Raw genomic sequence first — 55,098 nt, 5'->3', positions numbered from 1 at the left:
GGTGTCGATGGCGGCCGAACTCGGCATCACCATCGTCGCCGTCGACCCGGCCTACACCTCCAAGTGGGGCGCCCAGCACTGGCAAAAGCCCCTCACCGGCATGAACAGGAAGACCACTCGCCACGACGCGGCAGCGGTGGCGATCGGCAGGCGCGCCCTGGGGCACCCGATCCGGCGACGGATGGCACCGCCCCCGCACGACAGGAGTGATCGTGCGGGGCATCGGACCGTCCAGGCCAGCTCGATGGCCCCGGGGCGTGAGGGAAACCGCCCCCGCATCCCCGGACCACGGACACGATCCGTGCGCGCCGGATACGGCGAGAACGCGGTAGACCAGAACGCCCAACACCGTTCGGGGCGTTCGGCTGAGCATGAGTTCTGGCGACAGGACCCACTCCCGCTCAGTCCCTAGGAACGGTAGCTGCCCGAGGGATGGAGCGCGGTGACGAACAGGCTGACGAACGGCACGATAGTGAAGGCCATCAGCAGGACGAGGAACACCTGCCCGGTCCACGCCTCGCGTTTGCCGACGATCATGGCCGCTCCCTGGTGAGCCGCTGGATGGGAAGGACGCACAGGAGCACGAGGGCCATGAGGACCACGGCGAGCGCGGAGGCCACGCCGATCTCCCGGTCGGAGAACGCCTGGTAGTAGATCTCCAGGCCGGGGACCATCGTCGCGTTGCCCGGTCCTTCCTGGGTGGAGATGTAGATGATGTCGAAACTGGCCAGGGCGGAGATGACGGTGACGGTGACCTCGATCGGTTCGCGGACCGGACCGTCACCCGGATCTACACCAACAGCGCGCCGGAGCCGCGGGAGGACGGCAGGTCGCGGGCCGGCCGCTACGTCGTCGTCGAACTGGCGCCGACCGACCCCGGCGGCAACACCGTCATCGTCTCCCGCTGCCCGACGGTCCGCTGCTCGGTGAAGGTCAACGAGGACCTGCCGACGCGGGTCACCCAGAACGAGGACGTCTACGCCCAGCCCGGCCAAGGCAACGGCCGGGGAAGGCTGTTGTCCCCCGGCTCGTCGACCGCGCACCCGCTGACGGGCCGTCCGAGCGACCTGCTGGTCGACGAGTTCGAGCAGGACACCTATCTCAGGAACGGCATGGTCCTGCCGTACGCCTACCACCTGCCGAGCGACTACGACCCCCGGCGGCGCTACCCGTTGCTGGTGATCCTGCCCGGCCACGGCATGGGGTGGGACGGCGACAACCTGGGCGTCCAGCTCGCCGCCGACATCCCGGCCACCGCCTGGCTGGACTCGGAGTGGACGGGGACCGACGAGGACGTCATCGTGCTCGCGCCCCAGAACCAGCGGGTCGGCGCCCCGGCCGAGGCGGAGCTCATGGCCGCGCTGGTCGAGGACTTCATGGACTCCCACGCCGTCGATCCCGACCGCGTGTACGCGTCGACCATGTCCTACGGCTCCACCCTCGCCTGGGAGGCCCTGGCCCAGCGCCCCGGACTGTTCAGCGCCGCACTCGTCACCGGCGGCTTCCGGGTCGGCGCCGACCAGGCGGAACGCATCGCCGCGTCCGAGACGCCCGTCTGGATCACCCACGGCCTCAACGACCACCTGCTGCCCGTGAGTTACGGGCGCGACTCCGAGCGTCTGCTCCGCGACGCGTACCTCGCCGCCGGCTCCCCTCCCGCCGAGATCGAGGACCTCGTCCACTACACCGAGTACGCGAACGACGCGTTCTCCGAACCGGACTACCACGCCGCGTACGGCCCGACCTACGAGGACCCCTCGATCCTGCGGTGGCTGCTGCGACAGGAGCGACAGGGCACCTGAGAACCCGCGTCTCCCATCTCGCGTGAATTCTGCGGGAATTGACGATCGTTTCGTCACTTCCGAGCTTGCCCTCGTCGAAGAAGATGGACCAGGTCATCCACACTTACCCCTGGCTGGCGATTGAATTCGCCCGTTTCCTCGAAATCATTACCCGCCGGAGAGGTTGACACCGAACGCGACGCTTCTATGCTCCATGTCTGACGAACCGACAAGCGTTCGCGATCTCGAACGCGGCTCGTCGCACGGCAGCACGCGCACCATCCACCTTCCGTACCGGTGGCCCCCACCACACGTGCGTCACGATGCCGAACGCCTGAGGACGACAGGCGCTCTCGTGTGACGGAGCCTCCGGCAGAGCCGCCATGGAACCGTCCGTGCTTCCCCCTTGTCCATGTCGCAGCGCTCGCGCGCGGCACCGCCTCGGACGTTTCCCTGGTATCGAGGAGAGACCCATGTCAGGCATGTCAACAGCCGAGGGAGCCGCATGATGTCGAGGCGCAGGTTCTTATCCGTGCCCATCTCCGTGCCCCTCGTGGTCGCGGCACTTCTCGCCCTGGTCACGGGCGGCCAGGCGGCGGCCGGCACCCCCGAGGCGGCCTCCCCACCCGCCGGGGCCGAGAGCGCCGCCGTGGCGTCGGCCGCGTGCGGACAGGCGCCCACGCTGGGCGACGGCACCCACACGATCCAGAGCGGCGGCAAGAACCGCAGCTTCATCCTGGACGTCCCCGACGGCTACGACCGCAACCGCCCCTACCGGCTGGTCCTCGGATTCCACTGGTGGGGCGGCACCGCCACCGACGTCGCCACGGGCCAGACCGTGGAGCGGGACGTCTGGGCCTACTACGGCCTCAAGCGGCTGGCGAACAACAGCACCATCTTCGTCGCCCCGCAGGGCATCAGCAACGGCTGGGCCAACGCCGGCGGCGAGGACGTCACCTTCGTCGACGACCTGCTGCGGCGACTCGAAGCCGACCTCTGCGTCGACACCAGCAGGCGCTTCGCCCTCGGTTTCAGCTACGGCGGAGCGATGAGCTACTCCCTGGCCTGCTCCCGGCCGAACGTCTTCCGTGGCGTCGCGGTCTACGGCGCTCCCGGCCAGATCAGCGGTTGCGGCGGCGGCACCGGATCAGTCGCCTACTTCGCCGCGCACGGCGTCAGCGACAACATCGCCAACGGCCGCTCGATGCGCGACCGGTTCGTCAGGAACAACGGCTGCGCCGCGCAGAACCCGCCCGAGCCGGCCCAGGGCAGCCTGCGGCACGTCACCACCACGTACTCCGGCTGCGCGGGCGGACGACCGGTCACCTGGGCCGCGTTCGACGGAGGCCACATCGCCGCCCCGCAGGACGGCGCCCCCGGCGACAGCGGCTCCCGCACCTGGCTCCCCGGCGAGACCTGGCGCTTCATCACCCAGTTCTAGCCCACAGGGTTCCGCCGTCCGGTGCCCGCGGGCACCGGACGGCGGAGCCCGCTGACGCCCCACCTCCGTCGAGAAAGGGCCAGACCATGCGTACGTTGATCCGCGGACGGCTGCCCCACCTGCTGACAGCGCTGGCCGCCGCGATGACGATGCTCCTCATGACGCCGGCCCAGCCGCCGGCCCAGGCCGCGCCGGGCTCCCCGGCCCAGGCCGCGCCAGGAAGCCCGGCGCTCACCCCGCCGCTGGGGTGGAACAGCTGGAACAGCTTCGGCTGCGGCAACGTCAACGAGACGGTGATCCGCCAGGCCGCCGACGCCATGGTGAGCTCCGGTATGCGGGACGCCGGCTACCAGTACGTCGTGGTCGACGACTGCTGGTTCGACCCGCAGCGCGACGCCCAGGGCAACCTGCGCGCGCATCCGACCCGGTTCCCCAGTGGCATGCGGGCCCTGGGCGACTACATCCACAGCCGCGGGCTCGAGTTCGGCATCTACATGTCGCCCACCGAGCGCACCTGCGCCCAGCGCGTCGGCGGGTACCCCGGCTCCACCGGAAGCATGGGGCACGAGAGGCAGGACGCCGACATCTTCGCCTCCTGGGGAGTCGACTACCTCAAGTACGACTGGTGCTCCCCCCAGGGCACCCGCGACGAGCAGGTCGCCCGGTTCACGCTGATGCGGGACGCCCTGCGCGCCACGGGACGTCCGATCGTCTACAGCATCAACCCCAACAGCCTCCACGCGATCACGGGCTCCACCTACGACTGGGGCCAGGTCGCCGACCTGTGGCGGACCACCGAGGACCTGCTGGACATCTGGCAGAACGGCAACACCAACAGCTACCCGATGGGGGTGGGCAACGTCGTCGACATCAACGCGCCGCTTGCCTCGCAGGCCGGGCCAGGGCACTGGAACGACCCCGACATGCTGGTCGTCGGCCGGCCGGGACTCACCCTGACCGAGGCGCGGTCGCACTTCGCGCTGTGGGCCCTGATGGCCGCGCCGCTGATGGCGGGCAACGACATCCGCACCATGTCCGCCGACGTCAGCGCGATCCTGCGCAACCCCCGCCTGTTGGCCGTGAACCAGGACCCGCTGGGCGCGGGGGGACGACGGGTGCGTGACGACGGCGCCACCGAGGTGTTCGCCAAGCCGCTGTCCGACGGCTCCGTCGCGGTCGGCCTGTTCAACCGGGGCGCCGCCACCGCCACGATCACCACCACGGCGGCCCAGATCGGTCTGTCCGGCGGCTCGTTCACCCTCACCGACCTGTGGACCGGCGGCACTTCCTCCAGCGGCGGCCAGCTCTCCGCGAGCGTGCCGGCGCACGGCGTCGCGGTCTACCGGGTGTCCGGTGGCACCCGGTTGGAGAACACCACCTCCCGGCTGCGCGGCGCCGGCTCCGGACGCTGTCTCGACGTCGACAACGCCTCGACGGCCCAGGGTGCGACCACGTTGATCTGGGACTGCCACACGGCGGCGAACCAGTCCTGGACGACCTGGGCAGGCGGCGAGATCCGGGTCTTCGGCGACAAGTGCCTCGACGCCTCCAACCAGGGCACCAGCAACGGGACGCCGGTGGTCATCTGGCCGTGCAACGGTCAGGACAACCAGCGGTGGACGCTGGCCGCCGACGGATCGATCCGCAACGTCCGGTCGGGGCTGTGTCTCGACGTCGACCAGGCGGGCACCACGAACGGGTCGAGGGCGATCCTCTGGACCTGCAACGGCCAGCCCAACCAGAGATGGACCCGCTCCTGAGCAGCCGCCAGACGGCCCTGCGCGACCGGAACCCACCACCTGAGGAGTGATCGTGACACCGAGAACACCGCTCCTGGCCCGTCGGACCTCGAGGCGCGCCATCGCCTGGACGGTGAGCCTGCTGTGCGTCATGACCTTGTTCCAGGGCGGCGCGGCGCGGGCCGACAACCCCGTCGTCCAGACCATCTACACCGCCGACCCGGCGCCCCTCGTCCACAACGACCGCGTCTACCTCTACACGGGCCACGACGAGGACGGCTCGACCTACTTCACCATGCGGGACTGGCGGGTGTTCTCGTCCTCGGACATGGTGAACTGGACCGATCACGGCTCCCCGCTGAGTCTGGCCACGTTCAGCTGGGCGAGTACCAACGCCTGGGCGGGCCATGTCGTGGCCAGGAACGGCCAGTTCTACTGGTACGTGCCGGTGACGAACCGGGCGACGGGACGGATGGCCATCGGCGTGGCCGTCTCGGACAGCCCCACCGGGCCCTTCAGGGACGCCCTGGGACGCCCGCTCGTCGAGAACGGCGAGATCGACCCCGCCGTGTACATCGACGACAACGGGCAGGCCTACCTCTACTGGGGCAACCCGAACCTCTGGTACGTGCGGCTCAACGCCGACATGACCTCCTTCACGGGCGGCCCGACCCAGATCCCGCTCACCACCGCGGGCTTCGGCCGACGCGACGGGAACCCGTCCCGCCCGACGCTCTACGAGGAGGCGCCCTGGGTCTACCAGCGCAACGGCCTCTCCTACATGGTCTTCGCGGCGAACTGCTGCTCGGAGTCCATCGCCTACTCCACGGCGCAGCCCCACCGGGCCCTGGACCTTCCGGGGAACGATCATGCCCGCGCAGGGCAGCAGCTTCACCAACCACCCCGGGATCATCCACTTCCGCGGCAACTCGTACTTCTTCTACCACAACGGGGCACTGCCGGGAGGCGGCGGCTTCACCCGCTCGGTCGCCGTGGAGAGGTTCCAGTACCACGCCGACGGCACCATCCCGACGCTCAACATGACCACCGCCGGGGTGCCACAGCTGGGCACGCTCAACCCGTTCGTCCGCCAGGAGGCGGAGACGAGCGCCTGGGCCTCCGGCGTCGAGACCGAACCGTCCAGTGAGGGCGGAATGAACGTCGGCTACATCGACAACGGCGACTGGCTCAAGGTCAAGGGCGCCGCCTTCGGGACGGGAGCGAGCTCCTTCACCGCGCGGGTGGCCTCGGCGGCCGGTGGCGGCACCATCGAGGTGCGACTGGACAGCGCCACCGGCCCACGGGCGGGCACGTGCGACGTGCCTGGTACCGGAGGCTGGCAGACCTGGACCACCGTCTCCTGCCCGGTCACCGGCGCCACCGGAACCCGCGACCTCTACCTCCGGTTCACCGGCGGCAGCGGCTCCCTCTTCAACGTGAACTGGTGGCAGTTCACGCGCTGAGCAGCCAGGCCCGACGGCACTTCCTCGCACTTTCCGCCGCCGGCGCGGTCGCCGGCGCCGCCCCCACGACCGCACGGGCCGGCTCCGGCTGACCAACCCCTCGAACTCGCCGGAGAACTCGCACCACCCGGGGGTCTCCGTGTGCGCCGGCCCCACCATGGACACGCAGATCATCCGAGACCTCTTCCAGGCCGTGGCCGACGCCTCGACGCTGCTGGGCACCGACGCGGACCTCCGCGCCAGGGTCCTGGCGCTGCGTGGCCGGCTGGCGCCGACCAGGGTCGGCGCGCAGGGGCAGCTCCAGGAGTGGCAGGCGGACTGGGACGCCGGCGCCCCCGAGCAGACCCACCGGCACGTCTCCCACCTCTACGGACTCCACCCGAGCAACCAGATCACCGTCCGTGGCACCCCGTCACTGGCCCAGGCGGCGCGCGTCACGCTGCAACGACGAGGGGACGCCGGCACCGGCTGGTCCCTGGCCTGGAAGATCAACTTCTGGGCCAGGCTGGAGGACGGCAACCGCTCCTACCAACTGCTGCGCGCCCAGCTCACCCCGGACCGCACCGCCCCCAACCTGTTCTGCCTCCACCCGCCGTTCCAGATCGACGGCAACTTCGGCGCCACCGCCGGCATCGCCGAATGGCTCCTGCACTCCCACGCCGGCGAGACGCACCTCCTGCCCGCGCTCCCGCCGGCCCTGCCCGGCGGTCGAGTCACCGGACTGCTCGCCAGGGGCGGCCACACCGTGGACATCGCCTGGGCGGGCGGCGTGATCACCCAGGCGACCCTGCGCCCCCGCGCCGCCGGAACGGTCCGCGTCCGCACCTCCGTCCCCGTGGACGTGACCGCCGGCGGCCAGCCGGTCGCCGTGCAACGACCGGAACCGACCCTGGTGACCTTCACCGCCACCGCCGGCACCACCTACCAGCTCTCCCCCGTGCCACCACGGTGATCAGCGCGCCCCCGAGGCCAGCCTTCCTTCTGGAGGTCCGCTTCGGGCGGACGGCAGCCGTTCCTCCGCGCCGCCCCGTTCAGCTCGTGAGCCCGGCGAGTGCGTCGATGGCGTGCTGGATGGTGGCGAGGTCGCGGGCGTCGTGTCGGTCCTCGGCGAGGCGTGCGGCGTGGCGGTAGCAGTCGAGCGCGCGGTCGCGGGCGCCCTCGCCGGCGTGTACGGCGCCGAGTTGGACGAGGGCGAGGCCGCAGTGTCGGGAGACGCCCAGCCCCGCGAGCGTCTCGACCGCCGCGCAGAGGAGGTCGCGGGCTCGGTCGGTGTTGCCGGTCGCGGCCTCGGCGCGGGCCCACTGCAGCTGGGCGAGTGCGGCGCTGTGCGGGTCGGGTCCTGGGCTGGTGAGGATGAGCGTGTCGTAGGCGGTGCTGGCCAGCGCGGCGGCTTCGGCGTGCCGGGCGGTCTCGTTGGCCAGGCCGGCCAGCGCGGTCAGCGCGAGGGCGGCGGTGCGTTCCTCGCCCTGGTGCCGGCAGTCGGCGACGGCGCGCCACCACAGGTCCCGTGCTTCGTCGACGCGGCCGAGCGCCTTGTTGGCCAGCCCGAGGTGGTGAAGCGCACAGGCGGCGCGCCGGGTGTCGCCGGCGACGGTGTAGTGCTGCACGGCTTCGAAGAGCAGCCCGCGGGCGTGTTGCGGATCAGTGGAGCGTTCGAGCAGGCCGGAGTGGGTGAGCAGGCGGCCAATGGCCTCCCGGTCCCGCGCGGTTCGCGCCGCGGCGAGCCCGAGCCGGTGGGCGGACCGTGCCTGGTGGCTGCCGCCGAGGCTGAGCCAGTACGGCCACAGCGAGCTGACGAGTTGGTACACGGCGCGCCCCGGCGCCTGGTCGTGGTGGATGACGGCCAGGAGCGCGGGGTACTCGGTCCGCAACCAGCCCAGTGCCTCGTGCCGTCCGAGGAAGATCGCGTGCGGCGCGGGGTCGGCGTAAGCGGGTAGGGCCGAGCGGTAGGGCTCGAGTTCGGCGCGGGCAGCCGCGGCGGACAGCACGTAGGAGTCGCAGATCCGCTGGAACGCCGCCGACCTGGCCGGCTGGCTCTCGTGCTGCTCGGCCAGTCCGGCGGCGTGCCCGTGGACGGCGGCCAGCATGCCGTACCGGTCCTGCCCACCGCTGGCGGCGGGCAGTTCGCTGACGAGGTCGGCGGCCAGCAACTCCTCCAGCGCATGGTGGGAGGTGGCGCCGAGAGCCGCGGCCGTCACGTCCGAGCTGAGCTCGGGCACCGGGTGCAGGCCCATCAGCCGGTAGAGGCGGGCGGCGGGGGCGGAGAGTCGCTGGTAGCCGCGGTCGAGGTGGGTGGGCACGTGCGACGTCCTTCGTTCGATACGGGAGGTACGGGTACGAGGCGGAGCGCGCGCACCGGCCGTATCTCCCAGCGGTGGGTGCCGAGGGTGAGGGTGACGGGCTCGCCTCGGCGCAGTCGGGCCAGGGCGCGCTGGTAGCCGCGCAACCGCCACTCCCCGGCGCGCCAGCCGGCTTCGCCCTGCCGGTGTGCGCCTGGTCGGCTCAGGTCCATCCACAGCCAGCCCACCGCTTCCGCCGCCCGGTCGGTCAGGTAGCAGCGCCAGGCCAGCGCCGTGTCGACGGCGAACCGGGGCCGCACGGTGTGCTCGCCGAGGAAGGCGTCACACATCAATTCGCTGTGTGCCATGTCATCCGTTTCCTCTCGTGGTCGTCGACCGGGGTCAGGCCAGCGCGCGGGCCGGTGAGCAGGCGGTGGCCAGGCACGGCCCGGGGACGGTGATCGGGTGGGCACCCGCCGCCGGGCGGAGCAGCGCGAGGACGACGGCGGCGAGGAGAACGAGGAGGACCGCGGCGTCCGTCGTGGTGGTCGGCCAGGTATCGCGACAGGCGATCCGCTGGTGTGTGCGGCAGGTCGGCGCGCAGGCCGACAACCCGGCCGAGGCGACGACACGAGTCCCCGGCGCGTCCGCGAGGAAGTGGCCGCAGAGCGCGCACGAGATCCCCGCCCGCTGAAAGACCGTGGGGTGGTCGAGGGCGTGCGTCACCGCATGCCCGCCCGCCGGTGGATGGGGCGTGCTGGGGCGGCGCGGGTGAGTACGGCCTCGTAGCCGTCGACCATCGCGTCCTGGGTGAGTCGCCCGGCGGTCGCACGACCGGCGACGGCGAGCCGGCCGTGGAGATCCCGGTCCGTCAGCGCGGTCTCGATGGTCTCGGCGAGGGCCGGCGGCCGGCCGGGCGGGACGAGCAGCCCGTTGCGGCGGTGCTCGATGACGTCGCCGGCTCCGCCCCGCGCGGTGGTGACGACGGGCGCGCCCGCCAGCATGGCCTCGATCAGGCTGTAGCCCAGCGGACTCGGCACCCGGGGCGGGCGCACCACGAGGTCGGCGGAGTCGTAGCAGGCGACCGTCTCAAGGCGGTTGAGCGGGCCGAGGAGGTGGACGCGATCGCGCAGGCCGGCCTCTCTGATGAGCCGGGCGAGATGGTCCTGATAGCCAGGCCAGCGCGGATCGACGAGCCCGGCGCCGGTGACGGCGACGCAGGAGTTCCGCAGCCGCCCACGACGCACCAGCACGTCCACGGCCCGGATGACGTCCTCATGACCGCGCCCAGGCACACGTGGCCCCGGCACCAGGATGACGCGGTGACCGACATCGACGCCGTTGCGTTCACGGATCCGACGGAACACCCCGTCCCCCGACGCCCTCGCCACCAGAGAACGAAAGCGCCCCGCATCGATCCCGTTGGCCACCACCGTTACGGCGCTCTCCGGGACGCCGGCGGAGACCAGCGTGCGCCGCACGAACTCCGAACCCGCGATCAGCCGCAGGTCCACCCGTCCGGCGAGCAACCGACGCGCCACGAACTCGATACGTCGGCCGGTGTCGGTGGTGTCATGGATCAAGCCGGTGAGCCGCAGGTCGGCGGCCACCAGCCCCCGTTCCCTGGCCTTGAGCAACGCGACGAGGGGATCGACGTTCTGCGCCAACACATGTACGGCGTCCGCCTGCTCGACGGCCTTCGCGTACTGCTCGGCCAACGACCGCCACAGGCCATTGTCCGGCCGGTCGAGGCCTTCCTCGTAGTAGCGGTGGGTGCGGATCGGGCAGGCCCGGTTGCCGCGGTCCTGGAGGAACTCGGGGAACCGGGTCGCGATGGCCAGAACCCGGACCCGCGTCCCCTCCGGAGTCATCAACTCCGCCAGCCCGCCGGGCTCGGCCGCGCCGGTGAAGGCGACGGTGACCCGAGTCCCGGGGTGCCGGCGCGCGAGCCCGGCGAGCAGCTGGTGGGTGTGCTCGACGAGGCCGGACTCCCGGACCGGCTTGTCGCCACCGGTGGACAGCCAGCGACCCCGAAGGTCGTCGGCACAGATCAGTAGGCGTTTCGGCATGGGCGGCATGGCGTTCCTCCGGGGCGGATCTCGACGGCGAGATGGCGGCCCCTCAACGCTCTCGAAGATCCCGAACTCCGCGGTAGATCAATCCCGTTGCCACCCGCTGCCGCGAGGAGCAACAAGGAGCAACACCCGCTGACCTGCCCCGATGCGGAGCAGTCAGCTACCCTGCGTTTACCGCGTGTGTCCGCAGCGAGGTGAGAGCGAAGGCAGGATGACCACCACACGCCCGTCCCCCAAGACCAAGCGCCCCCTCGGCTACCTGCTCAAACGCGCACGCGACGCACGAGGGCTGACGCAGGCCGAGTTCGCGCGCCGGCTCCGCCGACGCAGCATCGAGGCGGGGCGGCCGCTGAGGACCGGGCGCGACGGCGTCTGCCACTGGGAGAAGGACCGGATGCCCGACCGGCCCACCCAGCAACTGATCGCGGACGAACTGGGTATTCCGCGCGGGCTGGTGGATGAGCGACCATGGCCACAGTGGCTCGCCGACGATCCCGCCCAACGACCCACCCCGCGGCCCTGGACCCTGCCCGGCGCAGCCCAAGCGCTCAATGACCTCGCAGGTGGTGCACCCATGGACGTCACACGCAGGGAACTCGTCCTCATCTCCGGCGGCACCCTCACCGCCTCGCTCCTCGCCTGGCTCACTGCGGACCCCGTCGCCGCCGGCCAGCTGACCACCGGACAGCGCATCGGCGAGGCCGCCGTCGCGCGGATCGAAGGACGCGTTCAGTCTCTCTGGCGACTCGACGACGCCGACGGCGGTGGCGCGATTCTGCCCGAAACGGCCAGCACGCTCGCCCTCGTCAACGGCCTGCTCCGCACCCGCAGCTACAGCGATGAGCACCGCGCCCGCCTGTACGCCGCCGTCGCCGACCTCGCCCGCCAACGCGGCGCCGCCACCTTCGATGTGCACGGCGAGTGTGCGGACGGCACGTTCGAGACCGCGCTCCGCGCCGCGAAAATCGCCGGTGACGACGCGCTCGGCGCCAACATCCTCGGCTTCTGGGCTCAAGCCGCGAGGTACACCAACCGCCTCAACGATGCCGAGGCGATGACCTCCGCGGCTCTGGCCGCTGCCCGGGGCCGCACCACCTTGCGCGTCGAGTCCATGCTCACCTCTCGCCGAGGACGCACCCGGGCGCACTTGGGCGACGGCCGTTGTTGGGCAGACCTCGACCGCGCCCAAGAACTCCTCGCCGAAGCCGACAACCGCATCGAGGACGACCCCGCCTGGGCCTACTGGTACGACCGAGCCGAACTCCAAGCCAGCACCGCATCCGGGTACAGCAACATGGGTGAATTGGACGACGCCGCCGCGCTGTTCGACGTCGCGTTGGCCGCCTTCCCCAGCGATCGGGTCCGCGACAAGACATGGATTCTTACTCGGCAGGCCGACGTCCAGTTCCAGCAGGGCGAGATCGAACGCGCAGCGGACACCGCCAATCGGGCCCTTGACCTAGCCGAGGACATCAGCTCGAGCCGCACCACATCCCCCCTCCTCGACCTCGCCGACCAGATGAGCACCAGCACCGAACCCGCCGCCCGCGACTTCCACGAACGGGCCCGCACAGTCCTGGTCGCGTAGCGGGAGCCGGTGAGCTGGGCCTCTACGGAGGCTCAGCTCCGCAAGCGCGCCCCTATGCGTCACACTCGGCCCGGACGGTGACCGATTCGCCCGCGTGGATGATCGAGTCGAGCATGGCGTGGGCGGCCTGGAGTTGCTCGATGGAACTGCTCAAGCGCTCGCGTTCGTGTCGCAGGTCCTTGGTCATTTCCTCGCAGGTCGGTGCCAGTATGGCGCCCTCGTCGGCCACGCACGGCAGCACCTCCCGGATCAGGCCGGTGTTCAGCCCTGCCGTCAGCAGGACCCGAATCCGACGCACCGCCGCCACATCGGAATCGGCGAACTCGCGATAACCGCTGGCCCGCCGCTGCGGCTGTAGCAGGCCCTGCTCCTCGTAGTACCTCAGCCCTCTGGCGCTGACGCCGGTGCGACGCGACAGCTCTCCGATGAACATATGACTCCCGTCACAGAAGTTTGACTCTCACGTCAATGTCAAGGTTTAGCGTAACCGCCATGACAACGAACCACAGCGCTCAGCGACCCCCGACCATCGACCCGAAAGCCCTGGCGGGCAAGAAGGCCGTCGTCACCGGCGGCACCATCGGTATGGGGCAGGCCGTTGTCCGGGCCCTGACCGACCGTGGCGCCGAGGTCGTCTACACCGGACGTAACGAACACCGACTGACCGAGGCTCAAGCGGCGCTCGATACCCCGCTGGCCCACCCGGTGCGGTCCGACGCCACCGATATGGCCGCCATCGCCGCCCTCAGGGACCAGGTCGCCGACATCCTGGGTGGCATCGACTACCTGTTCGTCAACCATGGCATCGCCGAGTTCCAGACTCTCGAAGAGGTCACCGAGGACTCGTGGGACCGCATCTTCGAAGTCAACGCCAAAAGCTCCTTCTTCACCGTGCAGCGGCTGGCGCCTCTGGTGTCCGAGGGCGGCTCCATCGTGTTCACCACCGTCTCCAATGACCAGATCTTCCCGGGCCTCAGCGCCTACTCCGGGGCCAAGGAGGCAGTCGCCGCCTTCGCCAAGGTGCTCGCCGCGGAGTTGCTTCCCCGCAACATCCGCGTCAATGCGATCGCACCCGGTTTCATCCTCACCCCCACGATGGGAGTCGCCGACCTGACCGACGATCAGCGTTCGGAGTTCGTCGAACAAGGCAACGCCACCACGCCCATGCGCCGCGGCGGCACCGTGGAGGAAGTCGCCGCCGCCGCGCTGTACCTGGCCGTGGAGGCCACCTTCACCACCGGCTTGGAACTGCCCGTGGACGGCGGGTTCAGCCAGGGCCTCGGGGAATGAAGGACCGTGCGCCGTAGGCGGCCCTGGATCAGCCCTCGCATCAGTCGCCGCGAACGCACACCAAAATCCCAAGGTGTCCTCCGGCGGACGCCTCATCCGATCACCGGGGAGACGGTCAGCGGCGGCCTGTACGCCGGGTTCACCCGCCGCCCCCGTCAGGCCCGGCATCACGCCGGGCCATACAAGCCCTGAGTGGGGTGATGCCCCCAGAGCGGATCGCAGCCGATCACAGTCACCCACCCCAATTCGACCCCGATTCGACCCGGCCCACCACCGACGGCGGCCCCTCCTCAAAGCCATCGGACCAGCCAGCGAGGTCCTCCCTCACGGGTGGATCTGGCTGCTGCCCATGCCGCTTCCGAGATGTCTACGGATCTCCACAACCGCACCCGAAGGACACCTTGGCCGCTGAGCGACGCCGAAGCCTCCGGCGCCGCACCGCCAGCGAGACGACTCAATGGCCGTCGACAAACTCCGAAGCATCACGCCGACGCCCCGTCCGTCGTGATCCAAGCCGCACGCAGGCCGTTGCGAACCCGTCCAGCAACGGCCGCCAAGCGGGACCAGTCGCCCTGATGCCGACGTCGGTCCCGTGCGGGAGAGGTGTCTCAGGCCGTGGGCGGGGACACCGGGTGGGTGAGAAGCGCGGCGGTGGTGTCGCTCGCGGCGGCGCCGATGCGGCGGTAGAGCGTCAGGGCCGCGGTCAGGTCGGTGCGGGCCGCCGCCCGGTCGCCGTCGGACGCGTGGCAGCGGGCGATGCCGGCGAGGGCGTTGGCCTCGTCAAGCGGGCTGTTGGCGCGTCGGGCGAGTTCCAGGCTGCGCCGGAACTCGCCGTGTGCCGCGGCGGATCCGGCGGTGGTCAGGAGGAGTTCGGCGATGGAGTGCCGCGCCTCGGCCTCGCCCTGGATGTCGCCGACCTCGCGGAACAGCGCGAGTGAACGTCCGAGGGCGTCGCGGGCGATCCGGTGGCGGCCGGTCGCGTGCCGGGCCCGGCCGAGTTCGAGCAGGGCGTTGGCCTGGCCGTGCGCGTTGCCGAGTCCGCGATGGACGCTCAGGGCCCGGTGAGCCAACTCGATCGCCGCCACCGAGTCGCCGGCCTGCTGGCTGACCCGGCTCAGATGGGTCAGCGCGTTGCCCACCCCGTGCTGGTTGCCGACGGTCTGTTGCAGGTCGAGCGACTGGCAGGTCAGGTCGGCGGCGGCCTGCTGGTCTCCCGTCACGTGCTGGATCCGTCCGAGCAACCGCAGGGCGTTGGCCTGGCCGATGCGGTTGCCGAGGGTGCGGTAGTGGTCCAGGGATCGCTGGGCCACCCGCAGGGCCTCGCGGTAGTCCCCGAGGGCGTAGTGCGCCTGTCCCAGGCCGAACAGGGCGCGCGCCTGGCCGAGCCGGTTGTCGAGGGGTTCGAGCAGTGCGAGTGCCTGTCGGGCCGACTCGGCGGCGGCCGGGTAGTCCCCCACGGAGTAGTTGATGCCGCTGGCGTCGTACAGGGCGTTGGCCTGGCCGAGGCGGCTGTCGAGAGAACGGTAGAGGGAGAGCGCCCGCCCGGTGAGCTCCTCGGCCTCGCGGTAGCCGCCCATCAGATACCTGCACCAGCCCGACTCCCGCACGGCGTCCGCCTGGCCGAGGACGTTGCCGCTGGCCGTCTGACCGTCGAGCGCGCGGTGGAAGAGTTCGGCGGCACCGTGGTAGTCGCCGCCGAGGTACCGCAGCCGACCGAGGTCCGACAGGGCGTCGGCCTCCGTCGTCCGGTCGCCGGAGCGGGCGGCGGCGTCGGCGACGGCCTGGTGCAGGGCGGTGGCCTCGTCCCACGGGCCGTGCTGGCGCAGGAACGCGGCCACGGCGGTGGCCAGTCGGGCCGCTCGATCGGGACGTTCGGTGGCCAGGGCGTGGTGGGCGCAGGCCAACAGGTTGGCGCGGTCGGCGTGCAGCCAGCCCACGCACTGCTGCGGGGAGTCCAGATGAGCACCGGGCGGTCCGGCGGCGAGGTGGTGGCCCGCGGCGGTGAACGCCCGCGGCTCGTCGTGGAGATGGCGGCCGGCCACGGCGGCGGCCCGTTCGTAGTAGTCGAGGAGCCGGTCGGTTGCCGCCGAGCGCTCCCGGTGTGTCTGCTGCTCGGCGGCGAGGTCACGGGCGTAGGTGCGGACGAGGTCGTGCAGGCGGTAGCGGCCGGCGGCGGTGGAGTCGACGAGATGGTCGAGGTAGAGGGCTTCGAGTTCGGACTCGGCCTCGGGCACCGGGAGGCCGGACAGGGCGGCCGTGGCCGGTGCGTCGATGTCGAGGCCGGGGTGCAGGCCGAGCAGCCGGAAGAGACGCTGCCGCGCGGGGGGCAGGGAGTGGTAGGACAGGTCGAAGGCGGCGCGCACCGCCCGGTCGCCCGCGGCGAGTTCCCCGAGCAGGTTCTGTGCGGCGGCGAACTTCTCGGCGAGGGCGGACGGCTCCCAGTGCGGGTGGTGGGCGAACCGACCTGCGAGCAGCGCCACGGCGAGGGGAAGTCGCCCGCAGAGTTCCGTGAGCGTGGCGACCGCGGCGGTGTCGGTGGGGCGCCCGGCCAGGTGGTGGAAGAGCCGGGCCGCGTCGTCGGGCGGGAGCACGCCGAGCGAGAGCGGTGCGGCGCCGTCGAGGGCGGCCAGCCTGCGGCGGCTGGTGATCAGCACCAGGTTCTCCCCGGCGCCGGGTAACAGGGGCTCGACCTGGGCGTGGTCGGCCGCGTCGTCCAGGATGAGCAACAGCCGCTTGTCGGCCACGCGGTGGCGCCACAGGCCGGCGCGCGCGTCCAGTCCCTCGGGCACGTTCCGCGGGTCGAGGCCGGAGGCGAGCAGGAGCGCGGCCAGGGCGTCGACGGGAGCGGTCCGTGGCCGGCCCGGGGTGTGGGCGTGCAGCGGCAGGAACAACTGGCCGTCGGGGAACCGGGAGGCGAGCCGGTGGCCCAGGTGCACGGCGAACGCGGTCTTGCCGACGCCGGCCATTCCGTCCACCGTGTGGATGGCCACCACCCGGGCCGACCGCCCGGCCTCCCACACCCGCGCGATCTCGACCTCGCGGCCGGTGAACGAGGCGATGTCCCGTGGCAGGCTGCGCAGCGCCGCCACCGGGACCTGTGGCGGCGGCGGAAGCGTGACGTTCAGGTCGCGCCCGGCCACGAAGACCCGGGCCGAGCCGCGGGCCCGCACGTCGAACCGCGCCGTCGGGCCGGTGCCCTCCGGGCCGGTGCCTTCCGGGGCGGCGCCGGCCGCTGATGTCGTGTCCACAACCTCTCCCCGCGCGGGCGGTTCGGGAACACGGGCCCACGCGACTCGCACGGTAGAGAGACGAGTTCCCCCACGAAGCGACATCCACAAGCATCACTCGCAAGAGTGAACGCCAGCCCCACTTGGACGCTCGACGCCCGTGTCCGCCAACACACCGAGGAGCCGTCATGCCGCCCGACAGGCGCCGCGGGTGGCACATTTTCAGCAGGAGTTCCCGGTGCCAGCACTCTTGAGCGAGCTTCGTCACAAGGGCCAACGCCTCGACCCGAGTGCCGTGTCCATGAGCCGCGACCTGCGCAGCCTCGGCACGTGGCATTCCGAAGAGAGCGATCGCGTTGGCTATCGCGATCCGGACCTGGTGGAACTGGCCGATCAACGCGGCATGCGCATCGAGTTCGGCCTGCCACAGGGCATCCTCGCGCTGGCCTTCCAACTGCATCCGCACCCCCTTGACGGTGGCGCGAGCCTGGGCCGGCCTGCGAGAAACCCGAGAACGCCGCCGACCACCGCGCCAGCGGTCCCGATGCCCGCGCCGATCAGCGCGGCAACCTCTGGTGTCATGCCGCGATCCTGGCAACGGGCCCCCGGCCGAGCAGACCTGTTGATCCAATCGAAACCCCGCGCGGCCGGGGCGATCTCAACCGAGTCGGGAGTTGCTGTCTATCCTGCGCGATACACACCAACGGACGGTATACATGGGAACCCGTGGGCCTACCCGCCGCGGACCTACTCGGCCAGCGACGGCGCCGACGACTCGGGTAGCTCAAGTGCCTTGATCACGTCCTGCGGAGACGTGGCGAGTTTCGGCTGATGGTCCAGCACGGCTTGCTGGGCCGCGGTCAACTGGAAGACGCTCACGGTCCAGTCGACCTTGACGATCAGCAGCGCGCCGATACGGAGAACAGCGTCCTTCGTCGGCTGAAGCGCAGTGATCACCGGACCGAGGTTCAGCAGCATGGTGGAGGTGATCGTCGCGTCTTGGGCCAGCACCAGCCGGGTGTCAGCGACATGCGCGGCCGTCAATGCGCCCTCTCGCACCACTTCCGAGCGCGCGACGCGCCCCACGGCTGCGCGCATGCGACGAAACCAGGACCCCAAGATCGGGTCCTCCCGCTCCACGATTCTCAGTCCGGCTGACCGCAGCACTTCCTCCACCGCGGACTCGACCTCGCGATGCGCGGCCTCGTCCGAGATATAGATCGTGACCGGTAACGCCGCCGTCTTGGCTCGGCTTTCCCCTCTGGCGCGCTTCTGGGCATCGGAGATCGCCGAAATCAGCTGGCTCTTACGCATCCGCCTGGCGCCCTTGATCCCCAACGCGGCAGCCATCTGCTGCAGCTCGGGCAATGTCCTTCCCGCGAGACCACTGCTCGAACGCCCCTTACGCCGGGGGACAGACCGTCGCGAACTGGAACCGTCCTCGGTTGCGACTGGAGCCTTCGGGTCGTCATCGGTCACAAGCTGTCGCCTACCTTCACCGAATTCGGGCATCCAGAGTTCACAGGCAGCCCTACCCACAACGGAAGCTCCGGCTATCACGGCACGACTGTTCTGGGCCCCTAGCCTCGATCTTTCGTGACGGTCCGTCGGTTCTTTTGGCGGGCCGTTTCGGTTGTTCGGGTCGGTGGTGGTCACTGCGGGACCCGTGATGCGGGCAAGCCGTGCGATCCAGACGGGTGGCGGCCCGCGGAACGGCTTGCGGTGTGCGCGGCGGTGATCCAGAGCCCCGCGGCCACTCTTGGGCGATCGCGGGCAGCGCGGGCAGCGCGGGCAGCGCGGGCAGCGCGGGCGGACGACACGAGCCCGTAGACGATCAGCGAACAGCGGAGCGCCCAAGGGGTGAACCGCGCCGGTCTCACGGGTGCGCTCACGAGGACGAGCGATGCGTCACGGCCGACGCATCGCGCGCACTGGCGCCCTCGGGTCGGTCCGTCGCTCCGGCCCGCTGGTTTTCACTCCTTCGAACGGTTCGCGCTGCGGCGTCACCCACGGCGCCTGCGTGACGTGCAGGATCGTGCACCAGCAGTACGACTGCCGGAATGAGGAGTACGCCCATGAGCTACCTGGCCATCAACAGCTCGAGTGACGACGAGAACAGCGACGGGGACGCCCCCGACGCGTCGGCGGAGGTGCGGGACTTGGTCCGCGATGTCGCTCAGCGGGACGACGTTCCCCAGGACTTGAGGCAGCGCGCCCAGGCGATCGAGAACAAGGAGGGCGCAGGGAAGACCGGCTGATCGCCTCCACCATCTCCCGTCCGGTTCTGGCGCCCCACGGCTCCAGGACCGGCGGCCGGGCTGGCCCGACGCATGCCTCGCAAGAGCCGGCCGAAAACGAGCCGATCTCACACCGCACAGTGCCTACCCGCCTCTTCGCGCCGACCGCTCGGGTCTCCGGCCCTCTGGTTTTCACTCCTTCGGAGTGTTCGCGTGGTGGCGTCGTCCATCGCGTCTGCCTGGTGTGCATGATCGTGCACTGACCACACGTTCTCCACCAGAATGAGGAATTCACGCATGGACACGTTCATCAACCTCTCCAACGCGGGTGACGACGAGAACAGCGACGAGGGGGCCGCTGACACAACGGCGGAGGTGCGGGACTTGGTCCGCGATGTCGCTCAGCGGGACGACGTCCCGCAGGACTTGAGGCAGCGCGCCCAGACGCTCGCTGGCAATGAGCCAGCCCGTACGACCAGCTGATTCTTCCTTCGCCTCCCGTCCGGTCCTGGCGCCACGGTTCCCGGTCCTCTTCGTGCCGCGGGCCCGAGCCATTTGTCCTCCTGGCTGTGTTCGGGTCAGCGAGCAGTTCCCGTCCTGTGTGTTGGAGTGTGTATGCGCGTGAGTGCCCGCCGGCTAGCGGTTGTTCTCCTGCTGTTCGCGTCGTTGATCGGTAGCGCCGGTGGCGTGAGTGCCACCACCGGGCCCGGCGAGCGCTCGGTCGCGGTGGCGGATTCCCTGGCGGCGGTTCCTGGCGAGTACATCGTCACCGTAGAGTCCGGGTTCTCGCCGGAGGCGGTGCTGGACGAACTCGGCGTCCAGCCCCTGTTCACCTACGGCACGGCGCTGCGCGGCTTCGCCGTCCCCCTCACCCCGGTCCAGCTGCGGCTGGCGCGCACGCTGCCCGCTGTCGAGGCGATCGAGGAGAACGCCCGGATCAGCGTCGACACCGTGGCCGCGCCCGCGCCCGTGGCCGAGGTGGCGAGTTGGGGGCTGGACCGGATCGATCAGCGCGACCTCCCACTCGACGACCGGTTCACGGTCACCGGGACCGGCGAGGGAGTCACCGCGTACGTCCTCGACACCGGCATCGAGACCGGCAACGAGGAGTTCGAGGGGCGCGCCACCGTGGGGTTCGACGCCGTCGACGACGGCAACAACGGTCAGGACTGCCACTCCCACGGCACCCACGTGGCGGGCACCGTCGGCGGCCGGACCTACGGCGTGGCACGCGCCGTGTCCCTGGTCGCCGTCCGCGTCCTCGACTGCCAGGGAGAGGGCTCGACAGCCGCCTCCCTCGCGGGCCTCGACTGGATCGCCGCCCACGCCCAGCAGCCGGCGGTGGTGAACGCCTCCCTCGGCGGACCCCCCTCCGAGGCGATCGACGCGGCCGTGAACGCACTCGCCGACCAGGGCGTGCTGCCCGTCGTCGCGGCCGGAAACAGCGCCCAGGACGCCTGCGAGGCCTCTCCCGCCCGCGCGCGGAACGCCCTCACCGTCGGCGCGGTCAACCAGCAGGACCGCCAGGCCAGCTTCAGCAACCACGGCACCTGCCTTTCGCTGTACGCGCCCGGCGTCTCGATCGTGTCCGCCAAGCTCGGCGGCGGATCCAGCACTCTCAACGGCACCTCCATGGCCGCGCCCCACGTCGCCGGAGCCGCCGCCCTCCTCCGAGAGCGGGATCCCCAGGCCACTCCCCAGGACATCATCGACCGGCTCACGGCCGACTCCACCAAAGACGTCCTCACCCGCCTCGGCCCCAACTCACCCAACCAACTCCTCTACACCAACGGCCTGTGACGCCAGCGGAACCTCCCTGGCTCGCGCCGCATCCACCCGCGAACGCCCGCTGTCGTTTCGCCGCACTCCACGGCCTGATCGCAGGCCGTCGGTACGCCCGACAGCGAGCACGGCGTCTCCCGCAGCGTCCTTCTGAGAGCTGCCATCCGCTCGGAGGTTTCGTTGGGAGTGTCGGGAGCGGGCCTGGATCGTTGGGAGGGGTGCGGCTCGGGCGTGGTCTCCGTGGCGCGATCTAGAGGGAAGCGCCGGGATCGGGTCCCGGCTGAAGGAGGGACGTGATGCACGTGGAGACGCGGAACGTGGGCAGCGGCGCGCGGAAGTCGGCCAGGCGGACCGCGGTGGTGAGCGCGGTGGTCGGTGCGGCGGCCGGCGCGGCGTTGGTTCCGGCCGGTGCCGCTCAGGCCAGCGTCGTCGGGATCGGGAACGCGGTGTTCGGCAACACCTGTGTCCTACAGGGCGACGCGCAGGCCACGGGCAGCACCGTTTCCGGCAGCGGAGCGGGGGGCGGCAACAACGTCGGCCTGCCGTTGAACCTGTCACGTCAGCAGTGCGGGAACAGCGGCATCGTCTGTACCGCGCTGTTCAGGGCGAACGTCTGAGCAGCGGCGGACAGAGGCGGTCGGGATGTCTTCGGAAGTGTCGTTGGAGGACGCCGCGGTGCGGGAGCTGCTGGCGCTGAGCGGGCGCGGGCTGCCCCTGCTGCGGGAGTGGGCTCGCGAGGACCCGAACTGCGGCGTGGCCCGCGCGCTGCTGATGCTGGCAACGGGCGACGGTCTCAGCGACGCGGCCTTGAAGCAGGAGCTGGTGGTCGCGCACCGGGACGCGCGGGCCGTCGGACCACGACAGGCGAGCCTGGTCCACGGGGTGTTCCTCCACACGCACCGGCACTACCGGCTGACCGCCGATCACCTGGTGAGGCACTTCGCGCAGTGGCCGACGGACGAGGTGGCCGGGCTCATGCTGGGCGCGTTCCACGACTGCGGGGACCCCGCCTACCGCGAACACGGCGACGCCCTGGTCGAGAAGCAGTACGCCGCGGCCGGCCCGGACAGCTGGACCTGGGCGAGTTGGCTGGCCTCGGTACGGGCGGAACAGGGCCGGGTGGAAGAAGCCCACGAGCTGGCCGAGCGAGCGCTGGCCCGGTATCCACGCTCCGGCGTGGCAGCGCACGCCCGCGCGCACGCCGAGCACGAACTGGGCGTCGGCCCTGCCGCCGTCTCCTTCCTCGACCAGTGGCTGGCAGTGGACCCGGGGGCGATGAACTTCGGTCACCTCAACTGGCACGCCGCCCTCCAGTCGATCGCCTGCGGAGACTTCCCCGACGCGCGCCGCCGGGCGGACACCGCACTGGCCCATTCCGACGTCGGCATGCGCGCGGCGACGAACTGGCGCCTGCTGCTCATCGGCCAGTCCCCGGCCGGCCGCTGCGACCTGCGGCTGGTACGGGAGTTGTTGTCCGCGCCGGGCGGGATGGCGGAGGTCTTCCACACCTTCAATCTGGCCCTGGCCCTGGCGGTGGAGACCGCGACCGACGACCTCAACGCCCTGGCCCACCAAGCGGCCGCCGACCAGCGCCCCGACTACCGCGACGTGCTGGCCCCGGTCGCCGAGGCCCTCGCCCACCTCACCTCGGGCCACCCCGGGGCGGCGGTGGACCTGCTGGCGGGCCTGGGCGAGAGAGTCGAACGACTCGGCGGGGTACGGGTGGAACGGGAGATCGTCCAGGACACCCTCGCACGCGCCCTGACCGACATCGGCGAACACGCCCGCGCGGCCGATCTGCTGCACCACCGCGTCACCACGCGCCACCACCACACCTACGAAGACCTCCTCCTCACGACAACGGAGAACGCGGACGCCGGTCACCCCATCCAGCAGCGCGGGGCGCCTCCCGCCGACGCGCACGCCAGCTTTACCAGGTCGCCCCGGTAGGGCCTGGAAACGCGGCTACGGCTGGGGCACCGCGGTGAACTCCACCGTCATCCATGCCCCTCAGCAGGTGGCGGGGAGCCGTGCGCACGCTGCCACCCGCGCCGACGCGCTCGGCCACCACCAGTCAGCACTCGTTCCGACGCGGCAGGCCGCCGACACCGCGGCCCGGCACGCTCCGCTGATCACTCGGGCCGACACCCAGTCCCAACTCGCCGTCACCCAGGCGCATCTCGACAACCGGCCCGGAGCGGCTGACCGAAGCGTCCATCGCGACGGCCGGCCACGAAGTACTGGCAGAACGTCGCTGGCCGCGTGAAGCCTGTGCCCGGCCTACGGCCCGCGCGGCGGTCGCAGCCGCGGTGACGAACGTGGTCGACGTGTGAAGACGCGCCACCCAGCGCACCGGCCGCCAAGCCACCCACGCCGTCCTTGCCGACGACCTGGCTTGGGAAACGATCGGAAGACCTTGGGCATGACCGCGGATGAGGCACACTCGCGCCTGATCAGGTACCACTTTCGGCACTGACGAGCCATCCGCCAGGGATACGGCGGCCGCTGCGGCCGGCGGTGTTGGCCCTGACCGTGCCCCCTGAGAAGCGGGGCGGTACCGCGAACCGTCATGGCGTTCGCGAGGAGGGCCAACCATGACTCCGTGGTGAAGGGGTTCGGCGAGCGGGGTCAGACAGCTGCCGTGTCCTCGTCGTGGGTCTGGTGGGGAAGCGTCGAAGCGTCGGCGAGTGCGGCGGAGCGGCCGGTGCCGGCGGCGGTGATGGCCTGGCGGTAGCTGTGGTCCACGACGTCGCCGGCGGCGAAGACGCCGGGGATGCTGGTCCGGGTGGTCGGCGACTCGACCCGGAGGTAGCCCTCGGGGTCGAGGTCCAGCTGACCCTTGAACAGCTCCACCCGCGGGTCGTGGCCGATGGCCACGAAGAGGCCGGTGACCGGAAGCGCGGAGGTCTCGCCGGTGCGGGTGTTGCGCAGGGACAGCCCGGAGAGCTTGCCGTCGGTGCCCTGGATCTCGGCGACCTCGCTGTCCCAGATGAACTTGATCTTGGGGTCGGCGAAGGCGCGCTCCTGCATGGCCTTGGAGGCGCGCAGGGTGTCCCGGACTCGCGGTGGTCGAGCAGCACCTGGCCCCGAGGTGGCCCTCACGTCCTCCGCCACACCGGCGTGACGCGGGGCGCCGAGTGGTGACGGTCCTGCTCGGCGCCCCGGTGCTCAGGCTCGCTTGAGGCGTTTGTCGAGGGTTTCGGCGGAGAGCGCGTAGGGGTGCGGCTCGACGTCGAAGGCGGACTCGGTGCTCGCGTTGCGCGGGATGCCGAGGCGGTCGAAGAGCAGCGCGCGGGCGCGCTTGTCGTTCTCGGATTCCTGGATGGCGTAGGTGAGCACGTCGTCGATGAGTTCCTCGGGCACGATGATGGCGCCGTCGCCGTCGGCGACGACCAGGTCGTCGGGTCGGACGAGCTGGCCGCCGATCTCGACGGGCATGCTGTGGCCGCCCCACTCGACCCGCCCCTGGTACATGGGCTGGACGATCCAGCGGGACCAGATGGGGATCGCCTTCTGCTCCAGCGTCTCGTCGGAGTCGCGGGTGCCGCCGTTGGTGAGCACGCCGCGGGCGCCGAGGGCGGCCCAGATCATGGAGTCCATGGAACCCACGGCGGGGGTCGGTGTGTTGCAGGTGTCGACGACGAGGAAGGAGCTCTCGTCGAACTGGTCGGCGAGGTTGTTGGCGAACACCTCGCCGTACCAGTACTCGTAGGCCCACTTGGTGTAGTCGCCGGGCGCCATGGTGGGGACGGTCTGCTGGGTGGGGATGTGGCGGCAGGTGACGGCGAAGCCGGCGGCCTTGGTGCGCCACAGCGGCCGGATCTCGGGCGAGACGGTGCCGACGTTGTGCCGACCGACCCAGTCCAGGCCGTCGCGGACGTCGGTGACCCGGAGCTTGGCGACGGTGTCGAGGATTTCCTTCTTGCGCGCGCTGGAGAGCGCCATGGCGTGTGACCCTTTCTCGGTCTGTGTTCGGTATGACCTGCGTGGCGCGACGGCCGGGTTCAGAGCGTGCGGTCCGGCGCATCACCTCCCTTCGGGGTTGCCTGGGCCGTCTGCTCCAGGTCGGCGAGTTGTCGGACCCGTCGGCGGAAGTCCGGCTCGGTGCTGAAGCGCGCGGCGAGGTAGGCGGCGAGCGCGTCCTCGGCGATGCGGGGCCCGACGATCCAGGCGCCGAGGCAGGCGACGTTGACGTCGTCGTGCTCGACGCCTTGCCGGGCGACATGGGTGTCGTGGATGACGGCGGCGCGGATTCCGGGCACCTTGTTGGCGGCGATGGCGGCGCCGACGCCGGTGCCGCAGACGAGGACGCCGCGGTCGGCGCGGCCGGAGGTGATCAGGTCGGTCACCCGCTGTGTCATGAGCGGGAAGTCGACGGGGCTGCCGTCGCTCGTGCCGACGTCGATCGCCTCATGGCCGAGGCGACCCACGGTGTCCACGATCAGCGGCTTGAGCGGAAATCCGGCGTGGTCGTTGGAGATGGCGATGCGCATGGTGGGCTCCTAGCCGCGTAGGCCGGTGGTGGCGATGCCTTCGACCAGCAGCTTCTGGAAGGCGATGAAGACGCCGAGAACCGGCAGGAGGGAGAGGACCGACATGGCGAACAGGGCGCCGAAGGCCGAGCTCGAGGTCGTGTCGATGAAGGAGCGGATCGCCAGCGGGACGGTGTAGAGCTCGGGGTCGGTGAGGTAGATCAGCGGGGTGAAGAAGTCGTTCCAGCTGTAGATGAAGGTGAAGATGGCGGTGGTGGCCAGGGCGGGCTTGGCCAGCGGCAGGATGACGCGGAAGAAGATGCCCAGGTGCCCGCAGCCGTCGAGGCGGGCGGCGTCGTCGAGTTCCCGCGGTATGGCGCGGAAGAACTGCACCAGCAGGAAGACGAAGAACGCGTCGGTGGCCAGCAACTTCGGGACGACGAACGGCAGATAGGTGTCGATCCAGCCGAGCTCGCGGAACATCATGTACTGCGGGATGAGGATGACGTGGTGCGGCAGCATCAGCGTGCCGATCATCACGGCGAACCACAGCCTGCGCAGCGCGAAGTCGATCCTGGCGAACGCGTACGCCGCCAGCGAGCAGGCGATCAGGTTGGCCGCCACGCACATCGCGGCGACGGCGAACGAGTTGAGCATGAAGCGGCCGAACGCCACCCCGGAGACTCCCCGCCACCCCTCGACGTAGCCGTCCACGGTGAAGTCGTCGCCCGGCCAGATCCCCGGGTCGGCGATCGCGCCGTCCGCCCGGAGGGAAGCGCCGATCATCCAGGCCAGCGGGTAGAACATGGCGACGCCGAGCGCGATGAGCGTGAGGTGCCGCAGGAACTGTCGGGGGTTCGTCGGGCGGGGCGGCCCCGCCGGGCGCTTGCGCCTGGCGGTGAGCTGGTGCGTGGTCATCGTTCGTCTCCGTAGAACACGACGCGGCGGCTCAGCGCGAACAGGCCGGCCGCGCAGGCGGCGACGAGCGCCAGCAGCACCCAGCCGAGCGCGGAGGCGTAGCCCATCTCGAAGTCGACGAAGCCGCGTTGGTACAGGTAGAGGGTGTAGAAGAGGGTGGAGTCGGCCGGCCCGCCGGTCCCGTTGCTGACGATGTAGGCGGTGTTGAACGCCTGGAAGGCGCCGACCATGTTCATCAGGACGTTGAAGAAGATCACCGGGCTGAGCAGCGGCAGGGTGATGGACCAGTAGCGGCGGGCCCGGCTCGCGCCGTCCACCGCCGCGGACTCGTAGAGCTCGGCGGGGATCTGCCGCAGCCCGGCCAGATAGATGATCATGGCGGCGCCGAACTGCCAGACGTTGAGGATGACCAGTGTGTACAGCGCGGTGTCGGGGGTGCCGATCCACGAGTGGCTCGTGTCGACTCCCAGGCTGCCGAGCGCGTTGTTCAGCAGCCCGTCGCCCTCGAAGAGGAAGCGCCACAGGATGGCGATGGCGACGCTGCCCCCGATCAGCGAGGGCACGTAGAACACGGCCCGGTAGATCGTCAGCCCGCCGATGCCCCGGTTGAGGAGGCCGGCGAGGAACAGGGCGAAGACCTGGACCAACGGCACCGACGCGACGAGGTAGGTGAGCGTGACCGTGAGGGACGCCCAGAACCGCGGGTCGTCGGTGAGCATCCGCCGGTAGTTCTCCGTCCCGGTCCACTCGGGGGTGCCGAGCACGGAGTAGTCGGTGAAGGAGAGATAGAGCGAGGCGATCATCGGGCCACCGATGATCAGGACGAAGCCGAGCAGCCAGGGGCTGAGGAAGAGGTAGCCGGCGAGGTTGTCGCGCCGGCCCCGGCGTGGGCGCCGGCCGGGGGCCGGCGGAGCCGCAGGTCGGCCGGGTGGGCGTCGCGTCGTGGTGGTCATCGGGATGTCTCCGTTCCTCGGCCGGGCGTCAGTCCAGCGCCCGGTCGGCGGCGGCGAAGAAGTCCGAGGCGGCGTCCGCCACGCTGACCTGGCCGAAGGCCACCTCCTGGTACAGGCGGGTGAGTTCGGTGGTCAGCGTGCTCAGACCTGACGGGTAGGTGGTGGTGGTCAGGTCCCCGGCCTCGGTGAGCTCGCGCAACGTCGTCACGTTGCGCCGCACGCCCTCGGGCGTCTCCTGGTCCTCCAGCAGCGCCTCCTGGGCGCGGGTGTTGCTGAGGATGCCGTTGTCGGACTGGAAGGCGAGCGCCGCGGCCGTGTCGTTGACGAAGAAGTCGACGAACGCCGCGGCCGTGCCGACCTGGTCGCAGCCCATGGGGATCGAGATCCCGTTGGTGCCGAGCACGTTGGCCGAACGCCCGGGGTCCGGGCTCGGTATGGAGACCTCGGCGACGCGGGAACCCCGGCCGGCCGCGCTCAGGGCCTGCTCGGTGATGTGGAGGTGCGGGATGTCGCGCGTGCCCGCGGCCGCGGTCCCCTGGGCGAGCGGCGTGAGCTCCAGCGCGCCGGTCTGCTCGGGCAGCATCTCCACCGGGACGGTGACGCCGTCGGCGGTCAGGTCGAGCCAGAACCGGAACCAGTCCTCCAGGAGTTCCCGGTCGAAGCCGAGCCGGTCCCCGTCGAACATCTCCTCGCCGTGCCCGATCACCCAGGAGGTGAACGAGAACATGTTGGACGCCTCGATCTCCGTGGCGTACACGCCCTCGGGAAGCCCGGCCTGGACCTCGTGCAGCCAGCTCGCGTACGCGTCCCACGTCATGTCGTCCGTCGGCGCGGGCGCCCCGCTCTCGGCGACCAGGTCCACGTTGTAGCCGAGCAGGCGGGCGAAGGTGCCGGTCGGGATCATGTACTGGGTGCCGTCGACGCGCCCGGCCTCCAGCACCTCGGCAGGGATGTTCGAGACGTCGATCTCGCCGTCCTCGATCAGGTCGTCCAGCGGGCGCAGCACGTCCTGCTCGCCGTAGCGGGTGTAGAAGGTGGACTGGACGCCGACCGCGCAGGACAGCCCGCCGCCCGCGGCCCGCACCGTCATCCGCTCGACGTAGTTCTGGTACTCGGCGACCTCGGCCGAGACGTCCGCGTCCTGGTGCGTCGCGGCGAACAGGTCGATGACCGCGTCCACCTTCTCGGCTCGGGTCGGATTGCCCCAGAACGAGTAGGTGATCGAGCCGTCGGCCCTGCCGGTCGAGGCGACGGGGTCGGCGCTTCCGCATCCGGCGAGCGCGAGGCTGGTGACGGTGGCCGACGCGACCATGGCCGACAGCCGCCGCGGATGGGTGGTTCGCATCGTGCTCCTCCTCTTCGTTGAGCAGTGGGGACGGGGCGAGACGTGATCGGGTCAGCGGCGGTCGGCGGGGAGCGCGGCGAGGATGTCGTCGACCTCGCCGAGGGTGGGGAAGGACGCCTGGGCGCCCGCCCGTTGGACCGAGAGCGCCGCGGCCACGGTGGCCGTGCGGACGGCCTCGGCCAGCTCAGCCCGCCTGGCCAGGGCGGCGGCGAGAAAGCCGACGAAGGCGTCGCCGGCGCCGGTGGTGTCCACCGGCGCCGGCACCGGGTGCGCGGGCACCGCCACCAGCCGGCCGTCGCGGGTGCGGCAGCGCGCCCCACGAGCGCCGAGGGTGACGACGACCGCGCAGCCGAACCTTGCGCCGAGCGCCGGCGCCAGGTCGTCGGCCTCCCGGCTGGCGCGCCCAGCCCGCTCGCCGAGCGCCGCCCTGGCCTCGGACTCGTTGACGACCAGCAGGCCGGCGGCGCGCAGGGTGCGCTCGGGCAGCGCGACGAACGGGGCGAGGTTGAGGATCAGGTACGAGCCGCGCCGGCCGGCGACCTCGACCGCACGGTTCACGGCCGGGGCGGGGATCTCGCACTGGACGACGACGATGTGCGCGGGGGTGGCGTCGGCCAGCGCCGCCTCGACGGTGTCGGCGTCGAGGACGGCGTTGGCGCCGGCGGCCACGACGATCGCGTTCTCGCCCGAGGCCGCCACGGTGACGACGGCCAGCCCGGTGCGGGCGTCCGAGTGCCGGCCGACCCACCGGGTGTCGATGCCCGCGGCCGCCAACGCGGCGTGCAGCCGGGCGCCGCGATCGTCGCCGCCGAGCATCGCGACGAACCGGGTGTCGGCGCCGGCCCGGGCGGCGGCGACCGCCTGGTTGGCGCCCTTGCCGCCGGCGGTGACCGTGCTGGATCCGGCCAGGACGGTCGCGCCCGGGGCGGGCAGCTCGTCAACGGTCAGAACGTGGTCCTCATTGGCCGAACCAATGACGAGAACGTGTCCCTTTTGTACGGATGAGGGCATCATCGCCTCCCAGATCCAGCCATTCCATTCGTGTAGACCGGGAATCTACTCGAATTGAATGACGGCGCAAGGGGTGCTGCGAGCCGACTTCCGAGGGTGACCGACGGGCTACCGGGAGGCGGAGTCGCCCTCGCGGCAGCCGCACGACTCGCGACACACGAGGTCGAACTCGTGGTGATCCAGCCGGCTCACCGTGCCGGGATCGGCGTCCAGCGCCGCCGAAAGCGCTTCCCTGGCGATGGCGGCGACGGGCTGCTCGACGGCGGTCAGGCGGGGCACCGCGAAGCCCGTCAGGTCCGTCCCCTCGCCACTGACCACCGCGAGATCGTCAGGGACCACGACGCCCCGGTCGCGTGCCGCCCGGAGCACGCCGACCGCCAGCGAGTCGGTCGTGGCGAACACGGCGGTCGGCCGGTCCGGCCGGTCGAGCAGCTCGATGGCCGCGGCGTGCCCGGCGGCGCGGGCCGCCCGGGCGGACCACACGTCCTCCGGCCGGGGCTCCAGACCGTGCTCCCGCAGCGCGCCGGCCCAGCCCTCCCGCTGCCGCCGCCCGGCGACATGCGCCTCATCGGCCCCGATGAGGCCGACGCGCTGGTGCCCGTGCTCGATGAGGTGCGCGGTGGCCACGCGGGCGCCCTGCACCGCGACCTCGGGCCGGTCGACGACGACGATCGGGATGCCGAGCACCTGGAGCGGAGCGAAGTCCTGCAACGGATCGGTGCTCATGAGGATCACGCCGTCGACCCGCCGCTCGGCGAGGCTGGCCAACTGGGCGCGCTCACGCTCGGGGCGCCACGAGGTGGTGGCGACCAGGAGCTGGTGGCCGGAGTCGAACGACAGCTCCGACAGGTGCTGGGTGATCGCCCCGAAGTACGGCTGCCCCAGGTCGGGGACGACGAGCCCGAGCGAGTGCGTCTTCCTGGTGCGCAGATACCGCGCCATCGCGTCGCGCTGGTACCCCAGCTCGGCGATCGCCGCCAGCACCCGCTCCCTGGCCGCCGCGGAAACCGGCCGCGGCCCGTTGTTGATCACATAGGAGACGACCGCAGGCGACACACCCGCGGCCCGAGCCACGTCGTCGCGGGTAACGGCCATGACCACAGCCTACGGCCGAGGCGGGCGGCCACCGCCGCCCGGGATCGAAGCGAGCACGCCATGGCGTTGCTCCGACGCCACTTGCCTGCGGATGCCGTGTACGCGTACCAGCCGGTCCAGGACCGCACCGCGCCCGAAGCCCCCGCCCCCCGAGGGGGACATTTCGCCCTTATCGGCGACAAGGTCTTCGCCCCTCGAAGTCCGTTCACGTCAGAAGATGAACTCTTGAACCTGCCCCCTCTCGACTTAAAGGATCTCGGTGAACTGGGAGGAGGACCTCCTGTACGTCGAGGAACAGCGACAGCGAGGGCAGTCCAAGCAGCTCGAGACGAAGTCCAGCTACGCCACCATCCCGGTGGACCACTTCCTCATCGAGCGCCCGGCCGAGCACGTCGACCGGTTCCCCCCGGATGGCCACGGTGACCGCCCGGTCCGAACGCCGAAGACGCGCACAGGGCTACGTGCCGCCGCCCGACGAGGGCCTGATCGTCACCGACCGCTACGGACGGCCCGTGCAACGCGGCGACTTCAACCGGAAGTTCCGGGCCGCCGTGGAACTGGCGGGGCTAGGGCCTGTCTTTTGGATCTTCGTGGATCAGGCCGCGGCGTCAGATGCGGTGCATCGCAAGGCGCCGGATCGCAGCTCATACTTGGCCGTATTCGCGCGATTCGGTAACGCAGCGAGGTGCCGTAGCTGGCGTCGCGGCCCCACGAAGATCCGGAAGACAGGCCCTAGCTGAGTTGCCTGCGCGTCACGCTTGTCTTCCTACCGGATCCGCCTTCCGGGCGGATCCGGATCGGAAACATTGATCACGACATCTCACAGTCCCTGGGGGTGCTGATCGGTCAGGACCTCGTCCGCGTCGTCACCTTGTGCCGCCGGAGGAACGCGTCGACGAGCCCGTCGGTGAATTCGTGGCTGATCGGTTCGTCGGTCACCAGCACGCGGTAGTAGAGAGGGCCTACGAGCTGGTCCGTCTCGGCCGCCATGTCGAGGTCCGCGGGCAGCTGGCCCCTGTCCACGGCCCGCTCCAACGGCAGGCGGTCGCGGCGGCGTTGCCCGTCGAGGTATCGGGACCGGAAGTCCTGGGCGAACACCGGATCGTGCTGCGCCTGGGCGATCAGCGCCTTGAAGACGGCGCCGGGGTCGGACTCACTGAGGAACCACGCCAGTCGGCGCAGATAGTCGCGCAGGTCGAGGGCGATGTCGCCGGAATCGGGAGCCGTAAGATCCTCGGTCGCGTCTTGGAGGAAGGCGTCCATCAGGACGTCGGTCTTACTCTTCCACCAGCGGTAGATGGTCTGCTTGGCCACACCGGCCCGTGCGGCGATGCCCTCCATCGTGACGCCCGCGAAACCCTTCTCGACGAGCAGGCCGTCGGCCACCCGCAGTACCGCCAGCCGGGCCTGTTCGCTGCGTCCGTGCCGGTTGCCGTGGTGACGCCGCCCCGATCCGCCGGTGCCGCTCGCCTCGGCGGCGTTTGTCGCAGGTGCCATTTCGCCTCCCGCCGGTCAGAGTATCCCCCCCTAGGCGTGACGCAACGTTGCGTCTATTCTAGCTCCCATGACACACACCCACACGCTTGCCGACCCCCGCATCGAGGCAGCCCTCGGCCGGATGTTCGAGCGAGCCGAGCAGGACGACGTCACTGCCGCGCGCGTCAGGGCGCAGCTGCCCGGCGGGTTCGCGCCGCTGACACCCCAGCAGCACGCCGACGCCGTGGCGGAGGTCTACATGCCGATCTCCGCCAGAGGCGGGGAACTGCTGTACAACCTGGTCCGGGCCGTCCGCCCGGCCACGGTCGTCGAGTTCGGCATGTCCTTCGGGATCTCCACGCTGTACCTGGCCGCGGCCGTACGGGACAACGGCACCGGACGCGTCATCACCACGGAACTCAGCAAGGACAAAATCGCAGCAACCCGCCGGACCTTCACCGAGACCGGCCTGGACGACCTGATCACCATGCTGGAGGGAGACGCCCGCGACACCCTCCGCGGCCTCGACGACCCCGCGGACTTCGTCCTGCTGGACGGCTGGAAAGAGCTGTGCCTGCCCGTCCTGCGGCTTCTCGAGCCGCGTCTGCGTCCCGGCACACTCGTCGTGGCCGACGACGTCGACCTGAGCAGTCTGCGGCCGTACCTCGACTACGTACGCGACCCGGCGAACGGATACCAGAGCGTTACGTTCCCCGTCGAGGACGGCATGGAGATCAGCTGCCGCCTCTGAGCGGCGCGGCGAAGCACACCCGGCCGGATCGAGACGAACCACCGCGCCCGCGCATATCCACCGCCACTGCCAGGCCCGCGTGCAGCCCGCGTGGCCGGTGCCTCGTGCGAGCAGCCGATTGATCACGACATCACACGGGCCCTAGCGGAGAACTTCCGACTCAGGTCACTAGATCTCCCCGAACAGTTGCTGGACGGGAACGGGCGGGTCAGCTGCCCGGCGGGCACGCTGGTGGTCGCGATGGGAATCCACCAGGTAGGTCAGTAGCGCGGGGCACGGCACAGGGCCTCGGGCTCCCGGATGCGCGCGTAGCGCTTGAACCAGAGCCCACCGCAACACGCCACGGCCAGTTCGAGATGATCAACTCGGTGCTGCCGGTCTTCGCAGAGGAGTTGACCGCGGCGACTACAGCAAGCCCGCGTCCTCGGTAAGTCTGTTCCTGGCGGGAGTCGCCCACGACCAAGAACCCGGCACCGAACGCATGACCCGGGATCCGCGTGTACTGCCCGAGACGACTGAGGTTGAACTCCGCGACATCACGAGTTCAACCTCAGGAGGAGCCGGCCCGGCGAGGGAGGGTCACGACGACGGTGAGGCCGCCTGCCGGGTTGGGGTGGGCGGTCACCTCTCCCCGGTGGGCGTGGGTGACGGCGCGGACGATGGACAGACCGAGGCCGGATCCCTCGGCGGTGACCAGGCGTTCGGTGCGCAGGCGGCGGAAGGGCTGGAAGAGGGCCGGGATGTCGTAGGGGGGTATCTCGGGTCCGGTGTTGCTCACTTCGATCTCGACGTGCTCCTCGCGGGTACGGCTCGTGATGCGGACCCATCCGTCGGAGGTGGCGGTGTTGTGCCGGATGCCGTTGTCGGCGAGGTTCTGCACGATGCGTTCGAGGAGCAGCGGGTCACCGGCCGTCCAGGCGGTGCCGGGCTGGGCATACAGGGTGACGCCGGCCCGCTCCGCTTCCGCGGTGCTCTGGGTGACCACATGGGTGACGACCTCTGCCAGGTCGACCGGTGCCGGCTCCGGGATGTGGTTCTCCGCGCCGGCCAGCAGCAGCAGGCCGGAGATGAGCCGCTCGTGCCGGTCGTTGATCTGCAGGAGTTCTTCGCCGAGTTCCTTGACGTCCTCGGACGCGGTCTTGCGGTGGATGGCCATCTCCGCCAGCGCACGGCCGAGGGTGAGGGGGGTGCGCAGCTCATGGGAGGCGTTGGCGACGAAGAGGCGCTGGCCGTCGAAGGAGCGGTCGAGGCGTTCGACCATGGTGTCGAAGGCGTCGGCCAGATCCTTCACCTCGTCCCTGGGGCCGGCGAGGGCGATGCGCTCGTGCAGGCTGCGGTCCGCGGTCGGGGCGGCGGCGATACGGCGGGCGGTATCGGTGACTTGGTGGAGGGGAGCCAGGACGCGGCCCGCGATGAGCCAGCCGAGCCCGCCGGCCGCGGTGGCGACGACGGCGAGGGCGATGCCGCCCAGCGTGAGCAGCGAGGTGACAGCGGCGTCGTTGAGCCGTTCCCGCTCCGACTCCTCGAACGCCGAGAGCCCGGGCGGCGGTTGAGCATCGCCGCGCGGCGCCGGTGAAGGTGCTTCCTCGATGCCGCCGGAGCTGACGCTGAGCGGGCCGCCGTTGCCAAGTTGCTGACTGAACAGGACATAGGTGACTCCGAGCAGCACGACCCCGGCGGCCAGGAACAGGCTGCCGTAGACCAGCGTCAGACGGGTGCGCAGGGTCAGCCGGCCGGGCTTGAGCCGGAGCCTGCCACGGCCGCGAAGCCGGTCGCGGAGAGTGCGGGGAGCGCGTGCGTCGGCGTGCGTCATCGGATGCGGTACCCCACCGCGGTGACGGTCTCGATGACGGGCGGATCGCCGAGCTTGCGGCGCAGCTTGAGGATGGCGACGCGGACCACTCCGGTGAAGGGGTCGATGTGTTCGTCCCAGGCCTTCTCCAGCAGCTGCTCGGCGGAGACGGCGGCACCGCCCGCCGCCAGCAGCTCGGCCAGCACGGCGAACTCCTTGTTGGTCAGCGCGATGCCCTGCCCGTCACGGGTCACCTCGCGGGTGGTGGGATCGAGGGTGATGCCGGCGCGCCGGAGCACCGGCGCCGAGGTGGCGCGGGTGCGGCGGCCCAGGGCGAGGACCCGGGCGGCGAGTTCGGGGAGCGCGAACGGTTTCGTCAGATAGTCGTCGGCGCCGAGGGAGAGGCCGGAGACGCGATCGGTGACGGCGGTGGAAGCGGTGAGCATGAGCACACGCGCCGGGGAACCGCCGTCGACGAGGTGGCGGCACACGTCGTCCCCGTGCACCCGGGGCAGGTCGCGGTCGAGGACGACGACGTCGTAGTCGTTGACGCCGGTGCGCTCCAGGGCTGCCGCGCCGTCGTAGACGATATCGACGGCGTGCGTCTCCTCGCGCAGCCATTCCGCGATCGTGTCGGCGAGCCGCCGTTCGTCCTCCACCACCAGCACCCGCATGGTCGGTGATCCTTTCGCCGGGGCCGGGCCCTCATTGTCCCGGGTGGGATGGCCTCCGCCGGGCGGCAGGGGCAGAGATCCGGGGGTGCCGGCACGGCGGCCGCCGTGCCGGCACCCCCGGGCCGTGCTCAGCCCTCCTGGTAGTGCGTCTCCGGCTCCCCGCCGTCACTCGGCGCGGCGCCGTCGTCGTTGAAGCTGGGCTGCCCGTCGTCCTCCGTGACGTCGGTCAGGCCCCTCTCCTCCGGCCCCGTGCGCGGGTCCGAGCTCTTGTTGGACTCGATCCGCTGCTCCTGTGCCTCCCCGGCGTTCCCGCCGTCCTCGGAGGCGAACGCCGCCCCGGCGCCCCCCATCGCCAGGGCCGCGACGGCCGCGACGGCCACGATCAGCTTCCCGCGCTTCTTCATGATGACTTTCCTCTCAGTGGTGTGTTGCCGGCATCCAGGTCGTTCGAGGCCGGCACTGAGAGATACAACAGCCTCAGCTGTTAACCCACCGTTACCGAGGTTGAACGCGTGATGCCGTCTCGTTGTTCAGGCGGGTCGGACGGTCAGGCCGGTCTCGGTGAGGCAGCCATCCATGAGGTGGCTGCGGTACTGGATGTGTCGTAAGCCGCGTCGGATTCCCCGACGACCTGCTCCTCGCCCAGCGCGAGGTACCCCGCACGTACACGGCCCTCGCTGCTGCCGCGCCCCCGCCGAACGCCACCCAACGGCGGCGCAGACTCCTGCCCTTGACCAGCCACATCGCCTGGCACCCGTCTGCGGATCCTGGCGGGCCGCGCCGACCAGCGCGGTTCCCAGGCCGTTGCCCAAGCCGTACGTGGCCTGGCTTCCGAGCCAAGGCTTCGGTCCCTGGTCATGGGCGAGATCGTCGATCGGGCCGAAAGTGAGAACCCCACGATCCGGCAGGCCGGCACGCGAGCGTTCCTGGCACTGACCGAACTGACCGGTGAAGCGCCACTGGCGCTCTCTCTGGCGGAAGACCTGCTCGACGAAGGCGGCTCGGGCCTTGAGGACCAGATCTTCGTTCGAGGATGGAGGGTGGCCTGGCGCCACGAACCCACTGCCGATCAAGCCAAGACGTCCCTGACCGCATGGCTGGATACCCCATCGGTCCCCGACGACCACGCTGTGGAGATCGCCGTGGCCGTCCAGACCGGCAATCTCATGGACCCCCGTACAGCAGATCTCCTGGTGGGCCAAAGCGCCACGACGCAGGAAGGCCGCGCCCGCCGGGTCGAGGTGTTCAACCGGCTCCTGCCCACTGTGCCAGAACAGGCTTCGTCGTCCCAGAAATCAGAGGATCCCGGCGCACAAGTCGCGGCTGAAGGGGTGCTGGCCGAGCCCGCCGCATGAGCCTGTTCGCCTGGCGCCGCAGAGCCTCGGGGCCGTCCCCGTCCGCAGGCGACACGGTGACGGCCCCGGCCACCCGCGAAGCGGGAACCGCCTTCAGCATGAGTGACGAGCACATGCCCAGTCACGTGCCGAGCCTTCACTTCACCGTCTGCATCGACGGCACATGGCGCCTGGCCGACGGCCCCCCGCCCCAGCACCACGCGCCGGCCTCGCTCGCACGAGACCACCTGCGTGAGCAGGCGGCTCGCATCCTCAAGCGCCACAACGTCCTGGAGATCCCTGCCGCAGAGGACGCGGTGAACGCTGTCATCGCCCGCCCGCTCTCCCCCGAGCCCGGGATCATCGTGCACGGCACGGTCCGTCTGACGGTCTCGGACACCGACGTCACTCTCGCCGAGGAGCACCTCCGACGCACACGACAAGACGCCTTCGGCCGCCTGGACGCCGACTACGACAACGCCGGAGTGCGGAGCCCCGACGTGGAGACGGCCGACGCCGACGGCGCCGAGTTCGACCGTGTGCGGTCGTTTGAGCGGGTCGGCGGACCAGCGGGTCAGAAGGTCACGTCGCTGCACATGAAGTAGATCTGGTCGGCGTGGGAGGCTTTCCAGATCGTGTAGACGACGTGGTGGCCGGTGCGGCCTGGCGCGCTGACGTCGACCGTGTAGTGCTCGGCGGGCGCGTAGCGGTCGGTCTCGGCGACCAACTCCAGGTCGCCCCAGTCCAGGGCATCGGTGGTGGCGTCGTAGCCCTGCTCGGTGACGTAGACCCGCAGGTAGTCGGCGCCGTGCCTGGCCAGGTCGTAGACGTCGACGGTGAAGTCGTTGTCGACCTCGGTGGTCCACCAGGGGCCCGGGGTGTCCATGGCCGCGAATTCGGAGTTGTAGGTGTGGCCGGCGCTACAGAGCTGGTTGTCGGGGATGAACGCCTGGAAGTCACCGCCGGTGCCCTCGCGGAACAGGCCGGTCCAGCCCCACATGGCGCTGGGCCTCTCCTGCCACGCCCGGTAGCACATGGGATCCTGCTCCCCCACTTCCGGGTCCTGCCAGTTGTACTCCCAGCGCAGCATGCAGCCGTAGACGCGGGAGACGGGGTCCTGGACCGATCCGTGGGCGGAAGCGGTCGGGGTCGACCAGGGGCTGGCGACCACGATGGCCACGGCCAGGGCCGCCGTTACCACGGCGGCTACGAGGGCGCGGGGGGTCCAGGTCCGCGCCTCGGTTCGCTGGTGTCGAGGGGTTGACATCACGGCTCTCCTCTATGCATGCCCATGGCATGCGCGGGTGGGTGTCCCAGCCCTCCGCTCCGGCGAGGCTAGTGCGGGGCACCGCGACTGTCGATGACTTTCGCGAGAAACTTTCGGCCAAATAGCGGAGAAAGTTTCTTAGTCGACCGGCTGCCCGAATGTCAGAACGGCGCCCGTGTCGGACGAGGGAGGGCGATCGTGAAGGACAAGCAGCCGGCGGCATGGGGGACATCGGGCAGGGCGTGAGAGGGGCCTCGCGGCGGCCAGTCACCATCGCGTGCATCGCGGAGTCGGCGGGCGTGTCGTGCTCCCGTGACGAAAGTGATCAACGGCAGGTCTGGGGTGTCCGACCACCCCCGGGCGGACGTCGAGGAGTTGATCAACCGACACGGGCACCGCGAGCCGCCGGGATCCCGCACCAACGTCGTGGAGCTCGTCTTCCGCGAGCTGGAGAGCATGTGGGCGGTGAAGAACATCCGCGGCGTCGAGCGGGTGGCGCGCGAGCGCCAGGTCGGCGGGACCGTCTCCGAGTTCGGCCTCCACGACTCGCCCTCCATGACCATGGACGACGCGGTCCGACGCCGCCCGAACTGTGTGCTGTCGGTGGCGCAGCTCCCAGCAGCCGAACGCGAGCAGCTGACCGCGAAGGGCGTTCCGTTCGTCGTCTTCGATCCGACGTCCGAACTCCCCGACGCCGTCCCGTGGACGAATGGGAACCGTTCCGGCTCGTCCTGGTTGTAGAGGTAGGACTTGGGGAACACGCACATGCGGATCTTGTTGAACGGAGCGCTCGACAACGTCTGGAGCGTGCGCTCCTGCAGGTCGTCGTCCTGGTGGGTCCAGGCGTAGGCGGTGGTTCCGGTCGGGACGAAGCGCTCGCCCGTGCGGCGACGACGTGGTCGGGTCGAGGTGGAGAGCCTGACGGCCCACCGTCCACGTCTGTTTCCTTACTTCAGGCCGGTGTTGGCGATGCCCTGGACGAACTGGCGTTGGCAGAGCAGGAAGATGACCAGCACCGGCAGGGTGGTGAGGGTGGCCATGGCCATGATGGGGCCCCAGGGGGCGGCGAAGGACTCGCTGCCCTGGAGGCCGGCGAGGCCGACGGGGAGGGTGAGGTTGTCCTCGCCCTGGAGGACGATCAGCGGCCACAGGAACTCGTTCCACCGGGCCATGAAGGCCAGCACGGTGAGCACGCCGATCAGCGGGCCGCTCAGCGGCAGCACCACCCGCAGGAAGATCCGCAGCTCGCCGGCGCCGTCGATGCGCGCCGCCTCCAGCAGGTCGGTGGGGATGTTGAGCATGAACTGGCGGGCGATGAAGACGGCCGTGGCCTCGGCCGCACCGGGCAGGATGACACCCCAGACGGTGTCGACCAGGCCGAGCTCCACGATGACCAGGAACGAGGGCACCAGGGTGACCTGAATCGGGACCATGATGGTGAGCAGGTAGGCGAAGAAGATCGCGGTGCGGCCTCGGAAGCGGTACTTGGCGAAGGCGAAGCCGGCCAGCAGGCTGACGATCACGGTCAGCACGGTGCCGACGGTGGCGATGAGCAGCGAGTTGACGATCCAGTGCCCGACCGGCAGGGCGCGGAAGACGGCCGTGTAGTTGTCGAGGCTGATGTCGACGGGCCAGAGCCGGAGGTCCTGGCTCTGGGTGAGGGTGCCGCCGGTGAGCGAGGTGGCGACCATCCAGTAGAGCGGGAAGGCGGTGATCAGGGCCGCGATGACGAGCAGGGTCCAGATCGCCCAGGTGCCGCCGTTGCGGCCGCGGTGGTGGCGTGCGGGAGGGGGTGCGGTGCTCATCGGTTGTCCTCGTCGTTCCTGCCGAGGTACCACCGCAGCAGGGTGAAGGTGATCAGCAGGAGGGTGGAGACGACGCCGAGCGCGCTGGCGTAGCCCATCTCGCCGTTGGCGAAGGCGGACCGGTAGATGTACTGGATCAGCACGGTGGTGGCGAAGCCGGGGCCGCCGCCGGTCAGCACGTACAGCAGGTCGAACGCCTGGAGCGAGAAGACGACGTTGACCACGAGCAGGAAGAAGGTGGTCGGGGAGAGTTGGGGCACGACGACGTGCCGGAACCGTTGCCAGGGGCCGGCGCCGTCCAGGCTCGCCGCCTCCAGCAGGCTGTGGGGGATGGACTGGAGGGCGGCGAGGTAGAGCACCATGCAGAAGCCGACCCGGGTCCACAGCACCGCGAGGACCACCGTGACCATGCCCATGTCCGACGAGGTCAGCCACTCCCCGCGGGGCAGGCCGGCGGCGGCCAGCGCGTTGTTGAGGACGCCGTAGTCGCCGTTGAAGATCCAGGCCATCACCATGCCGACGCCGACGCCCGAGGCGACCATGGGGGTGAAGAACACGGTGCGCAGCAGGGCCCGGCCCGGCATGGGGCGGTTGAGCATGAGGGCGAGCAGCAGGCCGATGGCCATCGAGAGCGGGACGGTGGCGGCGGTGAAGACCAGGGTGTTCTCCAGCGCGGTCCAGAACAGCGGGTCGTCGACCATCCGCCGGTAGTTGTCCCCGCCGACGTAGTCGGTCTGGCCGAGCACCGCGCCCTGCTGGGTGCTCATCAGCACGGCGGCGACGATGGGGAACAGTGAGAAGACGCCGAACAGGACCAGGCTGGGGGTCAGGAAGAGGTAGGGGGCGCGGGTGCCGGTGGGGCCGCGGCGCCGCCCGGTTCGCGGGGCGGGCCCGGTGGCCGCGCGCGGGGCGGGTCGCGGCGGGCTGGCGGTCTCAGTTCCTGACATTGCGCAGTCCCTCCGCGATGGCGTCCGCGGTCTGTCTGGCGCTCGCCGAGCCGATGAACATCAGGTCGAGGAAGTCGCCGAGCAGTTGCCGGATCGCCTGGTAGTCGGGGCCGGCCTGTTCCCTGGCCATCTGGGCGGGGACGGTGGAGAGTTGGTCGATGAAGCGCTGCACGAGGTCGGGCCGGTAGGCGTAGCCGACGTCCCTCGCGGTGACGCCGGTATAGGGGGCGATGGCGCCCGACTCCCGGACGCGTGCCAGGGTGCGCTCGGGTTCGCTGGCGAACGCGAGGAAGGCGGCGGCGAGTTCGGGGTTGCGCGAGCTGCGGGTGACGACGTTGACGCTGCCGCTGAGGTTGGTGGCGGCGCCGCGGTCGCGGAAGAGGTAGTCGACCGACCAGTCCTCGTCGGGTATGACGTCCTTCAGGCTGCGGAACTGCGACTCGTGGATCATCAGCCCCACCTGGCCCGTGGTGAAGAGCGAGAAGGCGGTGTCCTCCTGGCTGGCCTTGACGGTGTTGCTCGCCGGGATCAGCTCGTCGGCGTAGAGCCGGCGGGTCCACTCCAGGGCCTCGACGCCCTCCGGATCGCCGATGGCGGGCGTCCTGCCGTCCGCGCGGAAGAGCGAGCCGCCGAACATGTAGAGGACCGGCAGCCAGCGGTTGCCCGAGCTCTCGTTGATGTAACCCCAGGAGAGGCCGTAGGCGCCGGTGACGCGCTTGGCCTCGACGGCGATCTCACGGATCTCCTCGGCTGTCCAGGCGCGTTCGAGGTCGTCCCGGGGTTCGGCGCCGATCTGCCGGAGGATGTCGGTGCGGTAGTAGGTGGCGGCGCAGTTGGTCTCGTGGGGGATGCCGAAGACGCCGCCGTCCTTCTCGACGAGGGCGCGCAACGAGGGCTGGTAGTCGTCGAGGAAACGGTCCGGCAGGTGGGTGGCGATGTCGACGGTGCCGCCGTTGGTGGTGTAGCGGCCCACCGCGGAGACGCCCATGTTGACGATGTCGGGGGCGCGGTCCGCGGCGAGCCGGGTGACCAGCCAGGCGTTGAGGTCGCCGTTGGGGATCGGGGTGAGGTCGATCGTCACGCCGGGGTTGCGGTCCATGAACTCCTGCGCGGCGCGCTGGAAGTGCGGGCCGCCGACCGGGTCGAGCCCGACGGCCCAGGTGATGTGGTCGAGGTCGTCGCCGCGGGCCGAGCAGCCGGCGCCCAGCAGTGCGCGGGTGGCGCCGCCGGCCGCGGCCCGGGGCCGGCCGCGCCTGGTGGGCCCGGCGCGTCCGGCTCTGGTGGGTGGGCGGGGCTCGCGCGCCGGCGGCGCGGCCGAGCCGTGGACAGGGACCATGCGGGTGCCTCCTCGTTGAAGCTGATGGTCTGGTGCGGCGGCGCGGGGCGCCGGCGGTGGCAGCGGTGGGCGGGCGGGTCACGCCAACACGATGGCTTCGAAGAGTCCGAGTGCGGGCAGGGTCAGCGCCTGCTCCCCGTCCTCCTCGGTGAGGGCGGCGTCCGTCCCCGCCACCAGCGCGGTGGCGGTGCGGAAGCTGGCCGGGGCCGGGGCCGGGAAGTGGACGCGGGCGCCGTGCACGGTGACCGGCGCGTGGAAGCGGCGGTCGGACTGGCCGGTGTAGTTGACCAGTTGGAGCAGGGTGCGGCCGTCGCCGGTGGCGGAGAGGATCAGCTCCACGGCTTCCGGCAGTCCTGTGGTGCGCAACGGCACGGCGGCGGGCGTGGTCTCCCGGATGGTGTCGGCGATCAGTGCGCCGAACCGGGAGAGGCCGAAGTCGACGTGGCCGCGGCCGACCGGCCAGGGGAAGTAGACGGTGCGCCCGGCGCCGTGCGTGTGGTGGACGACGCCCGCGTGGTCCAGTGGGAGGTGGCCGTGGCACTTCTCCGGCGGGCCGTAGGGGGCCTGGGAGAGCAGGCGGAGGCGGCCGGTGGCGCCGGGCTTGAGGCGGGTGTGGCGGAACTGGTCGTGCAGGGGCAGCACGTCACGCCCCGACGTCAGGTCGGCGGTGTCCGCGCCGTCGGCGAGGTAGCAGCCGAACATCCGCTCCCGCCCCTGCCGTACGCCCGTCACCGCTTCGATGCCGAGGCAGGCGAGCCCGGTCTGGTCGCCGCCGGCCGGGGCCACGTCGCCGGTGGCGATCACCGTCCCGCCGGCGGCGGCGAAGGCGTCGACGAGGTCCCGCACGCCCGGTTCGCCCAGCGGGGTCTCGGGGAGCACCAACACCCGGTAGCGGGCGGCGCGCTCCGGGGTGCCGAGCAGCGCGGGCAGCGCCTCCTCGGCGACGATGTCGAAGGGGATGTGCTCGCCCAGCAGGGCGAGGTAGCAGCCCCGGTACTCGCGCTCGGCCGGCGCGTCCCAGCCGTCGTCGTGCCAGCCGTGGAAGGCCGGCTTGACGAGGGCGACCGCCGCGCGTGAGGACAACTCGGCGTAGAGCTCGGCGTGGTCGCGGTGGAAGCGCGCGAACCGACTGCCCTCCGCCGCCGCGGCGTTGACCAGCCGTCCCGGCTCGCCCATCAGGTAGGTGGAGGGGTTGGCGCCGCGCGCGACGGCCTGGGCCTGGTAGAGGGCGTAGTGCTCGGGCTCCTCGGAGACCAGCCGGTAGGGCATGTCGACGAAGGTGGCGGCGTTGACCACGACCGGCTTGTCGGGGTGGATGCTGCGCCAGCGGCTGACGGCCTCTCCTGTGCCGTGTATCCAGAGCGGGAGTTGGCGGCCCAGGGCGTTGTTGGCCTCGAAGAAGAGGATGTCGGCGTTGCTGCCGAGGATGAGCGCCACGCTCTGGTCACGGGCCCTGAGGTGGCCGTGGATGCGGGTGGTCAGCCGGTCGATGACGCCGGCGGCGAACGCCTTCCAGGTGGCGTAGTCGGGAGAGTCGGGACCGGCGGGCAGTTCGCGCCCCGGGGCGTACGCGGCGAAGCCGCGGGCGCAGGCGGTGCAGTGGCAGACGCCGTGGTAGACGCGGCTGTAGTCGGCCTCGTTGAAGGAGAGCCAGTTGAGGAAGAAGCCGTCGAGCGGGTAGCGGTCGAGGAGTTCGTCGATGATGTCGAGCGAGCGCTGCTGGTAGTAGTCGCCGCTGGGGCAGACGCTGACCAGCCCCTGGTACTCCTGCCAGTGCCCTCGCGGCCCGACGAAGCACCACTCGGGGTGCTGTTCGGCGATCTCGCGCTGGACCTTGGAGAAGTCGAGCCGCCCGATCAGCCGGACGCCCCGGTCGTGCGCCGCGGCCACCGCCTCGCCGAGCAGGTCGTGCCCAGGGCGGTCGGCGAGGTGGGGGTTACGGCGCTGGTCGGGGCGGTCGGTCGGGTGGAACGCCAGGATGCCGCCCGCGTTGAGCAGCCAGACATCGGCTCCGTGTTCCTCGATGCGATCCAGGGTGGCGGCGACGTCGAGTCCGGCGTCGATCTCGGCGAGATTGGTCTGATACATACGGAAAGGTTGATTCCACCAGGCCGTCAGGTGCGTGGACACCGCGCTCCTCGTACTCGGTTGGGTTGTCTCGGTCGGGGTGCGTCGGCGGGACCGTATGCACGGCAAGATTGTCAGTCAAGTGTTCTGGACATATCTCCTGTCGGAAGTACCAGTCAGGTCAGTGAGGTTGCCCGACGATCCTTCCGATGGCAGGCTGTGCCGCGCCCAACCCCCCAACGCCCAACCCCCAACGCCCAAACCTCAACGCCAGAAAGGCTGGTTCACCATGGAACGGGTCGGAGTCATCGGTCTCGGCGTGATGGGCGGCCCGATGGCCGCCAACCTGGTGCGCGCCGGCTTCGAGGTCACCGGCCACAACCGCTCCCCCGCCGCCGTCGAGCGCCTGGTCGCCGCCGGCGGTCGGGCCGCGACGAGCGTGGCCGAGGTGGTCGAGCGGTCCACCGTCGTGCTGACCGTGCTGCCCGACTCCCCCGACGTGGAGCGGGTCGTGCTCGGCGAGGACGGCGTGCTGGCCCACGCCGCCGAGGGACTGCTGCTGGTCGACTGCTCGACCGTCCGCCCCGGCACATCCACGGCCGTCGCCGCGGCGGCCCGCGACCGCGGCGTCCGCACGCTGGACGCCCCGGTGAGCGGCGGGGAGACCGGCGCCGTCAACGCGACGCTGTCGATCATGGTCGGCGGCGAGGCCCAGGACGTGGCCCGCGCCCGCCCGGTGCTCCAGGCCCTGGGCACCACCGTCGTCCACGTCGGCGGCCACGGCGCCGGGCAGACCGTCAAGGCCGCCAACCAACTGCTGGTGGGCGGGATATCGGGGCTGCTCGCCGAGGCGATCGTGCTGATCGAGCGCAGCGGCATCGACCCCGGGCCCGCCCTCGCGGTGCTCGCCGGCGGCCTGGCCGGCAACCGGTTCCTCGACGTGAAGGCCGACGGCATGCTCCGCCGGGACTTCACCCCCGGCTTCCGCTCCGAACTACACCTCAAGGACCTCGGGATCGCGCTGGCCGCGGCCCGGGAGGCGGGCGTCGCGCTGCCGATGACCGGGCTCGTCGCCCAACTCTTCGCCGCCCTGGTCGCCCAGGGGCACGGCGGCCAGGACCACTCGGCCACGCTGGCGCTGGTCGAGGGCCTGAGCGGTGGCCCGGCAGGCGCCGAGCGCGGGCGACGAGAAACGACTGCCCAGTAAACCTGTGCGACAATGTGACCCATGTCTGACCACGCGGAGCGCTTCGTTCTCAAGCCCGCGTCGTTGACGGACGCCCTGTTCGACTCCCTGCGCAAGCGCATCGTCAACGGCCAGATCGCGCCCGGCGAGAAGCTGACCGAGGCCCGGGTCGCCACCGAGTACTCCGTCGCCCGCCCGACGGCCAAGGCCTGCCTGGAACGGCTGATCGCCCGGGGGCTGTTGCGCAGGTCGGCGCACAAGTCGGCAGTCGTTCCCGAACTGTCGGCCCAGGAGATCCTGGACCTCTTCCTGGGCCGCGAGGCGGTCGAGAGCTTCGCCGTCACCACACTCGCCACCCGGGGCACGCCCGTCCCCCCAGACGCGGTGGAGTCGCAGCGACTCATCGAACGCGCGGTCCGCGACCTGGACTTCCCCGCCCAGGTCGAGTCCGACATCCTGTTCCACTCCGCCTTGGTCGCGGCCACCGGCAGCACCTACCTGACCAAGATGCACGACCTCATCATGGGAGAGGTCCAGCTCACGATGGGACAGGCCCAGGCCCACAAGGCCACCCACCCCAGCAACATCGAGCGCGAACACGCCGCGATCCTGGCCGGCATCGAGGCCGGCGCCCCCGAGGCGGCACACGAGGCCCTGCTGCTCCACCTGCACGCCGCCCGCGACCGACTCGTCGCCAACCTCGGCTCTCCCGCCTGAGCGTGGCGCCCGCCGTCTGATCGCGTTCACTTGCCGGATGCCGAGGTCAGGTCCTTGAGGCGGATGCTCCGCCAGCGGCACCGCGCTCCCCTGCCCCAGCGTGCTTCGCCGAACAGGGCGTCGTTGTCGTGGACTTCGAACGCGATGTGGCCCCGCGGCCCGAGTGTGTTGAGCACCGCCCGTGGGTCGTAGCCGGGCGAGTCGAGGGTGGCGGTGTCGAGTTCGGCGATCTTCAGCCCATTCACCCAGGTCGTGATGGTGGGCAGGGCGCCGACGCAACGGATCCGCAGTTCGTTCCAGTCGCCCCACCGCCACACCCGCAGGAAGTCCTCCACCTTGGCGGCGTAGCTCAGGCGCGCGATCTTCTCCGGGGTGACGGGCTCCGCGGAGGTGGCGGGGTCGTCGGCGGCCAGGCCGATCGGCGTGCCGGTCTCGTCCTGGACCGACACGACGGCGAACGGCACCGCGGAGAAGCTCGCCAGGCCATTGCCGAAGAACCCGCCGATGCCGCCGGACTCGCGGTGGTCGAGCAGCACCTGGAAACCCTCCCAGGTGTCCGGCCTGCGGCGCAGCATGATCCCGGTGTCGGCAGGCCAGTCGGGGCGCGCCTCGACGACGAGCTCGAAGTCGCCGAAGGTCTCGTCGCTGACGAGGTAGCCGCCGTAGCCACAGCCCGGCCGCTCCTGCTCGCCCACGATGTGACCGTCCTCGACTCGCCACACGGCGGGGTGCTTCTCCGGCTCGACGGGCGGTTCGACGCCGAGTTCGGCGAACACCTCGGCGACGTCGGGACCGCCGGGGTACACGGTGCCGTAGACCCGAGGGACCGGATGCCAGCCGTCGAGAGTCAGCCCGTCGAACAGGTCCTCGAACCCCGCGTCGTCGAACGTCTCGATGTCACTCACAGCGGAACCTCGTCTCCGGTCAGGTGGGCGTGCGGCACGACGCGTGCCCCGCCGCCCGCTGGGCCGATCGTCGTCCAAGCGCCGGACGCGGCGCCGCGCAGCAGGGCGTCGACGATCTCGACGGATCGCAGCCCGTCGTCGACCGTCGGCAGCCCTTCGCGTTCCTCGCCGCGCACCGCGGCGTAGGTGTCGGCGCAAAAGGCGGCGAACGCGTCGGGCCAGCCCTGCGGATGTCCCGGCGGCACCCGGTTGAGGCGGGCCTGGTCGAGGGCGACGTCGCCCTCGCCGCGCCGGAGGACGGTGGCGCCGTGCTCGGTTCCGAACCACACGGACTCGGGCTGCTCCTGGTCGAACACGGCCGACTTCAGCGACCCGTCGAGCTCGAGCCACAGTCGGTTCTTCCGCCCGGCGGAGACCTGGGAGACGACGGTGTTGGCGAGCGCGCCCCGCTCAGTGCGGAACGTCGCCACCGCGACGTCCTCGGTCTCCACGGGCACCCGCTCGCCGTGCGCGTCGCCGCTGAAGGACGGGCCGGCGGCGACGGGCCGGGTCGGGTGGACGATCGAGGTGCTGGCGGAGACGGTGGCGAACCGCTCGCCGGAGACGAACTCGGCCAGGTCCGCCCAGTGCGAACCGATGTCGGCGAACGCGCGCGAGGCGCCGCCGGTTCTCGGGTCGACGCGCCAGGTCGACGCGTCGGGCGAGAGCAGCCAGTCCTGGAGGTAGGAGCCGTGCACGAGCAGCATCTCGCCCAACTCGCCGGAGCGCCGGCGGTCGCGGATCTCCCGGACCAGCGGGTGGTACCGGTACACGTACGGCACTGTCGCGACCGTGCCGGCCGCCCGGACGGCCGCCGCCAGCTCACGGGCGTCGGCCAGATCGGTGGCGACGGGCTTCTCGACGACCATGTGCAGGCCGGCCTCCACCACGGCCCGCGCGTAGTCGACGTGCGTGTCGTTGGGGGTGCAGATGTGCACGACGTCCGGACGCGCCGCCAACAGCTCGGCCAGGCTGGGGTACCCGGCCGGGACGCCCCACCGCGCGGCGGCCTCCCGCGACCTCTCGGGGAGGGAACCGAGCACGCCGATCACCGCGGCGCCGGCGTCGCGAGCGGCGCGCAGGTGCGCCGCCGCGATCATGCCGGTTCCGATGATCGCCACCCGCGGCGTTGCGGCGCCGGCCGTCACGAGGCGTCCCCGGCCGTCCCGGCGAAGTACGGGTGCTGCCGCAGGAACGCCAGCGAGGCGGCGCTGCTCGCGGTCGGGGTTGGGAGGTTGGGCACGTCCACCTCGATGACGAACCAGCCGTCGAAGTCCTCGGGGAGCGCGGCGAGGACGGCGTCGAAGTCGATCGCCCCGCGCCCCGGCTCGGTCCACACCTTCGACGTTCCGGTGGCGGTGGCGTAGTCCTCGTCACGCTCCCGTGCGGCGTCGGCCGCGACGGAGTCGACGTCTTTGAGGTGCACGTTCAACACCCGGTCCGCGTAGTCGCCGACGAGCTTCTCGGGCACGGCGCCGGCCCACCGCAGGTGGCCGGTGTCAGGCCCGAACCCCAGGGCGCTGCCGGCGGTGGCGTCCAGCACGGCGCGCACCTCCCGCTCGATCTCGACCGCGGTGCCGACGTGGGGGTGCAGCCCGTACCGCACGCCCTCGGTGGCGGCCGCCTCCGCCGCAGCCGCGAGTCCTTCGGCCACCACGAGCGTCCGGTCCGGGTCATGTCCCGTGCCAACGGCCGGTCGCGCCATGCGGTCGGGCAGCAGGTCGGCGGCGATGAAGGCGCTGTCCACCCCGAGTTCGAGGTGCGCCCGCGCGTGCCGTCTGATCGCCTCGACTGCCTCGCCGTGGCGGTCGCGCTCGTGGAAGGGCGCGGAGAAGTATCCGGGTGCTGGCGCGAGCGAGTGCTGGGCGAGCAGCGCGCCGTACTCGGTCGGGGAGATCTCTGGCGGCAGCTCGATCGTCAGGTGGGTGAACCCGACCTCGGAGAGCGCGGCCATCGCCTCGTCCAGGACGGCGCGGTCCAGCCGGTAGCCGCCGTCGCCGAGGATCCACGGCAACGGGTTGATGGCCGTGCGGTGTTCCAGGGGCATCGGTGTCTCCTTCTCTGTCACTCGGCCACCGGCTCGTTCCGCCGCTGGATGGGGTAGTCGACGAAGGCGAACGCGGATCCGTCCGGGGCCCAGCTGGGCACGTTGATCGTGCCCTGCCCACCGTGGAGGGCGACCAGCGTGGTGGGCTCGCGCCAGGCGCCGACCGTCACCAGCCGCAGCTCGACCGGCAGGTCCGGCGGATGCCCGGTGGTGCCCGGCGGATAGCTGAGATAGACGGCGACGTCGCCGGTGGGCGCGACGTGCGGGAACCAGTTCACGCGTTCGTCGAAGGTGAGTTGCGCGAGTTCCGTCCCGTCCGGCCGGACCCGGGCGAGCTGGGCGTGGCCCGGCGTCTGCGAGAACTGCTCGGTGTTGAACACGATCCACTCGCCGTCCGGCGTCCAGGCGCACCCGTCGGCCGGTCCAGGATCGGTGGTGACGGCGACGTCGTCGCGTCCGTCGACGCCGACGGTGTGGATGGTGGCCGACGCCCACCAGTTGTCGCCCTCGGGGTCGAGGCGGACGTAGCCGAGGCGCTGCCCGTCGGGGCTGACGCCGTGCAGGAAGTGCATCCCGCCGTCGTCGGCGGTGACGCGGCGGGCGACGCCTCCGGAGAGTGGGACCTCCCAGATGTGCCAGTCGTTGGCCGAGGCGAACACGCTTGCCCCGCCGGGGGCGAGAACGTGGTCGTTGTTGACGTCCGGCAGCCCCGCTGTGACGACCGGCCGGGGCGGGGCGGAGCCGTCGACGGGGAGTAGCCAGAGCCTCCCGTCCCCGTTGACCAGCAACTGGCCGTCGGGGGTCCAGTTCGGCGCCTCGTAGAGGCGGTCCTGGGACTCGAACACCGTGCGCACAGCCCTGGTCGCGCGGTCCCAGACCCGGATGCGAGCGAGCTGACCGTCCCCCAACCGCCTGAAGGGCACCTGCTCGCTCATGCGTTGTCTCCTTCGGCGAGGAAGGCGCGAACGCCCGCCACGATCAGGTCGTGATCCTCCAGCGAGGCCAGCCCCGAGGCGGTGGCGGCCGCGACAACCCCCGCACCCCGCACCCGGATCGGGAACGACCCGCCGGTCACCGCGTACTCGGCGCCCAACCAACCGGCCGCGACCGGGTCGACGCCCGCGGCGGACAGTCGGGCGTCCACCAGCGCGCTACTGGCTTCCATGCGCAGGACGACCGCGGCCTTCCGCGCGATCCAGGTCTCCTGGTCGGGAGTGATACCCGGCAGGGCGGCACGGAACATGATCAGTCCCGGTCGCCGGATGTCGATGCCGACCTGGTGGCCGGCCCCCCGCGCGATGGTGGTGATGCGGGTGCCGAGACGCCACGCGTCGTCGTGGTCGAAGGCGTCGAACACCAGCTCCCGCTCCTGGCGTTCCAACGTGGTGATGAGGTCGGTCACGGAAGGTCCCTCCGAGTGGCGGTGGTCAGAACGCGGCGAGCTGCGCTCGTGCCTGGTCGATGGTGGCGAGGATCGACACGGTCTCGTCCAGCGTGTGCACCGGGGACTCGACGCGGCCCTCGCCGACGAACCGGGCCAGCGCCGTGGCCTCCCACGACAACCCGCCAAAAAGCCGCAGCCCCGTCGAATCACTCCAGACGAGCGCCCCACCCGACGGGTCGCCGCTCGGCGAGAACGTGAAGGACGTTGGGACGTAGAAGCTGCCGTCGATGGTGATCGCCCCCTCGGACCCAGCGATCACGGCAGTCATCGGGGTGCGCGTGAGGATCGACGAGTACAGCGTCGACTGCGCGCCGTCCCCGTGGGTGAGGACCAGCGTCGAGTACGCGTCCACGCCCGTCTCCGTCATGCCGCCCACGGCGACGACGCGGGTCGGCGCGCCGAGCACCATCGAGGAGAACTGCACCGGATAGATGCCCAGATCCAGCAGCGCCCCGCCGCCGAGCTCGGGCCGGTGGAGGCGGTGCCCGGGGTCCGCCGTGATGGCCTGCCCGTGGTCGGCGAACACGGCACGTACCTCCCCGAGGGCGCCGTCCGCGAGAAGCCGACGGATCACTGATGCCTGGGGCAGGTAGCGGCTCCACATCGCCTCCATCACCAGCACCCCTGCCGAGCGGGCCGCGTCGGCCAACTTCCGTGCTTCGGCGGCGGTCACCGTGATCGGCTTCTCGATCAGCGCGTGCTTGCCCGCCGCGATCGCCGCCAGCCCGATGTCGAGGTGCTCGCTCTGCGGGGTCGCGACGTAGACGACGTCGACCTCCGGATGGGTCACCAACTGTTCGGTGGAGCCCAGCGCGTGCTCGATGCCGTGCTCGGCGGCGAACCTCTCCGCCCGTTCGCGCGAGCGGGAGGAGACGGCCACCACGCGCTGCGCGGTGTGGGAGCGCAGCGCCGCCGCGAACTCGCCCGCGATCCACCCCGGTCCGACGATGCCCCACCGGAGCGAGGGGTCTCCCGTGCCAGGCAGATAGAGCTCGGGTTCCGGCAGTCGAGAAGGCGGCATGTCGCTGCTCCTGTTCAACTCATTGTCGAGTCAGTTAGCACGAGCTAAAGTCTGGCCAGCGCTCAGCTTAGCACGAGCTAAATAGGCCGGATCTGCTGTGCCGGGCGTTCGCACACGACTCAAGGAGGCGTCGATGTCGACAGAATCGCCGGCACGCCCGCTCACGTCCCCGGTCCCCCCACGCCCTGTCCGCACCTGGTACATCGCTGCCCTCGGGGTAGCGCAGTTCGGGATCTTCGTGGCGATCCTCTCGCCGGTGTTCGTGAGCATGCAGCTCAAGGCGCAGGATCTGAATCCGGACGACCCCGCGGCCGTCATCGGCGTCGTGCTGCCCGTCGGCGCCATCGGCGCTCTTATCGGGAACCCGCTGTTCGGAGCGTTGAGCGACGCGACGCGGACGCGCTGGGGGCGCCGCAAGCCCTGGCTGCTGGGCGGCATCGTGGCACTGCTCGCCGGCCTGGCCTGGGTCTCCGTGAGCACGAGCGTGTTGATGCTGACCGTCGCCTGGTTGTTCTGCCAACTCGCGTCGAACGCCGCGTTCGCCGCGCTGATCGCGAGCTTCGCGGACAACGTCCCCGAAGCGCAGCGCGGCCGGGCGTCCGGCGTCATCGCCCTCGCGCAGAACGTCTCGATCCTCGCCGGCACCTACGGCGCGGTCCTGCTCGTCGAGAACCTGCCCGTCCTGTTCGTGGCGCCCGGCGTCATCGGCGTCGCCTGCGTCGTCGGCTACGTGCTCGTCACACCCGACCGCCTGCCGGAGACACCGGTCGAGCCGCTCTCCCCGCGTCAGGTCCTGGGTACCTTCTGGACGAACCCCGTCGCGCACCGGGACTTCGGCCTGGTCTGGTTGTCACGGTTCTTCGTGATCCTGGCGACCTTCATGTTCACCACGTACCGGCTGCTGTACATGCAGGACCACCTCGGCCTCGACGAGAACGACGCGGTCGCCGCGGTCGCCAATGGCGTGCTCTTGTACACGATCGCCCTGCTCGTCGGCTCCGCCTTCTCCGGCTGGCTGTCCGACCGGCTCCGCCGCCGCAAGATCTTCGTGGGCGGCTCCACCCTCGTGTTCGGCGCCGGCCTGGTCGTTCTCGCCCTCGCCGACAGCGTGGCCGTGTTCTACCTCGCCGAGATCGTCATGGGCCTGGCCTTCGGTATCTACTCGGCCGTCGATGTCGCGCTGGTCGTCGATGTCCTTCCGGACCCGGAGAAGCCGGGCAAGGATCTCGGCGTCTTCAACATCGCCAGCTCCCTGCCGCAGTCCCTGGCCCCGGCCCTCGGGCTCGTGCTGTTGGGCGTCGGCGGCGGCGACAACTACCCCGTACTGCTCTGGGGCGCGGGCGTCGTCGCCGTCATCGGGGCCGCCGTCATCGTTCCCATCCGCGGCGTCCGCTGACCCCTGGCCGTCGCCGAGGCCGGGACGTGACGGCGCACCAGCCCGTCACGCCCCGGCCCTGACGGGCCCCGTCGACTCGCGAACCACGAGCTCGGTACGCGTCGCGGTCACCCGGCGGGGCCCCTCGTCGCTCTCGATCCGTTCCACCGCCGATGCCAGGGTCGCCTCGACGGTCGCCTCGACGTCCTGCCGGACGGACGTCAGCCGGTGGTACGACAGTGACGCCAGGTAGCTGTCGTCGAAGCCGACCACGGAGATCTCCTCGGGCACCCGCACATCCGACCGCGCGAACACCGCCAACACGCCCACCGCGCACTGGTCGCCGCAGCACACCACGGCGGTCGGACGCTCGTCGCGCTCGAGGAGTTGGCGAGCCGCGCCGGCGCCGCCCTCCTCCGAGAAGTCGCTGGAGAGCACCTCGATCCGCTCCACCAGGCCGAACGCGGCCATCGCGGCACGGTACGCCTCGGCGCGGTCCCGGCCCACGTTCCCGCCGAGCCCGCCAACGTAGACGATGTCGCGGTGCCCGAGCCCGACGAGGTGCTCGACCGCGCGATGAAGGCCCTCGACCTCGTCCACGTGGACGTTGTCCACCTCCGGCGTTCGCACCCACTCCCCCAGCCACACCACGGGAACCAGATCGCACGCCTCGGCCAGGGCGTTCGACGCCGCATCCGGGTTGAACGCGACCAGCGCCTCCACCCGTTCCTCCATCAACTGGGCGACGACGACGTCCGTCGGCCGCTCGACGGTCGTCGGGCCGAGCGCCACACCCAGCCCCCGCTCCGCGGCGCGGACGAACAGCCGCTCCACGAAACGGACCTGGAAGGGATTGCGCATCTCGAACACGACACCGATCAGCCGCGTCCGGTTCTGGCGCAGCAGGCGCGCCGAGGCGTTGGGCCGGTAGCCGAGTTCGCTCGCCGCCGCGAGGATGCGTTCTCTCGACTCCGCACTCGGGCCGGAAACGTCCCGCATCACCAGCGACACCAGCTGACGCGACACCCCGACGTGGTCGGCGATGTCCTGCATCGTCGGCAGCCGGCCAGACTTCCTGCTGCTCCTTCGCGCCCGCGCGTCTCCCACGTCGGTCGTCATGCGCTCAGTCTCGCACGCACCATCAGCGGGGACGCGGCCCCGGTTTCGGGCCCCCAAGCCCTCGGCTCGAACGGCGATGTCAGGGTGCTCCGTCAACCGCGCTGACGCCGCTACGACATTCCGTCGTGGGGCGTGCCGGCACGCCGGCGAGGATCAGGTCGACGCCGCCCACGAATAGGCAAGGCCGTTCAGAACGAGATCGTGGTCCATCGGAGATCCACTTCAAGGGGAGGCACCCTCGTACCGAACGCACAGGGGAGGCGCGCAGGACTCATGAGACCGCGGCCCCGGCCTCGCGCAGCAGGGAGAGGTCGCCGCTCTCGGCGACGCGCTGGAACGCGTAGGCGCTCGCTTTGGGCTCGCGGCGGAAGCCCGCCGCGTGGTCCACGGCGATGAGGCCGAACTTGGGCCGGTAGCCCTCGGCCCACTCGAAGTTGTCGAAGGCGGACCAGTGCAGGTATCCGCGGACGTCGATCCCGTCGCGGATGGCGCGCAGCACCGCGCTCAGGTGGCTCTCCAGGTAGTCGATCCGTTCCGCGTCGTCCTCCGTCGCGATGCCGTTCTCCGTGACGTAGAGCGGCAGTCCGGTCTTGGCGGCTCGGCCCAGGACCTCGTGCAGACCGTCCGGGTAGACGGCCCAGCCCATCTGGCTGGTCGCGAAGCCGTGCGGCGGCGGCACGAAGATGGTCGGTGACGCGGGGTCGACCCAGTTCTTGCGGTAGTACTGCACCCCGAGCCAGTCCCCGCCGTCGCCCGGCCGAAGGCCGTCGAGGTAGAGGTCGACGATCTCCGCTCGCAGCTCGTCGCGGTACCGCCGGGTCACCGCGTCGTCGCGAGCGGGCGCCAGGACCGGCAGTTGGACGACGAGACCGGGCGCGGCGTCGGTGTGCGCCCGCGTGGCGGCGACAGCGCGATGGTGCGCTTCCAGCAGCACGCGCCCGACCCGCTTCCAGTGGACGGCGTGCGCGATACCTGGCGGGTGGTAGCCCTCCAGGTAGCCGTGCAGCGCGACCATCTGCGGTTCGTTGATCGTGCAGACGAAATCGACCAGATCGCCGAGCGCCGCCAGGACGCGTGCGCAGTACCGCTCGAACACGACG

At 71.0% G+C, this 55,098-nt stretch carries 52 protein-coding genes and 4 pseudogenes (1 of these 56 cut by a window edge); 21 read left to right on the top strand and 35 right to left on the bottom strand.

Annotation, left to right across the window (positions count from 1 at the left end):
• A pseudogene (locus ACYVPE_RS09715) lies at positions 1-412 on the top strand (IS200/IS605 family accessory protein TnpB-related protein); the annotation flags it as partial.
• On the opposite strand, the gene ACYVPE_RS09710 reads toward ACYVPE_RS09715, so the two are convergent.
• Together ACYVPE_RS09710 and ACYVPE_RS09705 are read right to left on the bottom strand one after the other, a co-directional pair.
• A complete protein-coding gene (locus ACYVPE_RS09710) occupies positions 409-537 on the bottom strand; it encodes a hypothetical protein (RefSeq protein ID WP_461033050.1) in 129 nt (42 codons plus the stop codon). The pseudogene ACYVPE_RS09715 and the gene ACYVPE_RS09710 overlap by 4 nt on opposite strands.
• Entirely contained in the window at positions 534-674 is a 141-nt protein-coding gene (locus ACYVPE_RS09705) for a hypothetical protein (RefSeq protein ID WP_461033049.1), read from the bottom strand. The genes ACYVPE_RS09710 and ACYVPE_RS09705 overlap by 4 nt, the downstream gene beginning before the upstream one ends.
• Between ACYVPE_RS09705 and ACYVPE_RS09700 the strand changes: the two genes are divergently transcribed.
• The 6 genes and pseudogenes from ACYVPE_RS09700 to ACYVPE_RS09675 all read left to right on the top strand — a co-directional run.
• Complete coding sequence (locus ACYVPE_RS09700) at positions 645-1,802, top strand: hypothetical protein (protein WP_461033055.1); 1,158 nt, start codon at positions 645-647, stop codon at positions 1,800-1,802. The two genes, ACYVPE_RS09705 and ACYVPE_RS09700, sit on opposite strands and share 30 nt — an antisense overlap.
• Before the next feature lie 511 nt (positions 1,803-2,313).
• Positions 2,314-3,222 carry a CE1 family esterase gene (locus tag ACYVPE_RS09695; protein WP_461033048.1) on the top strand — a complete coding sequence of 303 codons (909 nt, stop codon included), beginning with the start codon at positions 2,314-2,316 and terminating at the stop codon, positions 3,220-3,222.
• A gap of 143 nt (positions 3,223-3,365) precedes the next feature.
• Entirely contained in the window at positions 3,366-4,982 is a 1,617-nt protein-coding gene (locus tag ACYVPE_RS09690; protein WP_461033054.1) for a glycoside hydrolase family 27 protein, read from the top strand.
• Positions 4,983-5,034: 52 nt separating this feature from the next.
• Complete coding sequence (locus tag ACYVPE_RS09685; RefSeq protein ID WP_461033047.1) at positions 5,035-6,108, top strand: family 43 glycosylhydrolase; 1,074 nt, start codon at positions 5,035-5,037, stop codon at positions 6,106-6,108.
• 7 nt (positions 6,109-6,115) lie between these two features.
• The gene (locus ACYVPE_RS09680) at positions 6,116-6,424 is read left to right on the top strand and encodes a carbohydrate-binding protein (RefSeq protein WP_461033046.1); all 309 of its coding nucleotides are present in this window, start codon (positions 6,116-6,118) and stop codon (positions 6,422-6,424) included.
• A gap of 73 nt (positions 6,425-6,497) precedes the next feature.
• Positions 6,498-7,376 (top strand): annotated as a pseudogene (locus ACYVPE_RS09675) (glycosyl hydrolase family 95 catalytic domain-containing protein); the annotation flags it as partial.
• 79 nt (positions 7,377-7,455) lie between these two features.
• On the opposite strand, the gene ACYVPE_RS09670 reads toward ACYVPE_RS09675, so the two are convergent.
• The 4 genes from ACYVPE_RS09670 to ACYVPE_RS09655 are packed head-to-tail and all read right to left on the bottom strand — an operon-like array spanning position 7,456 to position 10,772.
• Positions 7,456-8,724, bottom strand: a complete 1,269-nt coding sequence (locus tag ACYVPE_RS09670; protein ID WP_461033045.1) for a hypothetical protein — start codon at positions 8,722-8,724, stop codon at positions 7,456-7,458.
• Positions 8,658-9,071 carry a hypothetical protein gene (locus ACYVPE_RS09665; RefSeq protein ID WP_461033044.1) on the bottom strand — a complete coding sequence of 138 codons (414 nt, stop codon included), beginning with the start codon at positions 9,069-9,071 and terminating at the stop codon, positions 8,658-8,660. Before ACYVPE_RS09665 ends, ACYVPE_RS09670 begins: the two co-directional genes overlap by 67 nt.
• 34 nt (positions 9,072-9,105) lie before the next feature.
• Positions 9,106-9,429 carry a hypothetical protein gene (locus ACYVPE_RS09660; protein ID WP_461033043.1) on the bottom strand — a complete coding sequence of 108 codons (324 nt, stop codon included), beginning with the start codon at positions 9,427-9,429 and terminating at the stop codon, positions 9,106-9,108.
• On the bottom strand, positions 9,426-10,772 hold the full coding sequence (locus tag ACYVPE_RS09655) for a glycosyltransferase family 4 protein (RefSeq protein ID WP_461033042.1): 1,347 nt from the start codon (positions 10,770-10,772) through the stop codon (positions 9,426-9,428). The genes ACYVPE_RS09660 and ACYVPE_RS09655 overlap by 4 nt, the downstream gene beginning before the upstream one ends.
• A gap of 217 nt (positions 10,773-10,989) precedes the next feature.
• On the opposite strand from ACYVPE_RS09655, the gene ACYVPE_RS09650 reads away from it, so the two are divergent.
• Positions 10,990-12,366, top strand: a complete 1,377-nt coding sequence (locus ACYVPE_RS09650; RefSeq protein WP_461033041.1) for a helix-turn-helix transcriptional regulator — start codon at positions 10,990-10,992, stop codon at positions 12,364-12,366.
• Between the two features lie 52 nt (positions 12,367-12,418).
• On the opposite strand, the gene ACYVPE_RS09645 is transcribed toward ACYVPE_RS09650, so the two are convergent.
• Entirely contained in the window at positions 12,419-12,799 is a 381-nt protein-coding gene (locus tag ACYVPE_RS09645) for a MerR family transcriptional regulator (protein WP_461033040.1), read from the bottom strand.
• A 59-nt stretch (positions 12,800-12,858) separates the two neighbouring features.
• Here ACYVPE_RS09645 and ACYVPE_RS09640 point away from each other — a divergent pair, with 59 nt between their 5' ends.
• The gene (locus ACYVPE_RS09640; RefSeq protein WP_461033039.1) at positions 12,859-13,656 is read left to right on the top strand and encodes an SDR family NAD(P)-dependent oxidoreductase; all 798 of its coding nucleotides are present in this window, start codon (positions 12,859-12,861) and stop codon (positions 13,654-13,656) included.
• A 608-nt stretch (positions 13,657-14,264) separates the two neighbouring features.
• Here ACYVPE_RS09640 and ACYVPE_RS09635 read toward each other — a convergent pair.
• A complete protein-coding gene (locus tag ACYVPE_RS09635) occupies positions 14,265-16,904 on the bottom strand; it encodes an ATP-binding protein (RefSeq protein WP_461033038.1) in 2,640 nt (879 codons plus the stop codon).
• A gap of 726 nt (positions 16,905-17,630) precedes the next feature.
• Complete coding sequence (locus ACYVPE_RS09630) at positions 17,631-18,251, bottom strand: Rho termination factor N-terminal domain-containing protein (RefSeq protein WP_461033037.1); 621 nt, start codon at positions 18,249-18,251, stop codon at positions 17,631-17,633.
• 707 nt (positions 18,252-18,958) lie between these two features.
• Here ACYVPE_RS09630 and ACYVPE_RS09625 point away from each other — a divergent pair.
• From ACYVPE_RS09625 to ACYVPE_RS09605, 5 genes are all read left to right on the top strand, one after another.
• The gene (locus ACYVPE_RS09625) at positions 18,959-19,141 is read left to right on the top strand and encodes a hypothetical protein (RefSeq protein WP_461033036.1); all 183 of its coding nucleotides are present in this window, start codon (positions 18,959-18,961) and stop codon (positions 19,139-19,141) included.
• 276 nt (positions 19,142-19,417) lie between these two features.
• Entirely contained in the window at positions 19,418-19,603 is a 186-nt protein-coding gene (locus tag ACYVPE_RS09620; protein ID WP_461033035.1) for a hypothetical protein, read from the top strand.
• Between the two features lie 132 nt (positions 19,604-19,735).
• Positions 19,736-20,920 carry a S8 family peptidase gene (locus tag ACYVPE_RS09615; protein ID WP_461033034.1) on the top strand — a complete coding sequence of 395 codons (1,185 nt, stop codon included), beginning with the start codon at positions 19,736-19,738 and terminating at the stop codon, positions 20,918-20,920.
• Between the two features lie 278 nt (positions 20,921-21,198).
• Positions 21,199-21,519: a chaplin family protein gene (locus ACYVPE_RS09610; protein ID WP_461033033.1), complete on the top strand. Its 321-nt coding sequence runs from the start codon at positions 21,199-21,201 to the stop codon at positions 21,517-21,519.
• 25 nt (positions 21,520-21,544) lie between these two features.
• Positions 21,545-22,852 (top strand): tetratricopeptide repeat protein, encoded by a 1,308-nt coding sequence (locus ACYVPE_RS09605; RefSeq protein ID WP_461033032.1) that lies wholly within the window; start codon positions 21,545-21,547, stop codon positions 22,850-22,852.
• 678 nt (positions 22,853-23,530) lie between these two features.
• Here ACYVPE_RS09605 and ACYVPE_RS09600 read toward each other — a convergent pair.
• From ACYVPE_RS09600 to ACYVPE_RS09560, 9 genes and pseudogenes are all read right to left on the bottom strand, one after another.
• Positions 23,531-23,959 (bottom strand): annotated as a pseudogene (locus tag ACYVPE_RS09600) (NAD(P)/FAD-dependent oxidoreductase); the annotation flags it as partial.
• A 111-nt stretch (positions 23,960-24,070) separates the two neighbouring features.
• The gene (locus ACYVPE_RS09595; RefSeq protein WP_461033031.1) at positions 24,071-24,847 is read right to left on the bottom strand and encodes an RraA family protein; all 777 of its coding nucleotides are present in this window, start codon (positions 24,845-24,847) and stop codon (positions 24,071-24,073) included.
• 59 nt (positions 24,848-24,906) lie between these two features.
• The gene (locus ACYVPE_RS09590; RefSeq protein ID WP_461033030.1) at positions 24,907-25,395 is read right to left on the bottom strand and encodes an RpiB/LacA/LacB family sugar-phosphate isomerase; all 489 of its coding nucleotides are present in this window, start codon (positions 25,393-25,395) and stop codon (positions 24,907-24,909) included.
• Between the two features lie 9 nt (positions 25,396-25,404).
• Entirely contained in the window at positions 25,405-26,292 is an 888-nt protein-coding gene (locus ACYVPE_RS09585) for a carbohydrate ABC transporter permease (protein WP_461033029.1), read from the bottom strand.
• Positions 26,289-27,245, bottom strand: coding sequence for a carbohydrate ABC transporter permease (locus ACYVPE_RS09580; RefSeq protein WP_461033028.1), 957 nt, complete (start codon positions 27,243-27,245; stop codon positions 26,289-26,291). Before ACYVPE_RS09580 ends, ACYVPE_RS09585 begins: the two co-directional genes overlap by 4 nt.
• Before the next feature lie 28 nt (positions 27,246-27,273).
• Complete coding sequence (locus ACYVPE_RS09575) at positions 27,274-28,590, bottom strand: ABC transporter substrate-binding protein (RefSeq protein ID WP_461033027.1); 1,317 nt, start codon at positions 28,588-28,590, stop codon at positions 27,274-27,276.
• Between the two features lie 51 nt (positions 28,591-28,641).
• Entirely contained in the window at positions 28,642-29,601 is a 960-nt protein-coding gene (locus tag ACYVPE_RS09570) for a ribokinase (protein WP_461033026.1), read from the bottom strand.
• A gap of 108 nt (positions 29,602-29,709) precedes the next feature.
• Complete coding sequence (locus tag ACYVPE_RS09565) at positions 29,710-30,696, bottom strand: LacI family DNA-binding transcriptional regulator (protein ID WP_461033025.1); 987 nt, start codon at positions 30,694-30,696, stop codon at positions 29,710-29,712.
• Positions 30,697-31,542: 846 nt separating this feature from the next.
• Positions 31,543-32,193: a TetR/AcrR family transcriptional regulator gene (locus ACYVPE_RS09560; protein WP_461033024.1), complete on the bottom strand. Its 651-nt coding sequence runs from the start codon at positions 32,191-32,193 to the stop codon at positions 31,543-31,545.
• Positions 32,194-32,260: 67 nt separating this feature from the next.
• Between ACYVPE_RS09560 and ACYVPE_RS09555 the strand changes: the two genes are divergently transcribed.
• The gene (locus ACYVPE_RS09555) at positions 32,261-32,923 is read left to right on the top strand and encodes an O-methyltransferase (protein ID WP_461033023.1); all 663 of its coding nucleotides are present in this window, start codon (positions 32,261-32,263) and stop codon (positions 32,921-32,923) included.
• 550 nt (positions 32,924-33,473) lie between these two features.
• On the opposite strand, the gene ACYVPE_RS09550 is transcribed toward ACYVPE_RS09555, so the two are convergent.
• From ACYVPE_RS09550 to ACYVPE_RS09535, 4 genes and pseudogenes are all read right to left on the bottom strand, one after another.
• Positions 33,474-34,736, bottom strand: coding sequence for a sensor histidine kinase (locus ACYVPE_RS09550; protein ID WP_461033022.1), 1,263 nt, complete (start codon positions 34,734-34,736; stop codon positions 33,474-33,476).
• Entirely contained in the window at positions 34,733-35,389 is a 657-nt protein-coding gene (locus ACYVPE_RS09545; RefSeq protein WP_461033021.1) for a response regulator transcription factor, read from the bottom strand. Before ACYVPE_RS09545 ends, ACYVPE_RS09550 begins: the two co-directional genes overlap by 4 nt.
• A gap of 128 nt (positions 35,390-35,517) precedes the next feature.
• Positions 35,518-35,793: a hypothetical protein gene (locus ACYVPE_RS09540; protein ID WP_461033020.1), complete on the bottom strand. Its 276-nt coding sequence runs from the start codon at positions 35,791-35,793 to the stop codon at positions 35,518-35,520.
• A 126-nt stretch (positions 35,794-35,919) separates the two neighbouring features.
• Positions 35,920-36,009: pseudogene (locus ACYVPE_RS09535) on the bottom strand (transposase); the annotation flags it as partial.
• Between the two features lie 237 nt (positions 36,010-36,246).
• On the opposite strand from ACYVPE_RS09535, the gene ACYVPE_RS09530 reads away from it, so the two are divergent.
• Positions 36,247-36,744: a hypothetical protein gene (locus ACYVPE_RS09530; RefSeq protein ID WP_461033019.1), complete on the top strand. Its 498-nt coding sequence runs from the start codon at positions 36,247-36,249 to the stop codon at positions 36,742-36,744.
• 98 nt (positions 36,745-36,842) lie between these two features.
• Entirely contained in the window at positions 36,843-37,328 is a 486-nt protein-coding gene (locus ACYVPE_RS09525) for a hypothetical protein (RefSeq protein WP_461033018.1), read from the top strand.
• Here ACYVPE_RS09525 and ACYVPE_RS09520 read toward each other — a convergent pair.
• Entirely contained in the window at positions 37,298-37,990 is a 693-nt protein-coding gene (locus tag ACYVPE_RS09520; protein ID WP_461033017.1) for a lytic polysaccharide monooxygenase, read from the bottom strand. The two genes, ACYVPE_RS09525 and ACYVPE_RS09520, sit on opposite strands and share 31 nt — an antisense overlap.
• A gap of 312 nt (positions 37,991-38,302) precedes the next feature.
• On the opposite strand from ACYVPE_RS09520, the gene ACYVPE_RS09515 reads away from it, so the two are divergent.
• On the top strand, positions 38,303-38,731 hold the full coding sequence (locus tag ACYVPE_RS09515; RefSeq protein WP_461033016.1) for a hypothetical protein: 429 nt from the start codon (positions 38,303-38,305) through the stop codon (positions 38,729-38,731).
• Positions 38,732-38,937: 206 nt separating this feature from the next.
• Here ACYVPE_RS09515 and ACYVPE_RS09510 read toward each other — a convergent pair whose 3' ends face one another.
• From ACYVPE_RS09510 to ACYVPE_RS09495, 4 genes are all read right to left on the bottom strand, one after another.
• Positions 38,938-39,795, bottom strand: a complete 858-nt coding sequence (locus ACYVPE_RS09510; RefSeq protein ID WP_461033015.1) for a carbohydrate ABC transporter permease — start codon at positions 39,793-39,795, stop codon at positions 38,938-38,940.
• Positions 39,792-40,742 (bottom strand): carbohydrate ABC transporter permease, encoded by a 951-nt coding sequence (locus tag ACYVPE_RS09505; RefSeq protein ID WP_461033014.1) that lies wholly within the window; start codon positions 40,740-40,742, stop codon positions 39,792-39,794. The genes ACYVPE_RS09510 and ACYVPE_RS09505 overlap by 4 nt, the downstream gene beginning before the upstream one ends.
• Entirely contained in the window at positions 40,729-42,078 is a 1,350-nt protein-coding gene (locus ACYVPE_RS09500) for an ABC transporter substrate-binding protein (RefSeq protein ID WP_461033013.1), read from the bottom strand. Before ACYVPE_RS09500 ends, ACYVPE_RS09505 begins: the two co-directional genes overlap by 14 nt.
• A gap of 78 nt (positions 42,079-42,156) precedes the next feature.
• Entirely contained in the window at positions 42,157-44,166 is a 2,010-nt protein-coding gene (locus tag ACYVPE_RS09495; RefSeq protein ID WP_461033012.1) for a hypothetical protein, read from the bottom strand.
• A gap of 268 nt (positions 44,167-44,434) precedes the next feature.
• On the opposite strand from ACYVPE_RS09495, the gene ACYVPE_RS09490 reads away from it, so the two are divergent.
• Together ACYVPE_RS09490 and ACYVPE_RS09485 are read left to right on the top strand one after the other, a co-directional pair.
• On the top strand, positions 44,435-45,352 hold the full coding sequence (locus tag ACYVPE_RS09490; protein ID WP_461033011.1) for an NAD(P)-dependent oxidoreductase: 918 nt from the start codon (positions 44,435-44,437) through the stop codon (positions 45,350-45,352).
• Between the two features lie 21 nt (positions 45,353-45,373).
• Complete coding sequence (locus ACYVPE_RS09485) at positions 45,374-46,048, top strand: GntR family transcriptional regulator (protein ID WP_461033010.1); 675 nt, start codon at positions 45,374-45,376, stop codon at positions 46,046-46,048.
• A 26-nt stretch (positions 46,049-46,074) separates the two neighbouring features.
• On the opposite strand, the gene ACYVPE_RS09480 is transcribed toward ACYVPE_RS09485, so the two are convergent.
• The 6 genes from ACYVPE_RS09480 to ACYVPE_RS09455 are packed head-to-tail and all read right to left on the bottom strand — an operon-like array spanning position 46,075 to position 51,504.
• Positions 46,075-46,953 carry a 3-keto-disaccharide hydrolase gene (locus ACYVPE_RS09480; protein WP_461033009.1) on the bottom strand — a complete coding sequence of 293 codons (879 nt, stop codon included), beginning with the start codon at positions 46,951-46,953 and terminating at the stop codon, positions 46,075-46,077.
• On the bottom strand, positions 46,950-48,113 hold the full coding sequence (locus ACYVPE_RS09475; RefSeq protein ID WP_461033008.1) for a Gfo/Idh/MocA family protein: 1,164 nt from the start codon (positions 48,111-48,113) through the stop codon (positions 46,950-46,952). The genes ACYVPE_RS09480 and ACYVPE_RS09475 overlap by 4 nt, the downstream gene beginning before the upstream one ends.
• Positions 48,114-48,136: 23 nt before the next feature.
• Entirely contained in the window at positions 48,137-49,039 is a 903-nt protein-coding gene (locus ACYVPE_RS09470) for a sugar phosphate isomerase/epimerase family protein (protein ID WP_461033007.1), read from the bottom strand.
• 17 nt (positions 49,040-49,056) lie between these two features.
• Entirely contained in the window at positions 49,057-49,974 is a 918-nt protein-coding gene (locus ACYVPE_RS09465; protein WP_461033006.1) for a hypothetical protein, read from the bottom strand.
• Positions 49,971-50,441: a heme-degrading domain-containing protein gene (locus tag ACYVPE_RS09460; protein ID WP_461033005.1), complete on the bottom strand. Its 471-nt coding sequence runs from the start codon at positions 50,439-50,441 to the stop codon at positions 49,971-49,973. Before ACYVPE_RS09460 ends, ACYVPE_RS09465 begins: the two co-directional genes overlap by 4 nt.
• 25 nt (positions 50,442-50,466) lie before the next feature.
• Positions 50,467-51,504 carry a Gfo/Idh/MocA family protein gene (locus ACYVPE_RS09455; protein ID WP_461033004.1) on the bottom strand — a complete coding sequence of 346 codons (1,038 nt, stop codon included), beginning with the start codon at positions 51,502-51,504 and terminating at the stop codon, positions 50,467-50,469.
• 133 nt (positions 51,505-51,637) lie between these two features.
• Here ACYVPE_RS09455 and ACYVPE_RS09450 point away from each other — a divergent pair, with 133 nt between their 5' ends.
• Positions 51,638-52,900 (top strand): MFS transporter, encoded by a 1,263-nt coding sequence (locus ACYVPE_RS09450; protein WP_461033003.1) that lies wholly within the window; start codon positions 51,638-51,640, stop codon positions 52,898-52,900.
• A gap of 45 nt (positions 52,901-52,945) precedes the next feature.
• On the opposite strand, the gene ACYVPE_RS09445 is transcribed toward ACYVPE_RS09450, so the two are convergent.
• Positions 52,946-53,998 carry a LacI family DNA-binding transcriptional regulator gene (locus tag ACYVPE_RS09445; RefSeq protein WP_461033002.1) on the bottom strand — a complete coding sequence of 351 codons (1,053 nt, stop codon included), beginning with the start codon at positions 53,996-53,998 and terminating at the stop codon, positions 52,946-52,948.
• A gap of 271 nt (positions 53,999-54,269) precedes the next feature.
• Positions 54,270-55,098, bottom strand: the 3' portion of a protein-coding gene (locus ACYVPE_RS09440; RefSeq protein WP_461033001.1) for a glycoside hydrolase family 1 protein. 395 nt of this gene lie beyond the right edge of the window; only the last 829 of its 1,224 coding nucleotides appear in the window; the start codon falls outside the window, past its right edge; the stop codon is at positions 54,270-54,272.

This window comes from Streptomyces mayteni (assembly GCF_054783955.1).
This window is presented reverse-complemented; position numbering and strand designations above follow the sequence as displayed.

Bases quoted from the DNA above. Each gene is read 5' to 3' on its own strand.
- ACYVPE_RS09585 (WP_461033029.1), bottom strand. From the start codon at position 26,292: ATGACCACGCACCAGCTCACCGCCAGGCGCAAGCGCCCGGCGGGGCCG.
- ACYVPE_RS09640 (WP_461033039.1), top strand. From the start codon at position 12,859: ATGACAACGAACCACAGCGCTCAGCGACCCCCGACCATCGACCCGAAA.
- ACYVPE_RS09680 (WP_461033046.1), top strand. From the start codon at position 6,116: ATGAACGTCGGCTACATCGACAACGGCGACTGGCTCAAGGTCAAGGGC.
- ACYVPE_RS09595 (WP_461033031.1), bottom strand. From the start codon at position 24,847: ATGGCGCTCTCCAGCGCGCGCAAGAAGGAAATCCTCGACACCGTCGCC.
- ACYVPE_RS09455 (WP_461033004.1), bottom strand. From the start codon at position 51,504: ATGCCGCCTTCTCGACTGCCGGAACCCGAGCTCTATCTGCCTGGCACG.
- ACYVPE_RS09485 (WP_461033010.1), top strand. From the start codon at position 45,374: ATGTCTGACCACGCGGAGCGCTTCGTTCTCAAGCCCGCGTCGTTGACG.
- ACYVPE_RS09655 (WP_461033042.1), bottom strand. From the start codon at position 10,772: ATGCCGAAACGCCTACTGATCTGTGCCGACGACCTTCGGGGTCGCTGG.
- ACYVPE_RS09445 (WP_461033002.1), bottom strand. From the start codon at position 53,998: ATGACGACCGACGTGGGAGACGCGCGGGCGCGAAGGAGCAGCAGGAAG.
- ACYVPE_RS09575 (WP_461033027.1), bottom strand. From the start codon at position 28,590: ATGCGAACCACCCATCCGCGGCGGCTGTCGGCCATGGTCGCGTCGGCC.
- ACYVPE_RS09520 (WP_461033017.1), bottom strand. From the start codon at position 37,990: ATGTCAACCCCTCGACACCAGCGAACCGAGGCGCGGACCTGGACCCCC.
- ACYVPE_RS09495 (WP_461033012.1), bottom strand. From the start codon at position 44,166: ATGTATCAGACCAATCTCGCCGAGATCGACGCCGGACTCGACGTCGCC.
- ACYVPE_RS09545 (WP_461033021.1), bottom strand. From the start codon at position 35,389: ATGCGGGTGCTGGTGGTGGAGGACGAACGGCGGCTCGCCGACACGATC.
- ACYVPE_RS09620 (WP_461033035.1), top strand. From the start codon at position 19,418: ATGGACACGTTCATCAACCTCTCCAACGCGGGTGACGACGAGAACAGC.
- ACYVPE_RS09665 (WP_461033044.1), bottom strand. From the start codon at position 9,071: ATGGCACACAGCGAATTGATGTGTGACGCCTTCCTCGGCGAGCACACC.
- ACYVPE_RS09490 (WP_461033011.1), top strand. From the start codon at position 44,435: ATGGAACGGGTCGGAGTCATCGGTCTCGGCGTGATGGGCGGCCCGATG.
- ACYVPE_RS09450 (WP_461033003.1), top strand. From the start codon at position 51,638: ATGTCGACAGAATCGCCGGCACGCCCGCTCACGTCCCCGGTCCCCCCA.
- ACYVPE_RS09555 (WP_461033023.1), top strand. From the start codon at position 32,261: ATGACACACACCCACACGCTTGCCGACCCCCGCATCGAGGCAGCCCTC.
- ACYVPE_RS09705 (WP_461033049.1), bottom strand. From the start codon at position 674: ATGGTCCCCGGCCTGGAGATCTACTACCAGGCGTTCTCCGACCGGGAG.
- ACYVPE_RS09540 (WP_461033020.1), bottom strand. From the start codon at position 35,793: ATGAAGAAGCGCGGGAAGCTGATCGTGGCCGTCGCGGCCGTCGCGGCC.
- ACYVPE_RS09470 (WP_461033007.1), bottom strand. From the start codon at position 49,039: ATGCCCCTGGAACACCGCACGGCCATCAACCCGTTGCCGTGGATCCTC.
- ACYVPE_RS09530 (WP_461033019.1), top strand. From the start codon at position 36,247: ATGGGCGAGATCGTCGATCGGGCCGAAAGTGAGAACCCCACGATCCGG.
- ACYVPE_RS09560 (WP_461033024.1), bottom strand. From the start codon at position 32,193: ATGGCACCTGCGACAAACGCCGCCGAGGCGAGCGGCACCGGCGGATCG.
- ACYVPE_RS09465 (WP_461033006.1), bottom strand. From the start codon at position 49,974: ATGAGCGAGCAGGTGCCCTTCAGGCGGTTGGGGGACGGTCAGCTCGCT.
- ACYVPE_RS09590 (WP_461033030.1), bottom strand. From the start codon at position 25,395: ATGCGCATCGCCATCTCCAACGACCACGCCGGATTTCCGCTCAAGCCG.
- ACYVPE_RS09615 (WP_461033034.1), top strand. From the start codon at position 19,736: ATGCGCGTGAGTGCCCGCCGGCTAGCGGTTGTTCTCCTGCTGTTCGCG.
- ACYVPE_RS09550 (WP_461033022.1), bottom strand. From the start codon at position 34,736: ATGACGCACGCCGACGCACGCGCTCCCCGCACTCTCCGCGACCGGCTT.
- ACYVPE_RS09625 (WP_461033036.1), top strand. From the start codon at position 18,959: ATGAGCTACCTGGCCATCAACAGCTCGAGTGACGACGAGAACAGCGAC.
- ACYVPE_RS09580 (WP_461033028.1), bottom strand. From the start codon at position 27,245: ATGACCACCACGACGCGACGCCCACCCGGCCGACCTGCGGCTCCGCCG.
- ACYVPE_RS09610 (WP_461033033.1), top strand. From the start codon at position 21,199: ATGCACGTGGAGACGCGGAACGTGGGCAGCGGCGCGCGGAAGTCGGCC.
- ACYVPE_RS09570 (WP_461033026.1), bottom strand. From the start codon at position 29,601: ATGCCCTCATCCGTACAAAAGGGACACGTTCTCGTCATTGGTTCGGCC.
- ACYVPE_RS09510 (WP_461033015.1), bottom strand. From the start codon at position 39,795: ATGAGCACCGCACCCCCTCCCGCACGCCACCACCGCGGCCGCAACGGC.
- ACYVPE_RS09565 (WP_461033025.1), bottom strand. From the start codon at position 30,696: ATGGCCGTTACCCGCGACGACGTGGCTCGGGCCGCGGGTGTGTCGCCT.
- ACYVPE_RS09710 (WP_461033050.1), bottom strand. From the start codon at position 537: ATGATCGTCGGCAAACGCGAGGCGTGGACCGGGCAGGTGTTCCTCGTC.
- ACYVPE_RS09605 (WP_461033032.1), top strand. From the start codon at position 21,545: ATGTCTTCGGAAGTGTCGTTGGAGGACGCCGCGGTGCGGGAGCTGCTG.
- ACYVPE_RS09525 (WP_461033018.1), top strand. From the start codon at position 36,843: ATGAGTGACGAGCACATGCCCAGTCACGTGCCGAGCCTTCACTTCACC.
- ACYVPE_RS09645 (WP_461033040.1), bottom strand. From the start codon at position 12,799: ATGTTCATCGGAGAGCTGTCGCGTCGCACCGGCGTCAGCGCCAGAGGG.
- ACYVPE_RS09650 (WP_461033041.1), top strand. From the start codon at position 10,990: ATGACCACCACACGCCCGTCCCCCAAGACCAAGCGCCCCCTCGGCTAC.
- ACYVPE_RS09505 (WP_461033014.1), bottom strand. From the start codon at position 40,742: ATGTCAGGAACTGAGACCGCCAGCCCGCCGCGACCCGCCCCGCGCGCG.
- ACYVPE_RS09690 (WP_461033054.1), top strand. From the start codon at position 3,366: ATGACGATGCTCCTCATGACGCCGGCCCAGCCGCCGGCCCAGGCCGCG.
- ACYVPE_RS09500 (WP_461033013.1), bottom strand. From the start codon at position 42,078: ATGGTCCCTGTCCACGGCTCGGCCGCGCCGCCGGCGCGCGAGCCCCGC.